This is a genomic window from Streptomyces sp. NPDC051907 (assembly GCF_040681075.1).
GTDB lineage: Bacteria > Actinomycetota > Actinomycetes > Streptomycetales > Streptomycetaceae > Streptomyces.
Genome location: NZ_JBFAYB010000025.1, coordinates 1 through 56,102, shown reverse-complemented (window position 1 = coordinate 56,102; position 56,102 = coordinate 1). Strand labels below are relative to the sequence as shown.

The 56,102-nt window shown below is 72.8% G+C and carries 53 protein-coding genes and 1 riboswitch (1 of these 54 running past the window's edge); of the genes, 29 read left to right on the top strand and 24 right to left on the bottom strand.

Translation table 11 applies throughout. The features are described 5' to 3' along the window. A protein-coding gene (gene tyrS, locus AB0M39_RS16270) for a tyrosine--tRNA ligase (RefSeq protein WP_365364635.1) crosses the window boundary here: on the top strand, positions 1–944 show its 3' portion. Its footprint begins 325 nt before the window's first position; the window shows 944 of its 1,269 coding nt (coding positions 326–1,269); its start codon lies off the left edge, out of view; it ends in the stop codon at positions 942–944. A gap of 109 nt (positions 945–1,053) precedes the next feature. On the opposite strand, the gene AB0M39_RS16265 is transcribed toward tyrS, so the two are convergent. Continuing rightward, entirely contained in the window at positions 1,054–1,329 is a 276-nt protein-coding gene (locus AB0M39_RS16265) for a GlsB/YeaQ/YmgE family stress response membrane protein (protein WP_365364633.1), read from the bottom strand. 215 nt (positions 1,330–1,544) lie between these two features. On the opposite strand from AB0M39_RS16265, the gene AB0M39_RS16260 reads away from it, so the two are divergent. Further along, the gene (locus AB0M39_RS16260; RefSeq protein ID WP_365364693.1) at positions 1,545–1,943 is read left to right on the top strand and encodes a DUF3099 domain-containing protein; all 399 of its coding nucleotides are present in this window, start codon (positions 1,545–1,547) and stop codon (positions 1,941–1,943) included. A gap of 208 nt (positions 1,944–2,151) precedes the next feature. Next, the gene (locus AB0M39_RS16255; protein ID WP_365364631.1) at positions 2,152–2,382 is read left to right on the top strand and encodes a hypothetical protein; all 231 of its coding nucleotides are present in this window, start codon (positions 2,152–2,154) and stop codon (positions 2,380–2,382) included. On the opposite strand, the gene moaA is transcribed toward AB0M39_RS16255, so the two are convergent. From moaA to AB0M39_RS16240, 3 genes are all read right to left on the bottom strand, one after another. Then, positions 2,365–3,354: a GTP 3',8-cyclase MoaA gene (gene moaA / locus AB0M39_RS16250; protein WP_365364629.1), complete on the bottom strand. Its 990-nt coding sequence runs from the start codon at positions 3,352–3,354 to the stop codon at positions 2,365–2,367. The two genes, AB0M39_RS16255 and moaA, sit on opposite strands and share 18 nt — an antisense overlap. 152 nt (positions 3,355–3,506) lie before the next feature. After that, on the bottom strand, positions 3,507–5,147 hold the full coding sequence (locus AB0M39_RS16245; protein ID WP_365364627.1) for a cation acetate symporter: 1,641 nt from the start codon (positions 5,145–5,147) through the stop codon (positions 3,507–3,509). Continuing rightward, the gene (locus AB0M39_RS16240) at positions 5,144–5,509 is read right to left on the bottom strand and encodes a DUF485 domain-containing protein (protein WP_365364625.1); all 366 of its coding nucleotides are present in this window, start codon (positions 5,507–5,509) and stop codon (positions 5,144–5,146) included. The genes AB0M39_RS16245 and AB0M39_RS16240 overlap by 4 nt, the downstream gene beginning before the upstream one ends. A gap of 251 nt (positions 5,510–5,760) precedes the next feature. On the opposite strand from AB0M39_RS16240, the gene AB0M39_RS16235 reads away from it, so the two are divergent. After that, positions 5,761–7,293: a S8 family serine peptidase gene (locus AB0M39_RS16235; RefSeq protein ID WP_365364623.1), complete on the top strand. Its 1,533-nt coding sequence runs from the start codon at positions 5,761–5,763 to the stop codon at positions 7,291–7,293. Positions 7,294–7,368: 75 nt separating this feature from the next. Continuing rightward, entirely contained in the window at positions 7,369–8,784 is a 1,416-nt protein-coding gene (locus tag AB0M39_RS16230; protein ID WP_365364621.1) for a CoA transferase, read from the top strand. Between the two features lie 110 nt (positions 8,785–8,894). Here the strand turns inward: AB0M39_RS16230 and AB0M39_RS16225 are convergent, their stop codons facing one another. The 6 genes from AB0M39_RS16225 to AB0M39_RS16200 form a co-directional block, all read right to left on the bottom strand. Beyond that, positions 8,895–9,833, bottom strand: a complete 939-nt coding sequence (locus tag AB0M39_RS16225; RefSeq protein WP_365364619.1) for a sterol desaturase family protein — start codon at positions 9,831–9,833, stop codon at positions 8,895–8,897. Between the two features lie 121 nt (positions 9,834–9,954). Further along, positions 9,955–10,713 carry a VIT family protein gene (locus AB0M39_RS16220; RefSeq protein WP_365364617.1) on the bottom strand — a complete coding sequence of 253 codons (759 nt, stop codon included), beginning with the start codon at positions 10,711–10,713 and terminating at the stop codon, positions 9,955–9,957. Positions 10,714–10,737: 24 nt separating this feature from the next. Then, positions 10,738–11,961, bottom strand: coding sequence for an amidohydrolase family protein (locus AB0M39_RS16215; RefSeq protein ID WP_365364615.1), 1,224 nt, complete (start codon positions 11,959–11,961; stop codon positions 10,738–10,740). After that, on the bottom strand, positions 11,961–13,253 hold the full coding sequence (locus AB0M39_RS16210) for an amidohydrolase family protein (protein WP_365364613.1): 1,293 nt from the start codon (positions 13,251–13,253) through the stop codon (positions 11,961–11,963). Before AB0M39_RS16210 ends, AB0M39_RS16215 begins: the two co-directional genes overlap by 1 nt. Positions 13,254–13,263: 10 nt before the next feature. Continuing rightward, positions 13,264–14,157: an SDR family NAD(P)-dependent oxidoreductase gene (locus AB0M39_RS16205; RefSeq protein ID WP_365364611.1), complete on the bottom strand. Its 894-nt coding sequence runs from the start codon at positions 14,155–14,157 to the stop codon at positions 13,264–13,266. Next, a complete protein-coding gene (locus AB0M39_RS16200) occupies positions 14,157–14,954 on the bottom strand; it encodes an acetoacetate decarboxylase family protein (RefSeq protein ID WP_365364609.1) in 798 nt (265 codons plus the stop codon). Before AB0M39_RS16200 ends, AB0M39_RS16205 begins: the two co-directional genes overlap by 1 nt. A 102-nt stretch (positions 14,955–15,056) precedes the next feature. Between AB0M39_RS16200 and AB0M39_RS16195 the strand changes: the two genes are divergently transcribed. The 7 genes from AB0M39_RS16195 to AB0M39_RS16165 all read left to right on the top strand — a co-directional run bounded on the left by AB0M39_RS16195 (position 15,057) and on the right by AB0M39_RS16165 (position 23,535). Continuing rightward, complete coding sequence (locus tag AB0M39_RS16195) at positions 15,057–15,701, top strand: TetR family transcriptional regulator (RefSeq protein ID WP_365364607.1); 645 nt, start codon at positions 15,057–15,059, stop codon at positions 15,699–15,701. Between the two features lie 160 nt (positions 15,702–15,861). After that, the gene (locus AB0M39_RS16190; RefSeq protein WP_365364605.1) at positions 15,862–18,525 is read left to right on the top strand and encodes an MXAN_6230/SCO0854 family RING domain-containing protein; all 2,664 of its coding nucleotides are present in this window, start codon (positions 15,862–15,864) and stop codon (positions 18,523–18,525) included. A 35-nt stretch (positions 18,526–18,560) separates the two neighbouring features. Continuing rightward, the gene (locus tag AB0M39_RS16185; RefSeq protein ID WP_365364603.1) at positions 18,561–19,715 is read left to right on the top strand and encodes a DEDDh family exonuclease; all 1,155 of its coding nucleotides are present in this window, start codon (positions 18,561–18,563) and stop codon (positions 19,713–19,715) included. Between the two features lie 64 nt (positions 19,716–19,779). Further along, a complete protein-coding gene (locus AB0M39_RS16180) occupies positions 19,780–20,013 on the top strand; it encodes a hypothetical protein (RefSeq protein WP_365364601.1) in 234 nt (77 codons plus the stop codon). A gap of 100 nt (positions 20,014–20,113) precedes the next feature. Beyond that, positions 20,114–20,902, top strand: coding sequence for an SURF1 family protein (locus AB0M39_RS16175; RefSeq protein WP_365364599.1), 789 nt, complete (start codon positions 20,114–20,116; stop codon positions 20,900–20,902). A gap of 85 nt (positions 20,903–20,987) precedes the next feature. Next, entirely contained in the window at positions 20,988–22,775 is a 1,788-nt protein-coding gene (locus AB0M39_RS16170) for a glycoside hydrolase family 15 protein (protein ID WP_365364597.1), read from the top strand. 4 nt (positions 22,776–22,779) lie between these two features. After that, complete coding sequence (locus AB0M39_RS16165) at positions 22,780–23,535, top strand: SDR family oxidoreductase (protein WP_365364595.1); 756 nt, start codon at positions 22,780–22,782, stop codon at positions 23,533–23,535. Positions 23,536–23,671: 136 nt separating this feature from the next. Here AB0M39_RS16165 and amaP read toward each other — a convergent pair whose 3' ends face one another. The 5 genes from amaP to AB0M39_RS16140 form a co-directional block, all read right to left on the bottom strand. Beyond that, positions 23,672–24,250, bottom strand: coding sequence for an alkaline shock response membrane anchor protein AmaP (amaP, locus tag AB0M39_RS16160; protein ID WP_365364593.1), 579 nt, complete (start codon positions 24,248–24,250; stop codon positions 23,672–23,674). 5 nt (positions 24,251–24,255) lie between these two features. Next, positions 24,256–24,882, bottom strand: coding sequence for a DUF6286 domain-containing protein (locus AB0M39_RS16155; RefSeq protein WP_365364591.1), 627 nt, complete (start codon positions 24,880–24,882; stop codon positions 24,256–24,258). Then, positions 24,879–25,250, bottom strand: coding sequence for a hypothetical protein (locus AB0M39_RS16150; protein ID WP_365364589.1), 372 nt, complete (start codon positions 25,248–25,250; stop codon positions 24,879–24,881). Before AB0M39_RS16150 ends, AB0M39_RS16155 begins: the two co-directional genes overlap by 4 nt. Positions 25,251–25,256: 6 nt before the next feature. Beyond that, positions 25,257–25,448, bottom strand: a complete 192-nt coding sequence (locus tag AB0M39_RS16145) for a hypothetical protein (RefSeq protein ID WP_365364587.1) — start codon at positions 25,446–25,448, stop codon at positions 25,257–25,259. 124 nt (positions 25,449–25,572) lie between these two features. Further along, entirely contained in the window at positions 25,573–26,064 is a 492-nt protein-coding gene (locus AB0M39_RS16140; RefSeq protein ID WP_365364585.1) for an Asp23/Gls24 family envelope stress response protein, read from the bottom strand. Between the two features lie 91 nt (positions 26,065–26,155). Here AB0M39_RS16140 and AB0M39_RS16135 point away from each other — a divergent pair, with 91 nt between their 5' ends. Further along, positions 26,156–26,830, top strand: a complete 675-nt coding sequence (locus AB0M39_RS16135; protein WP_365364583.1) for a hypothetical protein — start codon at positions 26,156–26,158, stop codon at positions 26,828–26,830. 145 nt (positions 26,831–26,975) lie between these two features. Here the strand turns inward: AB0M39_RS16135 and AB0M39_RS16130 are convergent, their stop codons facing one another. The 3 genes from AB0M39_RS16130 to AB0M39_RS16120 form a co-directional block, all read right to left on the bottom strand. Further along, positions 26,976–27,767: an enoyl-CoA hydratase/isomerase family protein gene (locus AB0M39_RS16130; RefSeq protein WP_365364581.1), complete on the bottom strand. Its 792-nt coding sequence runs from the start codon at positions 27,765–27,767 to the stop codon at positions 26,976–26,978. A 158-nt stretch (positions 27,768–27,925) separates the two neighbouring features. Further along, complete coding sequence (locus tag AB0M39_RS16125) at positions 27,926–28,147, bottom strand: helix-turn-helix domain-containing protein (RefSeq protein WP_006123601.1); 222 nt, start codon at positions 28,145–28,147, stop codon at positions 27,926–27,928. 356 nt (positions 28,148–28,503) lie between these two features. Then, complete coding sequence (locus AB0M39_RS16120) at positions 28,504–30,102, bottom strand: ABC-F family ATP-binding cassette domain-containing protein (RefSeq protein ID WP_365364579.1); 1,599 nt, start codon at positions 30,100–30,102, stop codon at positions 28,504–28,506. A 390-nt stretch (positions 30,103–30,492) separates the two neighbouring features. Between AB0M39_RS16120 and AB0M39_RS16115 the strand changes: the two genes are divergently transcribed. Together AB0M39_RS16115 and AB0M39_RS16110 are read left to right on the top strand one after the other, a co-directional pair. Then, on the top strand, positions 30,493–31,383 hold the full coding sequence (locus AB0M39_RS16115; protein WP_365364577.1) for a neutral zinc metallopeptidase: 891 nt from the start codon (positions 30,493–30,495) through the stop codon (positions 31,381–31,383). A 118-nt stretch (positions 31,384–31,501) separates the two neighbouring features. Further along, entirely contained in the window at positions 31,502–31,900 is a 399-nt protein-coding gene (locus AB0M39_RS16110; protein ID WP_365364575.1) for a VOC family protein, read from the top strand. A 238-nt stretch (positions 31,901–32,138) separates the two neighbouring features. Here the strand turns inward: AB0M39_RS16110 and AB0M39_RS16105 are convergent, their stop codons facing one another. The 3 genes from AB0M39_RS16105 to AB0M39_RS16095 all read right to left on the bottom strand — a co-directional run bounded on the left by AB0M39_RS16105 (position 32,139) and on the right by AB0M39_RS16095 (position 36,142). Beyond that, positions 32,139–33,503: a hypothetical protein gene (locus AB0M39_RS16105; protein ID WP_365364573.1), complete on the bottom strand. Its 1,365-nt coding sequence runs from the start codon at positions 33,501–33,503 to the stop codon at positions 32,139–32,141. A gap of 200 nt (positions 33,504–33,703) precedes the next feature. Then, positions 33,704–34,828 (bottom strand): alpha/beta fold hydrolase, encoded by a 1,125-nt coding sequence (locus AB0M39_RS16100; protein WP_365364571.1) that lies wholly within the window; start codon positions 34,826–34,828, stop codon positions 33,704–33,706. 651 nt (positions 34,829–35,479) lie between these two features. Beyond that, positions 35,480–36,142, bottom strand: a complete 663-nt coding sequence (locus AB0M39_RS16095) for a class II aldolase/adducin family protein (RefSeq protein WP_365364569.1) — start codon at positions 36,140–36,142, stop codon at positions 35,480–35,482. Between the two features lie 364 nt (positions 36,143–36,506). Between AB0M39_RS16095 and AB0M39_RS16090 the strand changes: the two genes are divergently transcribed. From AB0M39_RS16090 to AB0M39_RS16060, 7 genes are all read left to right on the top strand, one after another. After that, positions 36,507–37,763, top strand: coding sequence for an inorganic phosphate transporter (locus AB0M39_RS16090; protein WP_365364567.1), 1,257 nt, complete (start codon positions 36,507–36,509; stop codon positions 37,761–37,763). A gap of 13 nt (positions 37,764–37,776) precedes the next feature. Beyond that, positions 37,777–37,998, top strand: a complete 222-nt coding sequence (locus AB0M39_RS16085; RefSeq protein WP_365364565.1) for a hypothetical protein — start codon at positions 37,777–37,779, stop codon at positions 37,996–37,998. 246 nt (positions 37,999–38,244) lie between these two features. Then, a riboswitch (cobalamin riboswitch) is annotated at positions 38,245–38,377 on the top strand. A gap of 75 nt (positions 38,378–38,452) precedes the next feature. Continuing rightward, entirely contained in the window at positions 38,453–39,442 is a 990-nt protein-coding gene (locus tag AB0M39_RS16080) for a cobalamin biosynthesis protein (protein WP_365364563.1), read from the top strand. Beyond that, positions 39,439–40,980: a cobyric acid synthase gene (locus AB0M39_RS16075; RefSeq protein ID WP_365364561.1), complete on the top strand. Its 1,542-nt coding sequence runs from the start codon at positions 39,439–39,441 to the stop codon at positions 40,978–40,980. Before AB0M39_RS16080 ends, AB0M39_RS16075 begins: the two co-directional genes overlap by 4 nt. Positions 40,981–41,230: 250 nt before the next feature. After that, positions 41,231–43,279, top strand: a complete 2,049-nt coding sequence (locus tag AB0M39_RS16070) for a putative cobaltochelatase (protein ID WP_365364559.1) — start codon at positions 41,231–41,233, stop codon at positions 43,277–43,279. Then, a complete protein-coding gene (gene cobO, locus AB0M39_RS16065) occupies positions 43,279–43,887 on the top strand; it encodes a cob(I)yrinic acid a,c-diamide adenosyltransferase (RefSeq protein ID WP_365364557.1) in 609 nt (202 codons plus the stop codon). The genes AB0M39_RS16070 and cobO overlap by 1 nt, the downstream gene beginning before the upstream one ends. Further along, entirely contained in the window at positions 43,881–45,254 is a 1,374-nt protein-coding gene (locus tag AB0M39_RS16060) for a cobyrinate a,c-diamide synthase (protein ID WP_365364555.1), read from the top strand. Before cobO ends, AB0M39_RS16060 begins: the two co-directional genes overlap by 7 nt. A 13-nt stretch (positions 45,255–45,267) precedes the next feature. Here AB0M39_RS16060 and AB0M39_RS16055 read toward each other — a convergent pair whose 3' ends face one another. Further along, complete coding sequence (locus AB0M39_RS16055; protein ID WP_365364553.1) at positions 45,268–45,996, bottom strand: ZIP family metal transporter; 729 nt, start codon at positions 45,994–45,996, stop codon at positions 45,268–45,270. 83 nt (positions 45,997–46,079) lie between these two features. Here AB0M39_RS16055 and AB0M39_RS16050 point away from each other — a divergent pair, with 83 nt between their 5' ends. Beyond that, positions 46,080–47,615: a cobalamin biosynthesis protein gene (locus tag AB0M39_RS16050; RefSeq protein WP_365364551.1), complete on the top strand. Its 1,536-nt coding sequence runs from the start codon at positions 46,080–46,082 to the stop codon at positions 47,613–47,615. Further along, a complete protein-coding gene (cobC, locus tag AB0M39_RS16045; RefSeq protein ID WP_365364549.1) occupies positions 47,599–48,654 on the top strand; it encodes an Rv2231c family pyridoxal phosphate-dependent protein CobC in 1,056 nt (351 codons plus the stop codon). The genes AB0M39_RS16050 and cobC overlap by 17 nt, the downstream gene beginning before the upstream one ends. Positions 48,655–48,733: 79 nt before the next feature. Here cobC and AB0M39_RS16040 read toward each other — a convergent pair whose 3' ends face one another. Both AB0M39_RS16040 and AB0M39_RS16035 read right to left on the bottom strand, forming a co-directional pair. After that, the gene (locus AB0M39_RS16040; protein WP_365364691.1) at positions 48,734–49,663 is read right to left on the bottom strand and encodes an SCO1860 family LAETG-anchored protein; all 930 of its coding nucleotides are present in this window, start codon (positions 49,661–49,663) and stop codon (positions 48,734–48,736) included. Between the two features lie 410 nt (positions 49,664–50,073). After that, a complete protein-coding gene (locus AB0M39_RS16035) occupies positions 50,074–51,159 on the bottom strand; it encodes an amidohydrolase family protein (RefSeq protein WP_365364547.1) in 1,086 nt (361 codons plus the stop codon). Positions 51,160–51,233: 74 nt separating this feature from the next. Here AB0M39_RS16035 and AB0M39_RS16030 point away from each other — a divergent pair, with 74 nt between their 5' ends. The 5 genes from AB0M39_RS16030 (at position 51,234) to thpD (ending at position 55,988) form a co-directional block, all read left to right on the top strand. Next, positions 51,234–52,361, top strand: a complete 1,128-nt coding sequence (locus AB0M39_RS16030) for an aminotransferase class V-fold PLP-dependent enzyme (protein WP_365364545.1) — start codon at positions 51,234–51,236, stop codon at positions 52,359–52,361. A gap of 466 nt (positions 52,362–52,827) precedes the next feature. After that, on the top strand, positions 52,828–53,367 hold the full coding sequence (gene ectA / locus AB0M39_RS16025) for a diaminobutyrate acetyltransferase (protein ID WP_365364543.1): 540 nt from the start codon (positions 52,828–52,830) through the stop codon (positions 53,365–53,367). Positions 53,368–53,392: 25 nt separating this feature from the next. Next, positions 53,393–54,661 (top strand): diaminobutyrate--2-oxoglutarate transaminase, encoded by a 1,269-nt coding sequence (gene ectB / locus AB0M39_RS16020; RefSeq protein WP_365364541.1) that lies wholly within the window; start codon positions 53,393–53,395, stop codon positions 54,659–54,661. Between the two features lie 29 nt (positions 54,662–54,690). Continuing rightward, on the top strand, positions 54,691–55,089 hold the full coding sequence (locus AB0M39_RS16015; RefSeq protein ID WP_365364539.1) for an ectoine synthase: 399 nt from the start codon (positions 54,691–54,693) through the stop codon (positions 55,087–55,089). A gap of 2 nt (positions 55,090–55,091) precedes the next feature. Next, entirely contained in the window at positions 55,092–55,988 is an 897-nt protein-coding gene (thpD, locus tag AB0M39_RS16010) for an ectoine hydroxylase (protein WP_365364537.1), read from the top strand. Positions 55,989–56,102: the final 114 nt, after the last annotated feature.

Below are 56,102 nucleotides of genomic sequence, written 5' to 3'. Positions count from 1 at the left end.
TCTCCTTCGAGGGCGACAACGCCGCGGTCATGGTCAACAACCTGGACTGGACGGCGGGCATGTCCGCCATCGAGTTCCTCCGGGACATCGGCAAGCACTTCCGCGTCAACAAGATGCTGACCAAGGACTCGGTCGCCCGCCGGCTCGAGTCCGACCAGGGCATCAGCTACACCGAGTTCAGCTACCAGCTGCTCCAGGGCATGGACTTCCTGGAGCTGTACCGCCGCCACGGCTGCACCCTCCAGCAGGGCGGCAGCGACCAGTGGGGCAACCTCACGGCCGGTCTGGACCTGATCCACCGACTGGAGCCGCACGCCTCGGTGCACGCTCTGGCCACGCCGCTGATGGTCAAGTCGGACGGCACGAAGTTCGGCAAGACCGAGGGCGGCGCGGTCTGGCTGGACCCGGAGATGACGACGCCGTACGCGTTCTACCAGTTCTGGCTGAACGTGGACGACCGGGACATCTCCACGTACATGCGCATCCTCAGCTTCCTCAGCCGCGCGGAGCTGGAGGAGCTGGAGAAGCTCACCGAGGAGCGTCCGCAGGCCCGCGCGGCCCAGCGCGCGCTGGCCGAGGAGCTGACGACGCTGGTGCACGGCGCGGAGCAGTGCGCCGGGGTCATCGCCGCGTCCAAGGCGCTCTTCGGGCAGGGCGAGCTGGCGGAGCTGGACGAGGCGACGCTGGCCGCCGCGCTCGCCGAGGTGCCGCACGCCCGGGTCGGCGAGCTGGTCCCGGTCGTGGACATGCTCGTGGAGGTCGGTCTGTCGGCGAGCAAGTCCGCCGCCCGCCGCACGGTGAAGGAGGGCGGGGCCTACGTGAACAATGCGAAGGTCGCCGCCGAGGACGCCGTGCCCTCGTCCGAGGACCTGCTGCACGGCCGCTGGCTGGTGCTGCGCCGGGGCAAGAAGAACCTGGCGGCCGTCGAGGTGGCCGCCGGCTGACGGCGGCCCCTCGGGGCGGACACGGCGGCGGCCGGGTGGGCATCGTGCCCGCCCGGCCGCAGCCGTTCGTCGAGGGTTCGTGGGGCGGGACCGCGCCGGCCCCGCCCGCTCAGGCCTTCTGTCTGCTGCCCCGGATCGAGCTGTAGGCCATGTCGCCCAGGAACACGATCAGCACGGCGGCCCCGAGCTGCAGCGCGTGCCGGCCCCAGTCGATGCCCGCGGTCTCGCCGATGCCGAAGGCCACCGCGAGCCAGTTGCCGAGGACCGCGCCGGCGATGCCGAAGATGGTGATCAGCCACAGTGGACTGTGCTGCTTACCGGGAATGATCGCTTTCGCGATCAGACCGAGCACGAATCCCACGATGATCGCCCACAACCAGCCCATGGCCTGCCTCCTCGTACGGCTCCGCGTGAGCAGTTACTCCGTCAGTGTCGGCGCAGGGGCCATACAGCGCATGTCGGGCAGGGCCGTACGCGCTACGGCGCAGGGCGCGCACGCAGGCGGACGCCGACCCGCTCTCGTAGGCGTCGCAGCGCGGGCGTACCGTGGAAGCTGTCCGGACCTGGGAGCGTCCGGCAGGGAAACGGTGGTGGAACGTGATGCGGAAGCACGGCGGCACTGAGGTCTTCCGGATCACAGGCGCCCGCCAGGGACTCGCCGACGACGTGCGCGGCCGGCAGCGCCGCTATGTGATCTCCATGTCGGTGCGGACCGTCTCGGTGATCCTCGCCGCGGTCCTGTGGAACGTCGAACGCCATGTGGCGATCGTGGCCCTGGTGCTCGGCATCCTCCTCCCCTACATCTCCGTGGTGATCGCCAACGCGGGCCGCGAGAACGCCCCTTCGCTGCCGTCCACGTTCGTCCCCGCGCCCACCCGCCCGATGATCGAGCCGGTCGACGAGCGCCCCTTTGCGGAACCCGAGCCGGAAGCCGCACAGCCCGCCGATGTATTCGAACAGGACGCCTCCGAGCGGCCGCCCGAGCGCGAACAGACCTGATGCCACACGGCCTGGCCAGCTCAAGAAAAGCTCAGATCAATCGTGAAGTTCCAGTGCACGACACCCCGTTCCCCGTGACATACTTTCTGTGCGCTCCGCATCCCCCGTCGGAGCGACGGACCGACGCCGGGCAGCTCCCCCCGTGGCTGCTCGGCGTCGCCTTTGTGGCCGTGGCCGTCTTTCCCGTACGGACGTAAGAGACGCAAGAGTGAGTGACGAAACCCCGATCTGCTCCGCCAAGGGCTGCCGCGCCGCCGCCGTCTGGGTCCTCGCCTGGAACAACCCGAAGCTGCACACTCCCGAGCGCCGCAAGACCTGGCTCGCGTGCGAGGAGCACCGGGAGCACCTCTCGAACTTCCTGGGTCTGCGCGGCTTCCTCAAGGACGTCGTGACGCTCGAGGAGTGGGAGAAGGGCGCCGGCTCAGCCTCCGATGGCTGACATCGGCCGGTCGGGCTGAAGGAACGACGGGTCGTCCAGCCCCGAGCCCGCCTTCTTGCCCCACATCGCCAGCTTCCAGATGCGGGCTATCTCCGCGTCCGGCGCGTCCGAGCGCAGCGCGGCGCGCAGGTCCGTCTCCTCGCGGGCGAAGAGGCAGGTGCGGACCTGGCCGTCGGCGGTGAGCCGGGTGCGGTCGCAGGCGGAGCAGAAGGGGCGGGTGACCGAGGCGATCACGCCGACGCGGTGCGGTCCGCCGTCGACGGTCCAGCGCTCGGCGGGGGCGGAGCCGCGCGCCGCGTCGTCCTCCGGGGCGAGGGTGAAGCGGGTGCGCAGCGACTGCAGGATGTCGCCCGCGGTGATCATGCCGTCGCGCTTCCAGCCGTGCTGGGCGTCGAGGGGCATCTGCTCGATGAACCGCAGCTCGTAGCCTTGGTCGACGGCCCAGGCCAGCAGGTCGGGGGCCTCGTCGTCGTTCAGGCCCGGCATCAGGACGGTGTTGACCTTGACCGGGGTGAGGCCGGCGTCGCGGGCGGCTGCCAGGCCCGCCAGCACGTCCTTGTGGCGGTCGCGGCGGGTGAGCGTCTTGAAGACGTCGGGCCGCAGGGTGTCGAGGGAGACGTTGACCCGGTCGAGGCCGGCGGCCTTGAGGGCGACGGCGGTGCGCTGGAGGCCTATGCCGTTGGTGGTCAGCGACATCCTGGGGCGGGCCTCCAGGGCGGCGCAGCGCTCGACGATGCCGACCAGGCCGGGCCGCAGCAGCGGCTCGCCGCCGGTGAAGCGGACCTCGGTGACGCCGAGGTCGCTCACGGCGATGCGAATCAGCCGGACGATCTCGTCGTCGGTGAGCAGATCGGGCTTGGCGAGCCACTGCAGGCCCTCTTCCGGCATGCAGTACGAACAGCGCAGATTGCACCGGTCTGTGAGAGAAACGCGCAGGTCAGTGGCCACACGGCCATAGGTGTCGACGAGCACGGTGGGCCCCCTCCCCTATTCGCGGAACTGATTGGTTTCGAGCCTACGCCAGACGTATGACGACGAAGGGGCCCGATTGTCACGAGGAGAGGCGCGGCCGTGTCGTAGGACTCTACGACACGGCCGCCGCGCGGACTGGTGCGACAGCCCAGTCAGTGGGCGCCGATGCCGGTGAGGGACTTGACCTCCAGTTCGGCGTATTTGCTGGCGTCGGCCTTCTCCTTGGTCAGGATCGAGCCGAGCCAGCCGAGCAGGAAGCCCAGCGGGATCGAGACGATGCCCGGGTTCTCCAGCGGGAACCAGTAGAAGTCCATGCTCTTGAACATCGAGGTGGGCTTGCCGGAGACGACCGGCGAGAAGAGCACCAGCACCACCGAGGACGTCAGACCGCCATAGATGGACCAGAGCGCGCCCTGCGTGGTGAACCTCTTCCAGAACAGGCTGTAGAGGATCGTCGGCAGGTTCGCGGACGCGGCGACCGCGAAGGCGAGGGCGACCAGCCCGGCGACGTTCAGATCGCGGGCGAGGGCGCCGAGGCCGATGGAGACGACGCCGATGGCGACGGTCGCCCAGCGGGCGGCGCGGACCTCCTCCTTCTCGGTGGCCTTGCCCTTGCGGATCACGTTGGCGTAGATGTCGTGCGCGAAGGACGACGAGGACGCCAGGGTCAGTCCGGCGACCACCGCGAGGATGGTGGCGAAGGCGACCGCGGAGATCACCGCGAGGAGGATCGCGCCCCCGGTGGATCCGGAGCCGCCGCCGATCTCCAGGGCGGCCAGGGGCGCCGCCGTGTTGCCCGCCTTGTTCGAGGCGATGATGTCGCCGGGCTTGAGCAGCGCGGCCGCGCCGAACCCGAGCACGATCGTCATCAGGTAGAACGCGCCGATGATGCCGATGGCCCAGTTCACGGACTTACGGGCGGCCTTGGCCGTGGGCACGGTGTAGAAGCGGATCAGGATGTGCGGCAGGCCCGCGGTGCCCAGGACCAGGGCGATGCCGAGCGAGATGAAGTCCAGCTTCGAGGTGCCCGTCGCGCCGTACTTGAGGCCGGGCTCCAGGAAGGCCGACCCCTTGCCGCTGTTGGAGGCCGCGGTGCCCAGCAGGTCGGAGAGGTTGAAGTCGAACTTCAGCAGGATCAGGAAGGTGATGAGCAGGGTGCCCGCGATGAGCAGGACCGCCTTGACCATCTGCACCCAGGTGGTGCCCTTCATGCCGCCGATGGTGACGTACACGATCATCAGCACGCCGACGAGCGCGACGATGGCGACCTTGCCGGCGTCGCTGGTGATGCCGAGCAGGAGCGAGACCAGCACGCCCGCGCCGGCCATCTGCGCCAGCAGGTAGAAGATCGACACGACGATGGTCGAGGTGCCGGCGGCGGTGCGGACCGGGCGCTGGCGCATGCGGTAGGCCAGCACGTCGCCCATGGTGTAGCGGCCGGAGTTGCGCAGCGGCTCGGCGACCAGCAGCAGCGCGACCAGCCAGGCGACCAGGAAGCCGATGGAGTACAGGAAGCCGTCGTAGCCGAAGAGGGCGATGGCGCCCGCGATGCCGAGGAAGGACGCGGCGGACATGTAGTCGCCGGAGACCGCGAGTCCGTTCTGGAAGCCGGTGAACTGGCGGCCGCCCGCGTAGAAGTCGGAGGCGCTCTTGGTCTGCCGTCCCGCCCACACGGTGATGAACAGGGTCGCGACGACGAAGGCCGCGAAGAGCGTGATGATCAGCGGCCGGTGCTCGCTCGCCCCTTCGGCGGCGAGCTGGACGGCGGGGTGTGCGGCGTACGCGGCGCTCATACGTCGGCCTCCATGCGGGACTTGATCGCCTCGGACTTCGGGTCGAGCTTGGCCGCGGCGTGGCGCGAGTAGAGCCAGGCGATGAGGAAGGTGGTGGCGAACTGGGCGAGGCCGAAGACGAGGGCGACGTTGATGTTGCCGAAGACCTTGGTCCCCATGAAGCCGCCGGCGTAGTTCGAGAGCAGCACGTACAGCAGGTACCAGGCGATGAACGCCACGGTCAGGGGGAAGGCGAAGGAGCGGTAGGCGCGGCGCAGTTCGCCGAACTCGGCGCTCTCCTGCATCTCGACGAAGGCCTCCGTCGTGGGCTGAGCGGGGCTGGCGTCCGTTACGCCGGGGGGCGGCGGTGCATCGGTGGCCACGGAATCTCCTCGCGACACGGGTGCGGTGGGCAGGGTCATGGGGGGTCCTCACTGTCGGGGGTGTTGATGTTGCTCCACCCCCTGACAACGGCACGGAGAGCGCGCCGCACCGGTTCAACATCGGCCTTTTTGCTTCCGATTTCTTCCCCCAACTCATTGAAGGGGCCGCATGATCAGCGATAGCTTCGCTGGTCATGTACCCGCCCATTCACAGGGGTCTGGGCGGTTGACACGGATGATGTGGAGAACCCATGGCTCATCTGGGATCCAGACGGCGGCGCGCACTCGCTCTGCCTGCCGGTCTGGCGCTCACGGCCTCGCTCGGCTTCCTCCCGGCGGGCGCGGCCTCGGCCGCTCCGGCCGAGAGCGCGCCGGCCGCGGTCCGGACCGACGGTCCGAAGCTGTCCTATGTGGTGAACGTCGACGGCGGGCAGGGAACCGCCAAGGCGGTCAAGAAGGCGATAGCCAAGGCCGGCGGCACGGCGGTGATCGCCTACGACCAGATAGGCGTCATCGTCGTCCACTCGCAGAACCCCGACTTCGCCAAGACGATCCGCACGGTCAGGGGCGTTCAGTCGGCCGGCGCCACGCGTACGGCCCCGCTGGCCGCCGCGGGCGACACGGCCATCGAGTCGGAGCGTCCGCTCACCGCCGCCGAGGCCCAGTCGGCGGCGGCGAAGGCGGGCGACGACCAGGACCCGCTCGAGCCCCTCCAGTGGGACCTGGGGGCCATCAAGGCGGACAAGGCCCACCAGAAGTCGCTGGGCAGCAAGAAGGTCACGGTCGCGGTCATCGACACCGGCGTCGACGACACCCACCCGGACCTCGCTCCGAACTTCGACCGCGGCGCGTCGGTCAGCTGTGTGGGCGGCGTGCCCAACACGGCGGACGGCGCCTGGCGTCCGGGCCCGGACGAGAGCGACCACGGCACGCACGTCGCGGGCACCATAGCCGCGGCCAAGAACGGCGTCGGCGTCACCGGCGTCGCTCCCGGCGTGAAGGTCTCCGGCATCAAGGTGTCGCAGCCCGACGGCTTCTTCTACACCGAGGCCGTCGTCTGCGGCTTCGTGTGGGCCGCCGAGCACGGCGTCGACGTGACGAACAACAGCTACTACACCGACCCGTGGCTGTTCAACTGCAAGAACGACGCCGATCAGAAGGCCCTGATCGACGCCCACGCGCGGGCCATCCGCTACGCGGAGCGCAAGGGCGCGGTGAACGTCGCGGCAGCCGGCAACTCCCGCATGGACCTCGCCGCGGACCAGCTCACCGACACCAGCAGCCCCAACGACACCACTCCGGCCGAGCGGATCGTCAACCCGCGCGAGTGCCTGGACATCCCGACCCAGATACCCGGCGTCGTCACCGTCTCCGCTCTGGGCGCGAAGAACCTGAAGTCCTCGTACTCCAACTACGGCCACGGCGTGGTCGACATCTCCGCTCCCGGCGGCGACTCGACCGCGTTCCAGAAGCCGGACGCCCCGGCCACGGACGGCCGGATCCTGTCCACGCTTCCGGGCGGCAAGTACGGCTACAAGGCCGGCACCTCGATGGCGTCTCCGCATGTCGCGGGCGTCGTCGCGCTGATCAAGTCGACCCACCGGTCGGCCTCCCCGGCCGCGGTCAAGGCGCTGCTCTACAAGCAGGCCGACGACACCGCCTGCACCAACCCGTACGACATCAACGGCGACGGCGTCGTCGACGCGGTCTGCGAGGGCTCCAAGCGCGACAACGGCTTCTACGGAACGGGCGTCGCCGACGCCCTGGACGCGGTTCGCCGGTAATCGCACCTTCGGGGGCCGGGCGCGGAGTTCCGCGTCCGGCCCTCTGTGCGTGGCACGCAGTGCCATAGTGCGTGCATGGCCACTACATCGCATGCCTCACAGAGCGGAACGGCCCACGCCTGGGCGGCACTCGGCGGCGATCCCGCCCTTCTCGACCGGGTACGTCACCAGGGCACGGGCGGACTGCCCTCCCGGCTGCCCGTGCTGGAGCTGGCGCGCTCCGCCGTCGCGGTCTGCGCGCTGGCCGCGGCCGAGCTGGCCGCCCGGCGCACCGGCGGCGCCGTGCCGGCCGTGCGGGTCGACGCCGGAGCGGTGACCGCCGCGTTCCTCAGCGACCGGCTGGTGCGGGTCGACGGCCGGGCCCCGACGACGTTCGCTCCGCTGTCGCGCTTCTGGCGGGCGGCCGACGGGTTCGTCCGTACGCACGCCAACTATCCGCACCACCGGGCCCGGCTGCTCGCCGCCCTCGATCTGCCGCCGGACGCGGGCTCCGAGGCGCTCGGCGCGGCGATCGGCGCGCTCGGGGCCGCGGACGTCGAGGAGAGGGCGTACGCGGCGGGCGGTCTGGCCGTCGCCGCCCGCGGGCTGGAGGAGTGGGCGGCGCACCCGCAGGGACGTCTGGCGGCGGGCCGGCCGCTGCTGACGAGCGCGCCGGTGGAGGGGCTGGACGCGCCGCAGCCGCCGCGCAGGCTGCCCGAGCCGGCCGGGGACGCGCTGCTTCCGGCCGCCGGGCTGCGCGTCCTCGACCTCACCCGGGTGCTCGCCGGGCCGGTCGCCACCCGCACGCTGGCGCTGCTGGGCGCGGACGTGCTGCGGATCGACTCGCCGGGGCTGCCGGAGAGTCAGGAGGCGCACGACGACACGGGGATGGGAAAGCGGTCCGCCCTGCTCGACCTAGGGGCCGACGACGGCCTGCGGGTCTTCGAGGAGCTGCTGGAGAGCGCCGACGTGGTCGTGCTCGGGTACCGGCCCGGCGCCCTGGAACGCTTCCCCGGGCTGACGCCGGCGGCGCTCGCGGCGCGCCGCCCTGGGCTGGTGATCGCGCGGCTGTCGGCCTGGGGCGCGTACGGGCCCTGGCATGGGCGGCGCGGCTTCGACAGCCTGGTGCAGACGGCCACGGGCATCGCCGAGTTCGAGGGCGAGGCGGACGAGCCGGGCGCGCTGCCCGCCCAGGCCCTGGACCACGGCACCGGCTATCTGCTGGCGGCGGGCGTGCTGCGGGCGCTGGCCGAGCAGCACGACGACGGCAGGGCCAGGCTGGTGGAGCTCGCCCTGACCCAGACGGCGGCGTGGCTGGTCAACGGGCTCGACAAGGCCTCCGACGCCTCCGACGCGCAGCCCGGCTGGGATCCGGAGCCCTGGCTCACGGAGCGGGACAGCGCGCAAGGGCGGCTGCGGTACGCGCTGCCCGCGGTCTCCTTCGAGGGCGGCCCCGCCGACTGGGCGCGTCCGAGCGGGCGTTGGGGGACGGACGCGCCCAGCTGGCGCTGAACGGGCTCTGAGGCTTACGGGCTTGTGGTTGCCGTTGCTGCAGCTCCTACGGTCGTGACCAGGGCCGGAAGGACCGGCCTGGCGGCGTTCCAGCGCGACGCCGTCGACGCCTACGCCGCAGACCGCCTCGCCTGAGCCGTGGGCAGGGCAGCCCCGGCAAGCGGCGGCCCTGCCGGCGCCGAGTCGGGGGCCGGGGCCGTGCCCGCCGGGGTCGCCGCGCCCGCCGGCTGCCAGCCGGGCCCGTGGAAGATCCGTCCGGCCCGCTCGCGCCAAGTGGCCGCCGCGCGGACGTCCCTGGCGATGGCCGCGTACTCGTGGGTGGCGACCCGCAGCGGGTTGAAGGTGTCGATGTTCTTGGTGAGCCCGTAGACGGGCCGCTCGGTCTCGAGCGCGAAGGACCCGAAGAGCCGGTCCCAGACGATCAGGATCCCGCCGAAGTTGCGGTCCAGATAGCCGCCCTGGGAGGCGTGGTGCACCCGGTGGTGGGAGGGCGTGTTCAGTACGTACTCGACGGGCCGCGGCAGCTTGCCGATCCGCTCGGTGTGCACGCCGAACTGGTACACGAGGTTGGCGGACGAGCAGAAGGCGAGCGCGGCCGGGTGCACACCGCAGGCGATGAGCGGCAGATAGAAGGGCCAGCTGGTCAGGCTGGTCCAGGGCTGGCGCAGCGCGGTGGAGAGGTTGAACTTCCTGCTGGAGTGGTGCACCACATGGCAGGCCCACAGGATCCGCACGACGTGGTGGCCGCGGTGGGACCAGTAGTAGAAGAAGTCCTGCGCGAGCAGCATCAGCGGGACGGTCCACCACAGGACGGGGACGCGGGCGGGGGTGAGCTCGTAGACCGCGGTGTAGATCGCGACGACGGGGATCTTCCACAGCGCGTCGAAGAAGAGGCTGCCGAGTCCCATGCCGACGCTGGTCGCGGCGTCCTTGCCCTCGTATCCGGCGGCGTCCTCGTCGGGGTGGAGCCGGTAGCCGACCATCTCGAGGACGGTGAGCAGCACGAAGGCGGGGATGGACCACAGCACGACATCGGGCAGATTCGGCATGCGAGCACCGTAGACGCGGCGCGAGGGCGCGGCTAGACGGTGTTACCCACAAGTATGCGAGACAGGTTGTCAGCTGCTTTTGGCGACTTCCGCCAACCGCCCCGGCCCGCGGCCCCCGGCCTCACACTCCCGCGGCTCCCAGAAGCGACCCGGCCGCGTAGGTCACGGCCATCGCCAGCGCTCCCCCGCCCACGTTGCGGAGCACCGCCGGTCTCACCGCGGCCCGCCCCAGCCGGGCGCTCGCCCAGCCGGCGAGGGCGAGCGCCCCGAGGACCGAGAGCACGGTGACGTACAGCCGCCAGGACGCCGGCGGGAGCACGATCGCGAGGAGCGGGAGCAGCGCGCCGGCCGTGAAGGCGAGGAAGCTCGCTCCCGCCGCGTGCCAGGGGTTGGCCAGCGCGTCCGGGTCGATGCCGAGCTCCACGCGCGCGTGGGCGCGCAGGGCGTCGCGCTCGGTGAGCTGGACCGCGGCCTCGCGGGCCACCTCCTCGGACAGGCCGCGCTCCGCCAGCAGGGCGGTCAGCTCCGCCAGCTCCTCCTCGGGCTGCTCGCGCAGCTCGCGCCTCTCCATCGCGAGCGCCGCCTTCTCGGAGTCGCGCTGGGTGGAGACGGAGACGTACTCGCCCGCCGCCATCGACATCGAGCCCGCCAGCAGGCCCGCGAGGCCCGCGGTGAGCAGGGCGGCGCGCGAGTCGGTCGCCCCGGCGACGCCGACGACGAGGCCCGCGGTGGACACGACGCCGTCGTTGGCGCCCAGCACCGCGGCCCTGAGCCAGTTGAGACGGGCGCCCAACGCCTCGCCGTGGGCCTCGTCATGGGCCTGGCCGGGGCCCTGGTCGTGGGCCTCGCCCGGGGCCTCGCCGTGGGGCGCTTCACTCATCCGGCGAGGGTCTCACTCCCCCGTTCACCACACGCGGACCGACCCGCCCGGTGCGAACGCGGGGCTGGTCGCGTCCGCGGGTACCTCCTTCAGCGGCTCGGCGATCTCCGACACCGCCGGCCCCACCCGTGCGGCGACGGCGTCGAGGGCGGCGAGGTCGAAGCCGTACACGCGCGCCGCGTTGCCGCCGACCATGGCGGCCACCTCCTCGCGCGGCAGCCCCGCGTAGGCGATGCGCAGGCCTTCGCGGGAGTAGGGAGCGGTGCCCTCGTCGTGCGGGTAGTCGCTGCCCCACATGATCTTGTCGAGGCCGATCCGGTCGCGCAGCGGCACCTCGTGCGGGCGCATGAAGCTCGCGCCGACGAAGCAGTTCTCCCGCCAGACCTCGCTCGGCCCCTTGCCCATGGACGCGGCCAGGCCCGCGCCGAACTTGGACTCGGCCGTGGCCGCCCGGGAGGCGGAGGCGACCAGCCGCCCGTGGTAGTAGTCCAGCATGTCGAGCACGCCGGGGATCCAGCCGGAGCCCTGCTCGGTGAGAACGAGTTTGAGGTCCGGATGACGGCGGAAGGCGCCGCCGAAGATGAGGTGCCATAGCGCCCGGTGCGAGAACCAGGTGGCCTCCACCATGAAGACGGCCCGGGCGGCCGGCTCGTCGCCCAGCGGAGGGGAGCCGGAGCCGCCGTGGTGGTTGACCGGCAGCCCGAGCTCCGCGCAGGCCGCCCAGATCGGGTCGTACCGCTGCGCGTGCAGCTCGGGAAGGCCGGAGCCCGGCGGCGTGCCGGGCAGGGTGATCCCGCCGGTGAGCCCGGCCTCCTTGATCCAGTGGATCTCCTCGACCGCGTCGTCGACGTCGTTGAGCAGGATCTGCGCGACGCCGGCGCGGCGGCCCGGCGCTGCGGCGCAGAAGTCGGCGAGCCAGCGGTTGTGGGCGCGCAGCCCGGCCCAGCGCCGCTCGTAGTCCTCCCGGGTCGGCGCGGGGGCCATCAGCGACGCGCTGGGGAAGAACGGCGGGATGGTGTTGGGGAAGACGACCTCGGCGACGATGCCGTCGGCCTCCAGCTCGGCCAGGCGCCGGTCGGAGTTCCAGTTGCGGTCGGCGGTGTCGGCCAGCAGGTCCTCGAAGGGGTTGACGTAGGCGGCAGCCCAGGCGTCGAACTCGGCGTGGTGCTTCTTCTCCAGGTACGGCCGGTAGTCGAGGAGGTCGGCGCCGGCGTGGCAGTCGGCGGAGATGACGGTGTACCGGTCCATCAGCGTGCTCCCATCACCGGGAAGTCGTGGTCGGTGAGCCAGTGGCGGCCCACCTCGCGGGACCGCGCCCAGGAGTCCTCGACGGCCCGCTGGTCCTCGGGCTGGCCCAGCTCGGCGGGGGTGGGGCCGATGCGGCGGGCGATCGGGGCGAGCCTGGCCGTGTCGAAGCCGAAGACCTCCGCGGCCGCGAGGCCCAGCATGCGGCGGGTCTCGGCGACCGGGATGTCATGGAAGGTCCGCTTCAGCCATCCGCGCGTGTCGGGCCAGGTGCCCTCCGGGTGCGGGAAGTCGCTGCCCCACAGGATGTTGTCGACGCCGATCTCGTACCGCTGGGCGAGCTCGCGCCGCTTGGTGTTGGTGGCGCAGACGAAGATCTGGCGGTCCAGGTACTCGCTGGGCGGCCGCTTCAGCTCGGCGAACGGCGACAGCTTCTTCCCGCCGTGCGCTCCGAGGTAGAGCCGGTCCATGAACCAGAGCAGGTTCGGCAGCCACCAGCAGCCCGACTCGGCCACCCCGAACCGCAGCCCGGGGTGGCGCTCGAACACCCCGGACCAGAGCAGGAACCACAGCGGGCGGGCCGGCCACCAGGTGACCTCGGAGACGTAGATGCCCAGATGGTCGCCGTACTCGTGGCGCGGCGCGGCGCCCGAGTGGGTGACCATCGGCATCCCGGTCTCGGCCGCCGCCGCCCAGACGGGGTCGTAGCGGCGATCGTGGTAGGGGGCCTTGTCCACCCACATGGAGGGGATCATCAGGGCGCCCAGGCCGGACTCCTTCGCCCGGTGGATCTCGGCGACCACTCGGTCTACCTCGCCCGTGATGGGCAGCAGGGCCACTCCGCAGTGCCGTGCCGCGTTCTCGGCGTCCCCGCCCACGAACTCGGCCAGCCAGCGGTTGTGCGCCTGCGCGCCCGCCATGCCGAGCTCGGGGTCCTGGTCGCCGCAGAGTCCGAGGCCGACGCCGAAGGGCGCCGCGGTCCGGCTGTCGACGGCGTCCGCGTCGGGGAAGACGACCTCGGCGGCCACGCCGTCGCCGTCGAGCTCCTTGAGCCGCTGGGCGGCGTCCCAGCCGCCGCGCAGGCCCTCCTCGTTGTCGCTGAACCACTTGGCCGCGAACGCCTCGGTGCGCACGCCCAGCCGCGTCATCTCCTCGCGGCGGCGGTCGCGCCCGGCGAGGAAGTCGTCGAAGTCCCGGTGGAAGCGGGCGTCGAGATAGGGCCGGTACCGCTCGGTGGGCAGCCCGGCGTGGCAGTCGGAGGAGACGATCAGATACGGGTCGTTCGGAGCGCTCAACGTGCCCACCTCACCCTTGCTCGTCGAGAATGAAGCTTTCCAGGTACGACGGGTCGGCCCGGTCGAGCATCGACTGCGACCTGGCCCTGATCTGCTCGTCGCTGCGCTCGCTCGCCGGGAGCATCCAGAACCGGTCGGCGCGGATCCCGTCCACGACGTGCTCGGCGACCTCCTCGACCGGTGTGAAGACCACCTCGCGCCCGGCGTCGCGCATCGCCGTCTCCCACTGGCCGAGGCTGCGGTACGGGGTCTTGCGCGGCCGCTCCTTCGCATAGCGCGAGGGGCGGTTGCGGTGCGACTCCCACAGCCCGGTGCGCAGCATGTGCGGCCCGGGGAAGAGGACCGAGGCGCCCACGCGCGCGTGCTCCGCTTTGAGATGCGCGTACAGCGACTCGGTCATCGTCACGACGGCCGCCTTGGTGACCGCGTACACGGAGGCGGTCGGCAGCGGGGCGATGCCGCCGTCGCCGGACGAGGTGTTGACGACATGGCCCGGCTCGCCGCCCGCGATCATGCGCGGGACGAAGGCCTGGATCCCGTGGAAGACGCCCCACACGTTGACCGCGAAGGCCCACTTCCAGTCGTTGGGCTCGTGCTCCCACATCCGGCCCTCGGCGCCGGAGCCGACGCCCGCGTTGTTGCACAGCACGTGCACGGCGCCGAACCGCTCGTACGCGGCGTCCGCCAGGGCCTGCACGGAGTCCCGTTCGCCGACGTCGACGGTGCGCGCGAGGACGGCGGCGCCCTGTTCGCGCAGCCCGGCCGCCGCCTTCTCCAGGGCACCCTCCTCGACGTCGGCGAGGACGACCCTCAGCCCCTCCTGGGCGAAACGCCGCGCCATGGCGAGTCCGATGCCGCTCGCGGCGCCGGTGACGACGGCCGTCTGCCCCTGCCGCAGCTCCATCAGACGCTCCCCTCCGGCGGACCGTTGAGGATCTGCCGCGGATCGTCGTAGCGCTGGTGGATGTAGGGGAGGAGGGCCTGCGCGCTCACCCGCTCCACGACCCGGCCCTTCTGGTCCGTGGTCTTCTCGCCGACGGTGATCTCGACGAGGCGGCGTACGGGGAGGTCGGCGACCGGGTCGTACATCGACTCGCGCAGCACCACGTCGCCGGTGACCTTCTCCAGTCTGCGGACCTTCTCCTTGCGCACGCAGTGGACGAGGACGGGGTCGGCGTCGAAGCCCTGGCCGTCCACGGCGGGCAGGAACTTGAAGTAGAAGTCGGTCTTCTCGGCGGGCTCGGGCAGCGGCAGCGGTCCGGCGACCGCTCCGCGCACCTCCACGAAGGCGATGCCGTGCCGCGCGAGGAACGCCTTCACCACCAGGCCGTCCCGCTCGACGCTCACCTCGCCGAGCTTCTTGGGCTCGCCGAAGACCTCGCGGCCGCCGGTCAGGGCGCGTTCATGGGTCATCGGCATCACGAGCGGATACCAGCCGGCGACCCCGTCGTGGACCGCCGAGACCGCGACCGAGCCAGCGCCCAGGGGATAGCCGGCCAGGTCGACCCTGCTGATGCCGGCCCGCACCAGCGGCCGCTCGCCGGGCCCCAGCGGCGGCGGGAGCACGGCCGCCACCGCGTCCGGGTCGCTCTCCCACACGGCGACCACGCCCGTGGACCAGATGTCGGGGAGCTGGGAGCCGGAGGCGCCCGCCGCCGTGATCTCGGCCTCGGTGCGTGCGCCGTACCGTACGCGTGCCATGTCGTACCACCTTTCGCCGGTCGTACCCGTCTGGCCTGTAACACAGTTACACCGCCGCCGATGAAGGGTAAAGAGCCGTGCACGCAGAAGAAATGGGGCCCGATGCCACGCACCGCCCTGACCCGCGAAGAGGTCCTTCGCGCCGCCGCGGACCTCGTCAGGCAGCACGGCCCGGACGCCCTCACCATGCGCAAGCTCGCCGCCGAGCTCGGCACCGCGGTCACCTCGATCTACTGGCATGTGGGCAACCGCGAGTCGCTGCTGGACGCGCTGGTGGAGCGCACGGTCCAGGAGATGGGCGCCATCGCGCCCCGCGGCCGCACTCCCGTCGACCGCGTCGTCTCCGTCGCCCGCGCGCTCCGCCGCGAGCTGCGGGCCCGCCCCCATCTCATCGCGCTGGTCCACGAACGCGGCCTCACCGACCGGATGTTCCTCCCCGCCCAGCAGGCCCTGGTCCACGAGGTGCACGCGGCGGGCCTGCGCGGCGCGCGGGCGGCGCAGGCGGTGCGCGCCGTCCAGTTCCAGGTCGTCGGCTTCCTGCTGGTCGAGCGCAACCGCGAGCGCGCCCCCGTGCAGTCGCCGGGCGTGGGCGACCTGTGGTCCCCCACGACGGCCGAGCACGACCCGGCGCTGGCGCGGGCGCTGGCCCGGCCCCCCGACCCCGAGAAGCTGTTCACGGCATCGGTGCGAGCCCTGGCGAGCGCTCTGCTCGGCTCCGGTGAGCCACGCGAGGAGAACGGGAATTAATCGATGGCGGCGCCGCACCGCCCCTGCCTAGGATCAGCGGCAGCGGGGGCGGCTCCGCCGCGCGCTTCCTTCTCATCCTCCGACGGCCGTAGCGTGCCCCCTCTCCGCCCCCGCCTCGCTGTTCACTCGCGGAGAGGCCACATTGCCCACACTTCAGTCCGTGCTGCTCCGACGCACCCAGACTGTCCATCTCGACCACCTCCCGGCGCCCGTCAAGGACCCGCGCACCGCACCCCGCCTGGCGGTGCTGGAAGGCGAGTTCCTCGACCGCGGCTACGCGTTGACCGCGCCGCTGCACGCCGCCTTCGCCGCCCTGGACCACATCGACCTCGCCCGCGAGGGCAGGCAGGTGCTCGCCCAGATCGACGACCTCCTCGGCTCCAACAGGACCCACACCCCGCTCTTCCAGCGCTTCCCGCTCACCGTCCCGGCCGACGCCTGCCGGCTCTTCGTGGACCGGATGTTCGCGCTGCTCCTCCAGCTCCCGGAGCAGCCCTGCGTGCTGTGCGGCGAGGTCGGCAGCGTCCATCCGGTGTCCCCCTGCGCGCACCTGGTGTGCCGCGGCTGCTGGGACGGCTCGGACTACTCGGGCTGCCCGATCTGCCACCGCAGGATCGACCGCGACGACCCGTTCCTGCGGCCCGTCCCGCCCGCCCGGGCCCCTCGCGGGAACAGCGCCCCCGCCCGCACGCTGCGGCTGCTCTCCCTCGGCGCCGATCCGGCCGCCGAAGCGGCGGCCGCGGCAGCCCTGCTGATGGCGCGCCAGACGCCGCTCTCCCCACAGGACCAGGGCGACCTGTCCGTACTGCTCTCCGTCGCGCCGGCCGGCCTCGGCTGGCTGCCGGACGACATTCCCGTGCGGGAGACCAAGGCGCTCGTCCTCGGGAGCCTGCTCCGCGACCCGCGCACCGCGGCCGCCGTGCGCCCGCTGCTGCGCGAGCGGCTCACCACCGCCACCGATGTCCTGCGGCTGCTCGCCGTGCACTCCGGCGGCGCCCCGGCCCTCCTGAAGCCGCCGCGCTTTCGCAGCCTCTCGCGCTCGCTGCGCCGCGAACTCCTCGCCGTGCTCGACGGGCTGCACCTGGCCTCGCTCATCGAGGACCTCCGCCGGCACCCGAGCGTCTGGAAGCGCGCCGCCGAGAGCCTCCATCCGTACGAGCAGTACGCCCGGCATCCCAAGACCGCGATCGCCTTCGCCGTGCTCCGCGAGACCGACACCGCGGCCTTCCCCGAGCTGCTGGACCTCGCCGCCAGGCACCCGAGGTGGGTGCGGGCCGAGGGCGGCCGGCTGCGGGCCGTCACCTGGAACAGCGGGGTCGAGGTCGCCCTCGCCGGGCGCGATCTGCCCACTGCCCTGCGGCTGCTGGGGCAGCGCCCCGGCGAGCTGCTGCGCCGCCTCGACCATGTGCTGCGGCTGCGCACCGAGGAGCAGGGCGAGGAGAGCGTCCCCGAGCCGCTCGCCGAGGCCCTCGCGCACGCCCTGCCCAGGGCGGGGGTGGGCCCGCTGCTGTCCGCGCTCGGCTCGCTGCGCGTGCGCTGCCGTCCGGGCGGGCGGCGGGTGTTCTTCCCGCGCGGGGAGGTCACCCGCGCCTTCGCGACGGACGAGGTCCGGGCGCCGCTGCCGCGCGCGCTGACCGGGCGGGTGTGCGCGCTTCTGGAGGCGGAGGCGCTCAGGCGGCTCGGCGACCGCGAGCCGTACGACCACGCGGTGATCGACTCGGGGCTCGCGGACCTCGTCGTCCCGTTCGCCGAGCACGCCTCGGCGAAGACGCTGGTCGCCGTGCCGAGGGGCAGCACCCAGCCGCTGCCCGAGGGCGACGTCCTGCGGCTGTTCCTGCACTGGACGCAGCCGGCCGACCGCCGGGTCGACCTCGATCTGTCGGTCGCGCTGTTCGACGCGGAGTGGCGGTTCACCGGGCTCTGCGACTACACCAGCCTGGTTCACGCCGAGCGGGCCGCCGTCCACTCCGGCGACCTGACCTCGGCGCCGGCGCCCCACGGCGCGACCGAGTACGTCGATCTGGACCTGCCCGCCCTCGCGGCGAGCGGCTCGGTGTACGCGATGCCGATCGTGTTCAGCTTCAACAACGTGGCCTTCGACGAGCTCCTCGACGCCTTCGCGGGCTTCATGGAGCTGCACGCCGACGGCCCGCGCGACTCCTCGTACGATCCGCGCACGGTCCGCCAGCGCTTCGACCTCGCGGGCGAGTCACTCGTCTGTGTGCCGATGCTGGTCGACCTGCGCACCCGCGAGGCGCTCTGGACGGACCTCCATCTGCCGCCCGCCGGGGGCTTCCAGAGCATCCGCTCGCACACCGGCGACCTCGGCAGGATCGCCCGCGACCTGTCCGCGTACTTCCGCTCCGGCAGCCGTACGACCCTGTGGGACCTCGCCGTCTGGCACGCGTGCGCGCGCACGCGCGAGGTCACCGTGGTGCGGCGGGACGGCGAGCTGTGGACCTACCACCGGCGGCCCGACGAGGACCCGCTCTCCTTCGCGGCCCGGCTGACCGCTCCCAACGCCCCGGATCTGAAGGCCGCTTCGGCTGGGCTCGACGGGCTCACCGCGGGCAGGCGGGTGCTGCTCGCGCAGGTGCACGGCTCGGCTGCGGGCGCGGGGGCGACCGGGACGAGCTACCGGCTCTTCCCCGGACCGGTCGACGGGCAGCCCGGGTTCGAGCGGGTCACCGCGGGCGACCTCGTCGCGGAACTCGGCCCAGAACTCAGCCCGGAACTCAGCCCGGAGAAAGACCGGGAGAGGGACCGGGAGACGGACCCCGCGCCGGAGGCGGTCCCGGCGCCGAGCCCGGACCTGGGCGAGTAGGGGACTGTCAGTCCCGGCCCGTATTCTCTGTGACCATGCTCGACGATCATTCGACAGCAGCGACAGCGTGGCCGGCCGCGTACCCCGAGGGGTACGCGGTCGTCGACGTGGAGACCACCGGACTCGCCCGCGACGACCGGATAGTCTCCGCTGCCGTGTACCGCCTCGACGCCCGGGGCGAGGTCGAGGACCACTGGTACACCCTGGTCAATCCGGAGCGGGATCCGGGCCCTGTCTGGATCCACGGTCTGACGACCGATGTGCTGGAAGGCGCGCCGCTGTTCGGCGAGATCGCCGGCGAGCTGTCCGAGCGGCTCGACGGCCGGGTGCTCGTCGCGCACAACGCCATCTTCGACTGGTCGATGATCGCCAGGGAGTACGCACGCGCGGACCGGACCGCGCCCACCCGGCAGCGGCTGTGCACGATCGCGCTCTCCAAGGAGCTGCGGCTGCCGCTGCCCAACCACAAGCTGGAGTCGCTCGCCGCGCACTTCGGCGTCGTGCAGCAGCGCGCGCACCACGCGCTGGACGACGCGCGGGTGCTGGCGGAGGCGTTTCGGCCGAGTCTGCGGGCGGCGGCCCGCGGCGGGGTGCGGCTGCCGCTGCTGGAGTGCCGTCCTCTGACGGAGTGGTCGAACTCGCCGGCGACCCCGCGAATCGGCTACCAGCCTTCGTACGGCCAGAGTTCGCAGGGGTCGGGCCCGTACGGCCAGAGCAGCTGGCGTCCCTCGCGCAAGCGGCCGGCGTGCCCCTACCCCAATCCGGGCCGGTACGAGGTGGGCGGGCAGCTGGTGCAGGGGATGCGGGTGGCGTTCTCCGGGGACACCTCGGTCGACCGCGAGCTGCTGGAGGACCGGTCGATCGAGGCGGGGCTGCATGTGGCGAGCAGCGTCTCGCGGCTGACGAGCCTGCTGGTGACGAACGACCCGGAGTCGGCGACGTCGAAGATCGTCAAGGCGCAGTCGTACGGCACGCCGGTCGTGGACGAGGCGGCGTTCACCCAGCTGCTGCGGGACGTGGCTCCGGCGCCGTCGGGGCCGGGCTCGCGTTCGGGTGCGGCCTCGGCGTCAGGCGCGGCGTCGTCCCCGGGCAGAGGCTCGGCCCCCGGCTCGTCCTCGGGCAGGGGCTCGTCGGGCACAGGCACGGGCACGGGTTCGTCGTCGGCGGTCCCGGCACCCTCTTCGGAGTGAACCCGGCGCGACTCGCCCACCGCTCGCTCGCACCGGCGCCGCCCTCGGTCTCACCCTGTGGCGCATGGCACGTTGCGAGGTTTGCGGAAACGACTACGGCATGTCCTTCGAGGTGCACGCGCAGGGCGCGGTGCACGTCTTCGACTGCTTCTCCTGCGCCATCCACCGCATGGCGCCCATCTGTGAGCACTGCCGGGTCCAGATCATCGGCCAGGGCGTCGAGGTCGAGGGCCACTGGTTCTGCGGAGCGCACTGCGCCCGCGCGGAGGGGAGGACGGGCATCGTCGACAAGGTGTGACCGGGCCGCGGCCCCGCGCTCGGTCCGGCCGTCCGCAGCGGCCGGCCGGCTCCCGGACCCCACTCCCCGCACCCCATGACCCGAGTTGTACGGTCATGGGGTGTACCGCTTCCTGTTGTCCCGGCAGTGGGTGATCCTCACCCTCATCGCCCTCGTTCTCATCCCCACGATGATCGAGCTGGGCTTCTGGCAGTTCCACCGCCACGAGCACCGGGTCACACAGAACTCCCTGATCGCAAGGAATCTGGAGGCGAAGCCCCGCCCGGTGACCGAGCTCACCTCGCCCGGGCACACCGTCCCCCGCGCCGACTACTGGCGCAAGGTCACCGCCACCGGCACGTTCGACACGGCGCACGAGGTCGTCGTACGCCGCCGCACCTCCGCCGACGACCGGGTCGGCTTCCATGTGCTGACCCCGCTGGTCCTGGCCGACGGCCGGGCGGTGCTCGTCAACCGCGGCTGGATCCCGACGGACGCCGACCAGAAGGCGTTCCCCTCCGTTCCGCCCGCCCCCAAGGGCACGGTGACCGTCGTCGGCCGGCTCAAGGCCGACGAGACGACGAAGGCCAGCGGCATCAAGGACCTGGCCGGTCTGCCGCCCCGGCAGATCATGCTGATCAGCAGCGAGCAGCAGGCGAAGGCGCTGGGCCGGACGGTGCTCGGCGGCTATGTGGAGCAGACCGCTCCTGAGCCGGGGGGCGACAGCCCCGAGCAGATCCCGGACCCCGACCACGACTCGATCGGCGCGCACATGGCGTACGCCGTCCAGTGGTGGCTGTTCACCGCGGCCGTGCCGGTCGGCTGGGTGGTCCTCGTACGCCGTGAGAAGCGTGATCGCGAGGCCGCGGCAGCTCAGCAGGCCGCGGAGCCGGCGCCCGCGCCCGCGTGACAGCGGGCGGGAGGCCGCGGCGGCGGGTCCGCGGCGCTGAACCGTTACTGCTTAACAGCGGCCCATGGCGGGAACACGCCACTGCGTGACACAACGTATCGAGGACTACGCCCTCATCGGCGATCTCCAGACCGCCGCGCTGGTCGGCAGGAACGGCTCAGTGGACTGGCTGTGCCTGCCCCGCTTCGACTCCGCGGCCTGCTTCGCGGCACTGATCGGCGACGAGGACAACGGCCACTGGCGGATCGCCCCCAAGGGCGCGGGCGCCTGCACCAGCCGCAGGTACATCGGCGAGTCGCTGGTCCTCGAGTCGGTCTGGGAGACCCGGACGGGCACGGTGAAGATCATCGACTTCATGCCGCAGCGCGACACGGCCCCCGACCTCGTACGGATCGTCGAAGGGGTCAGCGGCGCCGTCGAGATGGCCTCCGTGCTGCGGATCCGCTTCGACTACGGCTCCGTCGTGCCGTGGGTGCGGCGCGCGGACGGCCACCGGGTGGCGGTCGCGGGACCCGACTCGGTGTGGCTGCGCAGCGAGCCCGAGGTCAAGACCTGGGGCCAGCAGCTGAGCACCGTGTCGTCGTTCACGGTCTCCGAGGGCGAGAAGGCGGCGTTCGTGCTGACCTGGCATCCCTCGCACGAGCCGCGGCCGGAGCAGCTCGATCCGTTCGAGGCGCTGGAGCACTCGCTGGAGGACTGGTCCGAGTGGTCCGCGCGCTGTGTGAGCGCGGGCCCCTACCGCGAGGCCGTGGTCCGCTCCCTGATCACGCTCAAGGCGCTGACCTACGGCCCGACCGGAGGGATCGTCGCAGCCCCGACGACGTCGCTGCCGGAGGACCTCGGAGGCGTACGGAACTGGGACTACCGCTTCTGCTGGCTGCGGGACTCGACGCTCACCCTGGACGCGCTGCTGAGCGCCGGCTATCTCGACGAGGCGCGGGCGTGGCGGGACTGGCTGCTGCGCGCGGTCGCCGGCGACCCGGCCGACCTCCAGATCATGTACGGGCTGGCGGGCGAGCGCCGGCTCCCGGAGACGGAGCTGCCGTGGCTGGCCGGATACGGCCGCTCGGCGCCGGTCCGCATCGGCAACGCCGCGGTGCGCCAGCTGCAGCTCGATGTGTACGGAGAGGTCATCGACTCGCTCTGCCTGGCCCGGGAGACCGGCCTGCAGCTGGAGACGCACGCCTGGAACCTCCAGCTCAGCCTGCTCGGCTTCCTGGAGTCCAAGTGGCGCGAGCCGGACGAGGGGCTGTGGGAAGTGCGGGGTCCGCGCCGCCACTTCGTGCACTCCAAGGTGATGGCGTGGGTCGCGGCGGACCGTGCGGTGCGCACGCTGGAGCAGGATCCCTCGCTGCGCGGCGACGCGGACCGGTGGCGCAGGATGCGGGACGAGGTCCACGAGGAGGTCTGCGAGAAGGGGTACGACCCCGCGCGCAACACCTTCACCCAGTCGTACGGCTCGGTGGAGCTGGACGCGGCGGTGCTGATGATCCCGCGGGTCGGGTTCCTGCCGCCCGAGGACCCGCGGGTGGTCGGGACGGTGGACGCGGTGCGCGCGGAGCTGAGCACGGACGGGGGTCTCGTACGCCGCTACAGCACCGAGGGCACGGTGGTCGACGGGCTGCCCGGGAGCGAGGGGGCGTTCCTGGCCTGCTCGTTCTGGATGGTGGACGCGCTGCGGCTGACGGGACGGGTGAAGGAGGCGACCGAGCTGTTCGAGCGGCTGCTCGCGCTCCGCAACGACGTGGGGCTGCTGGCCGAGGAGTACGACTCGGCGGCCAAGCGTCAGCTGGGCAACTTCCCACAGGCGTTCAGCCATATCGGACTGGTCACCACGGCCCTCGCGCTCTCCCGGGCGCAGACGGCAGGATAGGGCCATGGATCTTGGACTGAAGGACCGCGTCTACGTCGTCACCGGTGGATCGCGGGGGCTGGGCAACGCGTCCGCCCGCGCGCTGGTCGAGGACGGCGCGAGAGTTGTGATCACCGGCCGCGACGAGAAGACGGTCACGGACGCGGCGGCGGAGCTGGGGCCGAACGCGGTGGGCCTGCCCGCGGACAACGCGGACCCGTCCGCCCCGGAGCGGGTCCTCGCGGCGGCGAGGGCGCACTTCGGGAGCGTGGACGGAGTGCTGATCAGCGTGGGCGGGCCGGCCCCCGGCTTCGCGGCGGACAACACGGACGAGCAGTGGACGGCGGCGTTCGAGTCGGTCTTCCTGGGCGCGGTGCGGATGGCGCGCGCGGCGGCGGCGGAGCTGGGCGAGGGCGGTGTGATCGGCTTCGTGCTCTCGGGCTCGGTCCACGAGCCGATCCCGGGCCTGACGATCTCCAACGGCCTCCGCCCCGGCCTCGCGGGCTTCGCGAAGTCGCTGTCGGACGAGCTGGGGCCGCGGGGCATCCGGGTGGTGGGCCTGCTCCCCGCCCGCATCGACACCGACCGGGTCCGCGAGCTCGACGCGCTCTCCGGCGACGCGGAGGCGGCACGCACGGCGAACGAGTCCCGTATCCCGCTGCGCCGCTACGGCGCCCCGGAGGAGTTCGGCCGCACCGCCGCGTTCCTCCTGTCGCCGGCGGCGTCCTATCTGACGGGCGTCATGCTCCCGGTGGACGGCGGCGCGCGGCACGGCTTCTGAGGACTCGGAGGTTCTGAGAGGGGGCGGAGGCTGCCTGGGGCGAGGCCCGCTGCCCAAGTCCGGGGCCGCGCGGGGCCGAGCAGGGGGGGCGACACACCCACTGCGACGGAGGCGAGCAGAGCGGACAACTCCCGCCTCACGTCACCCGTCGCGCCCCGTGCTTCCCGGACGCCAGCCGCACCTCCGCCGGCAGGACCTCCAGGCCCGCCGAGTCCCTCGCATGGGCCAGCGCCTCGTCCGTCAGCGAGGTCAGGGCCTGGCCCGGGGACGCGTACGGCTCCAGCTGAAGCGACACCCGCGCCTGAGGCGTGCTGCGGCGGCCGGTCAGGGTGATGTGCGCATGGGAGACGCCCTCCAGGGACTCGGTCTCCTTCGCCAGCACCCCCTCCAGCGACCGCGCCCGCAGCAGCGCCCCTTCGCCGTCGCCGCTGTCGACGAGCACCTCGGTCAGACGCGATCGGCGCAGTTGGGCCAGCAGCCACCACAGCGCCAGCACCACCGTCACCGCCAGGACCGCGATGACCGTCGGCCACCACCAGCCCTCGCCCCGCCACCGGGTCCGGTCCGCAGCGCTCAGCAGCACATCGCTCGGACCGTCGTACGGCCACCAGGACGGCACCGACAGGCCCGCCCCCGGCGCGAGCACCAGCGCGCCCGCGCAGACGAGCACCAGCCCGACGACGCCGATCACGACGCGGTTGACGCCCCGAAGCATCGCCCTCACCTCTTCTTCGCCGAGGGCCGCGCCACACGCACGGTCAGCGCCAGCTGCCTGGCCAGGCCCAGCTCGCCGATGCCGTGCTCCATCGCCGCGTCCAGATCGGCACGTACGTCGTCCAGTTCGCGGAAGTGGGACTGCGCGCTCACGGAGACCTTCGAGCGGCTCATCCGCACGCGTACGGACTGCACGCCGGACACCTCCATCGCCCGGTCGCGCAGCACCAGGGCCGCCGTGTTCCGGTCGAGCCCCGCCCGTACGGCCGCGGAGTCCCGGCGCATCGGCAGCAGCTTGCGCAGCCCGGGCGTGGCCGCCACCACGATCAGGACGAGGCCGAGCAGGATCGCCGCGGACGCCGCCGCCAGCACGCCCGGCTCGTCCAGCCGCCAGTGAGCGAGGTCGTCCGCCAGGACGCGGCGCCAGTGCATGGGCGGCCGGTCGGCCCGTACCGCCGCCACGTCGTACAGCAGCACTCCCGCACCGCCGACCAGCACCACCGCGACCATCACGGCCGGGGCCCTGCGCACCGACCAGAAGCGTCCCGCCTTGACGGCGTCGCCTTCTTGTTCCGTCTGAGCCGGCGCCGGATCGTACGCCGCCGCCGACGCGGACTGGTCGAGATCGCTCATCGGATCCTCCCGTGTGCCGCCCCGCGCGAGTGGACGGAGTGCAGCCGCTCGACGAGAACAGCCACCTCGGGCACCTCCATCCCCGCCAACGCCTTTACCCGCTCGGCGACCCGGCGACGCACGGCTCCGCACTGGCCGCCGATGTCGGAGGGGTAGTCGAGTTCGAGGACGATCCGTACATGGGCGGCGTCATGGTGCACGGTGACCGTCGCTCGGGGCGGGGCGCCGCCTTCCAGCGCGTCGGGGATCGCCTCCCTCGCCGCCTGCGCGGCGATCTTCGCGACGACCCGGTCGGCGATGGCCGTCGCACCGCGCTCGCCCGCGGGGATGCTTCTTCTGCCTCCGGGCGGGGGACTCCCATCGGCCACCGCGCGTCACCGCCGCCGGTCGCCGCGGTCGCGACTGCGGAAGAACTCGCTGGGCTCAAGATCGCCCTCGAGCAGGCGACCGGCCACAAAACCGACCGCGCCCAACGCGGCCACCAGCAAGAACGCGCCGAAGCCGCCGAAGTACCCGGCGAAGCCGAGCGCCATGCCGGCCACCATGCCCACCACCGCCATGCCCATGCCGAGCTCCTCCTTCGCACGTCACACGCCCTACGCCGTACGCAGGCACGCCGTACGCCGTCACGCAGTCGCGTCCATATCCGCACCATCCGCCCGCACAGCACGCGTCGCACCGCTCGGGGACCTACTGGAGCCGCGACTCCGGCTCCTCGTCCTCCTCGTCGGGCAGCTTGACGTCGCTGACCGCGATGTTGACCTCGACGACTTCGAGCCCCGTCATGCGCTCCACGGCGGACACGACGTTCTCGCGCACCGCGCGGGCCACATCGGCGATGGAGACGCCGTAGTCGACGACGATCTCGAGGTCGAGGGCCGTCTGCACCTCGCCGACCTCGGCTTTGACGCCCCTGGTGGTGCTGGACCTGCTCCCGCCCGGCACCCGGTCGCGTACCGCGCCGAGGGTGCGGGAGAAGCCGCTGCCCATCGCATGGACCCCGATGACCTCGCGGGCGGCGAGCCCCGCGATCTTCTCGACGACGCCGTCGGCGATGGTGGTACGGCCCCGGAGTCCGGGGTCGCCGCCACCGCGCCTGCTCGTCGACTTCCTGAACCCTTCGCCGGAGCCTGACGGCTCACTGCCGGGTTCGGGGCGGTTCCTTTGAGCGGTGTCGGTCATCGCCATCGTCCTTCCGGGCAGTGGTGGACTCCGTTCCCCACACTAAGTGCGCTTGCCCGATCTCGCGCCGGGGATGGGGCAGGCTGGAGCAATGACCACTGCGGATGCGGTACGGAGACGGCTCGGCCTCGGCAGACTGCTCCCGCTCGGCGGGGCCGAGGACGGGGCGTGGATGTCGGAGCGCGCGGCCGCCGCGGTGCTGTGGCGGGCGGCGACCGCCGAGGCGCCCGCCGTCGTGCCCGGACGGCTGAGGGTGGGGCTGGCGGACCCGGAGGCGGCGACCGCGCCCGCCTTCCCGCCGCCGCCGGGAGCGCTGCCCCCGGGGCCGCTGCGGATCGAGGCGGAGTTCGCGGCCCGGGCCCATGAGCCGCTGCGGCCGACGGCGTCGGCGCTGCGCGAGGCGCTGCTGAGGGCGGCGGACGAGCTGCTGGGGCTGGTGGTGGCCACGGTGGACCTGCGGGTGACGGACGTCGTGGACCACGCACCGCAGAGCCCGACGCTCGCTCCCCCACCCGAGGTAACCGCCGCTCCGGCGAAGGCTCTGGGGACCCCGACGGCGACGAGCGCGTCCCAGACGCCGGGGGTCGCCCATCTGACGGCGACCCTGGGCGCACCGGTCCATCTGGCGGACGACCACGTCCGGGTGGAGCTGGCCACGGCGGCGGGCCACCGCGCGCTGGACGTGGCCCGGGCGGTACGCGCGGCGGTGACCCCGACGCTGACGGCGCCCCGCCCGGTGACGATCCTGATCAGCGCATCACTGTGAGCCCGCGGGCCGTGCGGGGCTCAGTCCTCGCGGGCTCGAACTCCATGCGGGCTCAGTCCTGCGGGCTCGCACCTCCTCGCGGCGCGGCGCCAGCGGGCCTCGCGGGCGCCACCCGCCCATGCCGACGAGCGGGTGGCCGGGAGCATCACTCCCCCAGACCCGCCAGGTCGCGCAGGCGGCGCGCCTGTGCCGCACGCTCCGCCGTGCGCTGCTCTTCGTAGGAACGACCGGTCGCACCCCGCAGCAGCGTCTTCGTCTCGATGACCGCGTCACGCGGCGCGGCCAGCAGGGCGGCGGCCAGATCCCGCACGGCGCCGTCCAGCTCGGCGACGGGCACGGCGATATTCGCCAGGCCCGTGCGCTCTGCCTCCTCCGCGTGGACGAAGCGGCCGGTCGCACAGATCTCCAGCGCCCGTGCGTAGCCGACCAGCGAAACCAGCGGCTGTGTGCCGGTGAGGTCGGGCACGAGACCGAGGCTGGTCTCGCGCATGGCGAACTGCACATCGTCGGCCACGACCCGCAGATCGCATGCCAGCGCGAGCTGGAAGCCCGCACCGATCGCATGCCCCTGCACCGCCGCGATCGAGACGATGTCGTTGCGGCGCCACCAGGTGAACGCTTCCTGGTACTCGGCGATCACCGCGTCCAGCTCCGCGTCGGATCCGCGCGCGAGATCGAGGAATGACGGCTCGCCGTCGAAGCCCTCGGGCGTGAACGCCTGCCGGTCGAGCCCCGCGGAGAAGGACTTGCCCTCGCCGCGCAGCACCACGACCCGCACGTTGCCCGGCAACGACCGACCCGCCTGCGCCAACGCCCGCCACAGAGCGGGAGACTGGGCGTTGCGCTTGTCCGGATTGGTCAAGGTCACCGTGGCAACCGCGTCCTCGACGGTGAGCCGTACGCCGTCCTTGTCGAGCACAGAGTCGAGCGAAGTCATGGGGCGCCTCCGGTTCGGTGCAGTCGGTTCCATCTCTGCGGAGGAACGGTTCATCCCCTGCAGAGGGAGTTAAGTGACTGCACAGTAACCACCCGGTCGACCGCGCGACCGACCGGGTGGCCACCGTAGGAACCGGTTGGCCGAAGGAGCCTCGGTCGTCAGGCCGAGGCGGCCTTCTTGCCTCGTGTCGCTCCGCCGCGTCCCCGCAGCGTGACTCCGGACTCGCTGAGCATCCGGTGGACGAATCCATAGGAGCGGCCGGTCTCTTCGGCCAACGCCCGGATGCTCGCACCGGAGTCGTACTTCTTCTTCAGGTCTGCCGCGAGCTTGTCGCGCGCGGCGCCGGTAACCCGGCTGCCCTTCTTCAGAGTCTCGGCCACCCGTGCCTCCTCATGGGAAGTGCGCTCTGGACTTCTCATGATCACCCCTCAAGGCCGTCCTGGCCACCCATTCGGCAAGGTCCGTACGAAAGGCTTTGTCCGGCGGGATCCGGCCGCCACGACCGGAACCCGAAATTCCGCACACACGTATTCGCACGTCCGAGCGGGTGCGGGCGAGAAGTGCCAGGTCAGCGAGGCCCCACTGGACAGAGCCGCGACGAATGCCCAGGCGGACGGGATTCGCCGGTCGGCGCGCCGCGGTACGAGACGCACTCACGCAGATGATGGATCACGCGTAAGCCGAATGATCCATACGGAGTGGATCAGTCCCCGGACCTCGCCGAACCGGGCCGCGCTCAGGCGAGCGCCACCAGGTCGGCGTAGTCCGCGCCCCACAGGTCCTCGACGCCGTCGGGCAGCAGAATGATCCGCTCCGGCTCCAGCGCCTCGACCGCGCCCTCGTCGTGCGTCACGAGGATGACCGCGCCCTTGTAGGTGCGCAGCGCGCCCAGGATCTCCTCGCGGCTGGCCGGGTCGAGGTTGTTCGTCGGCTCGTCGAGCAGCAGGACGTTGGCGGAGGAGACGACCAGCGTGGCCAGCGCGAGACGGGTCTTCTCGCCGCCGGACAGGACGCCCGCGGGCTTGTCGACGTCGTCGCCGGAGAACAGGAACGAGCCGAGCGTCTTGCGCACCTCGACGAGGTCGAGGTCGGGCGCGGACGAGCGCATGTTCTCCAGGACCGTGCGGTCCGGGTCGAGGGTCTCGTGCTCCTGGGCGTAGTACCCCAGCTTGAGGCCGTGGCCCGGCGTGACCTGGCCGGTGTCCGGCGTCTCCACGCCGGCGAGCAGCCGCAGCAGCGTCGTCTTGCCGGCGCCGTTGAGCCCGAGGATGACGACCCGGGAGCCCTTGTCGATCGCGAGGTCCACATCGGTGAAGATCTCGAGCGAGCCGTACGACTTGGACAGACTCTCCGCGGTCAGCGGAGTCTTTCCGCAGGGCGCCGGGTCCGGGAAGCGGAGCTTGGCGACCTTGTCGGAGACGCGGACGGCCTCCAGGCCCGCGAGCAGCCGGTCGGCGCGCTTGGCCATGTTCTGCGCGGCGACCGTCTTGGTGGCCTTGGCGCGCATCTTGTCGGCCTGCGAGTTGAGGGCCGCGGCCTTCTTCTCGGCGTTCTGCCGCTCGCGCTTGCGGCGCTTCTCGTCGGCCTCGCGCTGCTGCTGGTAGAGCTTCCAGCCCATGTTGTAGACGTCGATCTGGGAGCGGTTCGCGTCCAGGTAGAAGACCTTGTTGACGACGGTCTCTACGAGGTCGACGTCATGGGAGATGACGATGAAGCCGCCGCGGTAGGTCTTCAGGTAGTCGCGCAGCCAGACGATGGAGTCGGCGTCGAGGTGGTTGGTCGGCTCGTCGAGGAGCAGGGTGTCGGCGTCGGAGAAGAGGATCCGGGCCAGCTCGACGCGGCGGCGCTGACCGCCGGAGAGGGTGTGCAGCGGCTGGCCGAGCACCCGGTCGGGCAGTCCGAGCGCGGCGGCGATGGTGGCGGCCTCGGCCTCGGCGGCGTATCCGCCCTTGGTGAGGAACTCCGTCTCCAGGCGCTCGTACTTCTTCATCGCCTTCTCGCGGGTGGCGCCCTGGCCGTTCGCCATCCGGTCCTCGTTCTCGCGCATCTTCCGCAGCACGGAGTCGAGCTCGCGGGCGGAGAGGATGCGGTCGCGGGCGAGGGTGTCGAGGTCGCCGGTGCGCGGGTCCTGCGGGAGGTAGCCGACCTCGCCGGAGCGGGCGATGGCGCCGGCGGCGGGGATGCCCTCGCCGGCGAGGCACTTGGTGAGGGTGGTCTTGCCCGCTCCGTTACGGCCGACCAAGCCGATGCGATCGCCCTTGGCGATGCGGAAGGAAGCGGACTCGATGAGGACTCGGGCGCCGGCGCGCAGCTCGATGCCGGAGGCGGTGATCACGGAAAGACTCCAGGGCGGTATGGACGGCGGAAGGACGACTCGGCGTAGACGCTTCGACGCCGTCTAATGCACAAGGAGAATTGCCATACGGCCCAGTCTAACGGGGCCGTGCAAGTGCTTTTCCGCCTGCGGCGCGTCGGCGGTGCGGCCTCGGCACGCCTGCGGCGAGCCCTCGACGAGGCCTTGACGCGGCCTTGACGGAGCGCTGACGGGGCGTTGATCCGGCCTTCTGTACGGCCTCGACGTGCCCAGGACCGCCCAGGGACCGCCCGGGATCTGGGCGGCGGACCCGGTCCTCACTCTGCCCGCACCCCAGCAGCGGCGAAAAGGAGCATAGCCGTACGAACTGATCGATACTCGGCTCATTGCCGCAGCGGAGGGTGGTGCCCGATGCAGTTCGACGACGACGCCGATCTGGACACCTCCGAGGTGCAGGATGTGCGCGGCAGCCGCGTCCCCGGCGGCAGGGCCACCATCGGCGGCGGCATCGCCGGGCTCATCGCGCTGATCCTGGGGCTGCTCTTCGGGGTGGGGCCCGAGCAGCTCGGGCTCTCCTCCGGCGACACCGCGCCGGCCGCGACCGCCTCCTCCCAGGCAGAGGTCGACCAGGCGTGCCGCAAGGGCTCGGACGCGAACACCCGGGAGGACTGCCGGATCGTCGCGGTCGTCAACAGCGTGCAGGACTTCTGGCGCGCGGAGTTCGCGCGCCGCCAGGGAGCGTACTCGGCCGCTCCCACCGTGATCTTCACGGACCGGGTGGCCACCGCGTGCGGGACGGCGACCTCGGCGGTAGGGCCGTTCTACTGCCCCGCCGACCGGAAGGTCTATCTGGACCTCGGCTTCTTCGAGGACCTGCGGACGACGTTCGGCGCGAGCGGCGGACCGTTCGCTCAGGCGTATGTGGTGGCCCATGAGTACGGCCACCATGTGCAGAACCTGATGGGCGACCTCCGACGGGCGCAGGACGGGCGGCCAGGGGCGAACAGCAACGCCGTACGAGTGGAGCTCCAGGCGGACTGCTACGCGGGGGTGTGGGCACGCCACGCGACGACCACTCTGGACGAGAAGACCGGCCGGCGGCTGCTGACCACGCTGACGGCCGAGGACATCAGGGACGGCCTCGACGCGGCGGCGGCCGTCGGCGACGACCGGATCCAGGCGAGGCTCCAGGGGCGGGTGACGCCGGAGAACTGGACGCACGGCTCGGCGGCGCAGCGCCAGCAGTGGTTCTACACCGGCTACCGCACGGGCGACATGGCCCGGTGCGACACCTTCCGCTGAAGGTCGGCGGTGGTCGCCGCCGATTGTCAGTGGTGACTGCGAGACTGAGGCGCAGATCACATTTTCACCCGTCGTGGGTGACGTCGAGCCATACATCGAGCATGAAGGAGTGATCGAGATGTCACAGTCGCCGACCATCTGTCCCACGCTGGTGTACCGGGACGCGCAGGCCGCGGTCAGACAGCTGACCGAGGCCTTCGGCTTCACCCAGCACGCGGTGTACGAGGACGAGGGCCTGATCGCCCATGCCGAGCTGACGTTCGGCAACGGCATGGTGATGTTGGGCAGCAAGGGCACGGGCAGCGAGTACGACAAGCTGACGAAGGACGCGGGCCCGACGGGCGTGTTCGTCCACGTCGACGACGTCGACGCGCACCACGACAGGGCGGTGGAGCACGGCGTGGAGATCCTGATGCCGCCGACGGACAAGGACCACGGCTCGCGGGACTACATGGCGCGCGATCTCGAGGGCAACATCTGGAGCTTCGGGACCTACCGACCAGGGGCGGACGCCTGACGTCTGGCTCCTCGCTGCTGACGCGTGGCTCCTGACGCCTGGTCCTTGACGCCTGGCTTGTGGCGCCTGACCGCTGGATGCAGGCGCTTGGCCGTTGGCGCCTGTCCCGGCCGAGGCCCCCGCCCCCGGTTCCGGCCCGGTTCTGCCTCGGTTCTGGCCGGTTCTGGCCCGGCTCCGCCTCGGTTCCGCCTTGTCCGTCGCCACTGCGCCGGCGTCGCGTCCCGCCGTGGCGCCGGTGCTACACCCCGCCGGTGTGCACCTGGAACGCCGCCCGGCGCACGGCCTTGGCCAGGGCCGGGTCCGGGTGCGCGGCGGCCAGGGCGACCAAGACCTGCACGGTGCGCGGGTGGCCTCCGGACCGGACCTCCTCGATGAGCGCCGGGACCGTGCCCTGCACCGCGGAGTCCAGGTGGCGCAGCAGGAGCTGGGGCTCGCCGTGGTCGGCCACGGCCGCCGCGGTGTCCACCCAGAGCCAGGTCGCCTCTTCGCGCGTGAGGACCTCCGCCGCCTCGTCGGGGTCCGCGCCGTCGTACTCCGCGAGCCAGAGCAGCGCATAGGGGCGCAGGGACGGCTCGTCGGCCGCGGCGCGGACCTCCGCCTCGGCCGGGGCGCCGACGACCCGCAGCGCCTCGAAGGCGAGGCCGCGCAGCAGGGCGTCCTCGCCGCGGGCGACGGCCAGGAGTTCGGCGACGGCGCTGGAGACGGTGCGGGCGGCGAGCCAGGCGCGGTACTCGGCGCGGGCGGGCCCGGGGGTGAGGCGGGCGCAGCCGCGGAGCATGTCCTCGGCGGGCTGCTCGATATTGCCGGCCGGGCTCTGGGCGGCGACGCAGATCTGCTCGAGCTTGACCCAGACCGCCCAGTTGCCGAGCGGGGTGAGCGTGGCCTGGCCCGGGCCGAGGGTCAGCGCGCCGACGGCGGTCAGGCCCTCCAGGGCCCAGTCGAGCAGGGGGGCGACGGACGCCTCGACGCTCTCCTGCCGCGGGGTCTCCTGCGCGGTCTGCGGGTCGTTCGCGGGCGGCTGCGGCGCCTCTTGGGGGCCGTACGGGACCTCGCAGCGCTCCTCGCGCAGTTCGGCGACGCGCTGCTGGAGCAGGTCGAGCAGGGCCGGTACCAGCACGGGGCCGGCCGACAGCTGAAGGAGGGAGAGCATCTGGGGCACGGCCTCGACGACCTCGGCGACCGCCGTCGGGGCGACGTCCGCGGGCGTGGGGTGGACCAGCGACCAGGCGTCGAACAGCGCGACCCAGCCGCGCAGCACGGCCATGTCGTCGCGGTCCCAGGCGCGCAGCCGCCAGCCGGGGCGGGCGGTGTCGCCGTGCAGCTCGACCAGGCCGGCGAGGCGGGCGCGGTCCCATCCCGTGCGCACCTGAAGCGGCGTCAACTCAAGGGCCGCCGCCGCACGCTCCTGCGCCTGCTCGGCGAGCGGGGCGGCGCCGGGGTCCTTGCCCCATAGCCCCGCGGCGACGGGAGGCGTCCCCAAGGCGGCCCAGCGGGCGATCCGTACAGCGTCGGCGAGGACCGTCCGAGCCTGGCGCGCCAGCTCCGCGGGGGGCGGAGTGCCCTCCGGCGGACGGGGGGCAGGCCGGGTTCGGGGTGTGGTCACGGCCCGCCTGGCGGTCGCCAGCGATCGGGGGCGGACAAGACGGAGTCTGGAGTTGCGCGCCAATTGCTCATCAGGCTTTCGGGACGTCACAGGGAGCAGTCTTCCCGCTGACAGCCCGAAAGCCCAAACGGAACCTGACAGAACCTGACGGAACCGGGCGATCCGGTTAGCGGATCGGTGCGCTCCGGGTGCGTCCGGGATCACATCAAGGGGGTGAGGAAGCGGCGCAGGGCCTCTTCGTAGCGCGCGGGATCGGCGTTCCACATGGCCGCGTGCGGGGCCTGCGGGACGGTGTGCAGGCTGATCAGTTCGGGGCGGCGGGCAGCGAGTTCGCGGGAGGGCTGCCAGGGGGCGAGGGTGTCGTCGGGGCCGTGGAAGATGAGCGTCGGGACGCGGAGGGCGTCCGGGGACGCGGCTTGCGTCAGACGGTCGCCGTGGAGGCCGGTCCTGCCCTGGGCCGCCCGGACGGCGAGCGGCAGCAGGGGGCCCGGGGTGCGGCGGGCGGCCAGGGAGCGCAGGGTGGCCTCCCAGTCCAGGACCGGGGAGTCGAGGACGAGTCCGCTGATCCGGTCGCGCAGGGCTGAGTTGGCGGCGGCGTGCAGGGCCATGGACGCGCCGGTGGACCAGCCGTGGACGACGACGCGCTGTGCGCCGTAGCGCATGGCGTAGCGAATGGCCGCGTCGAGGTCGCGCCACTCGGAGTCGCCGAGGTGGCCGAGGCCGTCGGGCGACCTGGGCGCGCCGAGGTCGCCTCGGTAGCCGATGTCGAGCACGGGGAAGCGGTGGGCGTGCAGGAACGACATGACGTTCATCGGGTGTTCGCGGGTCGCGCCCAGGCCGTGCACGGCGATCACCCAGGTCTTGCGGTCGCCGGGGACGAACCAGGCGGGGAGCCCGCCCAGTTCGCCGGGGATCTCGACGTCGCTGTGCTTCAGGCGCAGCGCGGTGTACGGGTCGCCGCTGTGCACCTGCGGGGTGAGCCGTACCCGGCCGCCGGACACGAGGCTGCCGTGGCTGATGCGCTCCAGGCGGCGCACGACGGTGTCGGCGGCGTGCGGCACATGGTCGAGGACCCGGCCGACGACGGCGTGGACGTCGCCCCCGTCGAGTCCGTAGGTGCCGGGCCGCAGCGAGGCGAGGCTGCGGGTCAGGGTCACCCGCCCGGACTCGGCGGCGTGCACGGTCAGCCGGGGCTCCCCGGGCAGGGGCCGGCCGGGGACCGCTTTGAGGGCGGCGTCGCTCGCGTAGCGGCCGGCGGCGATCGCGGCCGCGCCGACCCCGATGAGAGTGGTGACGGCTGCTGCCGTCGCGGTTACCGGGCGCACCGTTCCAGTGTCGGCACGCACGCGCCCCGCGGCCAGTGGGCGATGGCCGGGGGTGTCCGCGGAACGGCCGGATAGCAGCGGGAGGGAAGGGCCGCGCGGGCCGACCCAGGCAGCCGGGGTGCGCCGCCGGCGGCGGGCATCGCGCGGGCCGGGCGGATCAGACGTTCAGCCTCGCGAGTCGCCGGCGGCGGGCAGTCGCACGGACCGTGCGGTCAGGGGGCTGACCGTCGACGAAGGACGGTCGCACAGACCGGGCGGTTCAGCCGGGGCGGGCCATCGGCAACCGACGGCCGGGCTGGCCGGGGCAGCCATCGGCAGTGGACGGTCACGCGGACGGCCGCGCATGTCTGGCGGGCCACAGGCTCTCAGCCTGGCCGAGCCACCATCGGCGGCCCGCCCGCGGCGCGGACGCGGCAGCCGGGCGTTCGCACAGACCCAGCGGTCAGCCAAGACCGGCCATCGGCGGCCGACAGCTGCGGAGCAGCCATCAACTGTGGACGGTCACGCGGGCCAGCCGGGGCAAGGCAGTCCGGCGTACGCACAGACCGGCGGGTCATCGGCGGCCGCAGGCCAGCCGTCGCCGTCCACCGCCGCGCCCCCGCCCATCCCCCCGCGTCGGCTCGCCACCCGTTCGCGGCCGAGCAGCGGAGGCTACTTCGTCGGGCCGTAGCCCCGGAGCTTCGCTCCCGCCTCGGCGAGCTGGGGCTCGGTGAGCAGCGACGGTGTGTGGCCGGGCACCGACGACGCCGTCAGCCAGAGTTCGCAGATCGCCTCCAGCTGGGCCGTGCGGTCGTACGCCTGCTGGAGGCTGTCGCCGTACGTGATCGTGCCGTGGTTCTGCAGGAGGCAGCCGGTGCGGTCGCGCAGTGCGTCGCGCATGTTCGCGGCCAGTTCCTCCGTGCCGTACAGGGCGTACGGCGCGACCCGGACCGGGCCGCCCAGGATCGCGATCATGTAGTGGATCGGCGGGAGCTCGGCGACGAGGGTGGAGACGGCGGTGGCGTGCGCCGCGTGGGTGTGGACCACGGCGCGGGCGTCCGTGCCGCGGTAGACCTCCAGGTGCAGCGGCAGCTCGCTCGTGGGGCGGAACTCGCCGAGCACCTGGTCGCCGTCGAGATCGACGGCCACGACGTCCTCGGGGGCGAGCCGGTCGTAGGGGACTCCGCTGGGGGTGACGAGGACGAGGTCGCCGACCCGCACCGAGACATTGCCCGAGGTCCCCACCACGAGACCCTCGGCCGCGGTCCTGCGCGCCGTCGCCACGAGGTCCTGCCATGCCTGCTCGATCGCGTCCTGCCGCACCTGATCGGTCATATGAACGATCCTGCCAGGCGGCCGATGGCGGAGCGCGGCCACCGTCGAGGCCAAAAGGTGATCAAGGTCTCCTCGAACTGTCATGAAAGCCGCTTCTCGCCCTCGCTCAACTCCCCCGGAGCGGAGCCGTCGACGGGCCGGCGCCTCGTCCGCGCCGCGCCGTGACCCGTGCGACTGCTGAGCCGTCGCCGCCCGGACGCGCCCCGCGCCCTCACCCGGGCACACTCCCGCCCCTTCGGCCACTGGCAAGCGGAGCCATGAATCCTCACTCCAGGACACCACCAGGTCCGCCCTAGTTCACCTTCCGTTCACTCAGGTTACGTACGTTCACCGGGCCACTGACGTCAAACGATTGCCTGGGTAAATGGAACACATCTCCTTGCTGCTCGCGATTGTGATCGTGACAGCGCTCGTGTTCGATTTCACGAACGGTTTCCACGACACCGCCAACGCGATGGCGACGACCATCTCGACCGGCGCCCTGAAGCCCAAGACCGCGGTGGCCATGTCCGCCGTGCTCAACCTCGTCGGCGCGTTCCTGTCCGTTGAGGTCGCCAAGACGATCTCCAGCGGCATCGTCACAGAAGCAGGCATCACCCCAGAAGTGATCTTCGCGGCGCTCGTCGGCGCCATCCTCTGGAATCTCCTGACCTGGCTGATCGGTCTGCCGTCCAGCTCCTCGCACGCCCTCATGGGCGGTCTGATCGGCGCCACCATCGCGTCGGTCGGCGTCAGCGGGGTCAACGGCGGCACCGTCGTCACCAAGGTCCTCATCCCCGCGATCGCGGCTCCGCTGGTCGCCGGCCTCGCCGCGTACCTCGCCTCCCGGCTGACGTACAAGATCGGCAAGAACGCCGACCCGAAGGCCACCAAGAAGGGCTACCGCGCCGGACAGATCACCTCGGCCGGCCTGGTCTCCCTCGCGCACGGCACCAACGACGCTCAGAAGACGATGGGCATCATCACGCTGGCGCTCGTCGCCGGCGGCGTGCTCTCCCCCGGCTCCAACCCGCCCATGTGGGTCATCCTCGCGGCCGGCATCGCCATCGCGCTCGGCACCTACCTCGGCGGCTGGCGCATCATCCGCACCATGGGCAAGGGCCTCACCGACCTCCAGCCGCAGCAGGGCTTCGCCGCCCAGACCAGCGCGGCCAGCGTCATCCTCGCCTCCTCCAACCTCGGCTTCTCGCTGTCGACCACGCACTCGTGCTCCGGCGCGGTCATGGGCGCCGGCCTCGGCCGCAAGGGCGGCGTGGTCCGCTGGTCCACCGCCACCCGGATGTTCGTGGCCTGGGGTCTGACCCTGCCGGCCGCCGGTCTGGTCGCCGCGGGCTCGGAGTTCGTCACCAAGCAGGGCGACTGGGGCGTCGCGGCCGTCGCGGTCTTCCTCGTCGCCTCGTGCGCCGCGATCTGGCTGGTCTCCCGCCGCCAGGTCGTCGACCACAACAACGTCAACGACGTCGAGTCCGGCGACGCCGAGCCCGCGGGCGTCGTGACCACCGCCATCGCGGCCGTCACCCCGCCCCCGGCGGGCACGCCCGCCCAGGAATCGCCCGCCCCGGAATTCAAGACCACCATCCCCGCTCCGGCCACCGAGCCGGCCCCCGCGGCCTCGGTGTAAGGACAGATCACCAATGAAAATCGACTGGGCAGCTCTCGGCTCCGTCTTCGGCGTGAGCCTCTTCGCCACCGTCGCCCTCGTGGGTCTGTTCACCCTGGGCATCGTGGGCCTGACCAAGCAGGAGGCGGCCGCCGCACAGGGCGGCTCCGCGGTCCTGGCGCGCACCGGCGCGTACGCCTGCTTCGCGCTGTGCGCGGCGGCAGTGACGTTCGGCATCTATCTGATCGTCGTCTGACGCCTTCTGATCGTGGTCTGACGCCCCGCGATCGCCTTTCCGATCGTGGGGCTGACGCCCCGCGATCGCCCCTCGCACCACCGGCCGGGCCGGGCGCCCTTCGGGTGTCCGGCCCGGCTTTTCTGGCCGCCGGCGCCTGCCGGGACATACGGGCGCCGGTTTTCCGCGCCCGGCGCTCAACCGCCCGCGTGTGTGCCCCAACACACTCCCTCATCGCAGGTCAAAGGCAGGTTGACGGGTGTTCGCGCACCGTGGTGGACTGCCGAGGCCAGCTACGGCGGCAGAAGAGGAAGCCGGTGCGAATCCGGCGCGGTCCCGCCACTGTGACCGGGGAGTCCATCCCCGGGAGCCAGGAACTCTCGCCGCCCGACACGTCGAACCAGGGCGCGGACACCCTGAGTGAGGACAAATTTCTCCATGAAGGTCGTTCGCGGCGAGACGCCGGCCTGAACCCATGCGTGCCGACCGTGAATTCGTGTACGGCGCCGCCGCCGGGCTCGTCGGCGACCTGCTGCTCGGCGATCCCCGCCGGGGGCATCCGGTCGCCGCTTTCGGGCGGGCCGCCGGCGCCGTCGAGCGTGTCCTGTGGCGTGACCACCGCGGCTGGGGCGTGCTGCACACCGCCCTGTGCGCCGGGGGCGCCGCGGGCGGCGCCCTCCTCGTCTCCCGAGCTCTGCGCGGCCGCGGCGCCGCCTCCGTCGCGCTGACCGCCGCCGCCACCTGGGCCGTCGTCGGGGGCACGTCCCTCGGCCGCGAGGCGCGGGCCGTCGGCGGCGCGCTCGCCGCCGGGGACCTCCAGGCCGCGCGGGAGCGGCTCCCCCATCTGTGCGGGCGCGACCCGCAGGCCCTGGACGAGCAGCAGATCGCGCGCGCCGTCGTGGAGTCCGTCGCCGAGAACACCTCCGACGCCGTGGTCGGCGCGCTGGTGTGGGGCGCGCTCGCGGGCGTGCCCGGCCTGGTGGGGTTCCGGGCGGTCAACACCCTGGACGCGATGGTCGGGCACAAGTCGCCGCGCTACCGGCGGTTCGGCTGGGCCTCGGCGCGCCTCGACGACGTGGCCGGCTGGCCCGGCGCCCGGCTCACCGCGGGGCTCGCGGTCCTCGCGGGCGGGGACGCGCGCGGGGCCGTACGGGCGTGGCGGGCCGACGCCGACAAGCACCCGAGCCCCAACGCGGGCCCCGTGGAGGCCGCGTTCGCGGGGGCGCTGGGCGTGCGGCTGGGCGGCGCCCTCTCGTACGGCGGACGCGTCGAGAACCGGCCCGTCCTCAACGGCCGGGGCCGCCCGGTCGAGTTCGGCGACATCGAACGCGCGGTGCGCCTCTCGCGCCGCGTCGGCTGGCTGACGCTGGCGGCCTGCGCGGCGGGCCGCGTGGCGGCGCACGCGCTCGGGAAGACCCGAGGCGGCGCGGAAAGTCCATCGGCACGGGCGAAGGGGCGGGCATGAGCAGGCGCAGGGGCGGCGGCCTGCTGGTCGCCGGAACGACGTCCGACGCGGGCAAGAGCGTCGTCACGGCGGGCATCTGCCGTTGGCTGTCACGCCAGGGAGTGAAGGTCGCGCCCTTCAAGGGCCAGAACATGTCGCTCAACTCCTTCGTCACCCGCGAGGGCGCGGAGATCGGGCGGGCGCAGGCCATGCAGGCGCAGGCCGCGCGCGTGGAGCCGAGCGCGCTGATGAACCCCGTGCTGCTCAAGCCCGGCAGCGACCGCTCCAGCCAGGTCGTGCTGATGGGCAAGCCGGTCGGCGAGCTCAGCGCACGCGGCTACCACGGCGGCAGGCAGCAGGCGCTGCTGGGCACCGTCGTGGAGTGCCTGGAGGAGCTGCGGGGCACATATGAAGCCGTGATCTGCGAGGGGGCGGGCAGTCCGGCCGAGATCAATCTGCGGCGTACGGACATCGTGAACATGGGCATCGCACGGGCCGCGCGCTTCCCGGTCGTCGTGGTCGGGGACATCGACCGCGGCGGGGTCTTCGCGCAGTTCTTCGGCACGACGGCGCTGCTCGGCCCCGAGGACCAGGACCTGGTCGCCGGCTATCTGGTCAACAAGTTCCGGGGCGATGTGACGCTGCTGGAGCCGGGTCTCGACATGCTCCAGCAGCTCACCGGGCGGCCGACGCTCGGCGTGCTGCCCTATGCGCACGGACTCGGCATCGACGAGGAGGACGGGCTGCGCGTGTCCCTGCGGGGCGCGGTCCGCGAGTCGGTCGTCGCGCCGCCCGTCGGCGAGGACGTGCTGCGGGTCGCCGTGTGCGCGGTGCCCCTGATGTCCAACTTCACCGACGTGGACGCGCTGGCCGCGGAGCCGGGCGTGGTGGTGCGGTTCGTCGACCGCCCCGAGGAGCTGGCCGACGCGGACCTCGTCGTCCTGCCCGGCACGCGCGGGACCGTGAAGGCGCTGGCGTGGCTGCGCGAGCGCGGGCTCGCGGACGCGATCGTGCGGCGCGCCGCCGAGGGCCGGCCGGTGCTGGGCGTCTGCGGCGGCTACCAGGCGCTGGGCCGACACATCGTCGACGACGTCGAGTCGAAGGCAGGGGCCGTGGACGGTCTCGGCGTGCTGCCCGTACGCGTCCGGTTCGCGGCCGAGAAGACCCTGGCGCGGCCGGTCGGCAAGGCGCTCGGCGAGCGGGTGGAGGGGTACGAGATCCACCATGGCGTCGCCGAGGTCCTGGGCGGCGAGGCGTTCCTCTCCGACGACGACGGACGGAGTCTGGACGGCTGCAGGGTCGGCGCCGTCTGGGGCACCCACTGGCACGGCTCGCTGGAGAGCGACGGCTTCCGCCGGGCGTTCCTGCGGGAGGTCGCGGCGGCGGCCGGCCGGCGCTTCGTGCCCGCCCCCGACACCTCGTTCGGCGCCCTGCGCGAGGAGCAGCTGGACCGCCTCGGCGACCTGATCGAGGAGCACGCCGACACGGACGCGCTGCTGCGGCTGATCGAGAACGGCCCGCCGCAGGGTCTGCCGTTCGTGCCGCCGGGGGCGCCGTGAGCGCCGCCGGCCGCGGTACCCCCGCGTGGGCGGGGAGCACACAGTCCGTACGGCCGGGCGCCTCGCTGTGCCCGGACCGTCCCCGCCAGAGCGGGGCCGCCGCCGTCGACATCGCTCCACACGACCTCGCACCGCACGACTCCACACCGCACGACATCGCACCGCACGACATCGCTCCACACGACCTCGCACTGCACGACCTCGCCGACGTGCTCGTTCACAGCACTTCCCTCGAAAGGGGTACCCGTTAATGGCCTCGGCTCCCTACCCGTTCACCGCCGTCGTCGGCATGGACGACATGCGGCTGAGCCTGCTGCTCAACGCCGTCTCGCCTGCCATCGGCGGGGTGCTCGTCCGCGGCGAGAAGGGCACGGCGAAGTCCACGATCGTGCGCGGCCTCACCGCCCTGCTGCCCGTCATGGACGTGGTCGCGGGCTGCCGCTTCTCCTGCGCGCCCGAGGCCCCGGACTCGCAGTGCCCCGACGGGCCGCACGAGCCCGGGGCGAACGCCTCGCGGCCGACGCGGATGGTCGAGCTGCCCGTCGGCGCGTCCGAGGACCGGCTCGTCGGCGCGCTGGACATCGAGCGGGCGCTCGCCGAGGGCGTGAAGGCCTTCGAGCCCGGGCTGCTGGCGGACGCGCACCGCGGGATCCTCTACGTCGACGAGGTCAACCTCCTCCACGACCACTTGATCGACCTGCTGCTCGACGCCGCCGCCATGGGCTCCTCGTACGTCGAGCGCGAGGGCGTCTCCGTACGGCACGCGGCCCGCTTCCTGCTCGTCGGGACGATGAACCCCGAAGAGGGCGAGCTGCGGCCCCAGCTGCTGGACCGGTTCGGCCTGACCGTCGAGGTCGCCGCGTCCCGCGAGCCCGAGCAGCGGGTGGAGGTGGTGCGCCGCCGGCTCGCCTACGACGACGACGCGGCCGACTTCGCCGCCCGCTGGGCCGAGGAGGAGACCTCGCTGCGGGAGAGGATCGTCGCCGCGCGCGAGCTGCTGCCGCAGGTGGCGCTCGGGGACGCGGCGCTGCTCCAGATCGCCGCGACCTGCGCCGCGTTCGAGGTCGACGGGATGCGGGCGGACATCGTGATGGCCCGGACGGCGACCGCGCTCGCCGCGTGGGCCGGACGCACCGACGTCACCTCGGAGGACGTACGGCAGGCCGCGCTGCTCGCGCTGCCGCACCGCAGGCGCCGCGCGCCCTTCGACGCGCCGGGCCTCGACGAGGACAAGCTCGACGAGACCCTGGACCAGTTCAAGGGCGAGGACGCGCCGGACGACGATCCGGACCCGGACCCGGGTCCGGGCGACGGCGGGCCCGGCGGCGGCGGAGTGCCTCCGCAGGGCGAGGGGCCGGACGCGGCACCCGACGGCGCCCAGCCGGACGATGTGCCCGAGGCCCCCGAGGCCCCCGCTCCCGCGCCGCAGCAGGAGCCGAGCGGCAGCGGCGCCGGCGAGCGCGCCGCCGTCAAGGCCGCCGAGCCGTTCCGTACGAAGGTCCTCAGCGTGCCCGGACTCGGCGAGGGCGCGGCCGGCCGCCGCTCCCGGGCCCGTACCGAGCACGGGCGCACGACCGGATCCCAGCGGCCCCGGGGCACGCTCACCAAGCTGCACCTGACGGCGACCGTGCAGGCCGCCGCGCCGCATCAGAGGGCACGCGGGCGCTCCGGGCGCGGCCTGGTCGTACGGCGCGACGATCTGCGGCAGGCGACCCGCGAGGGCCGCGAGGGCAATCTGGTCCTCTTCGCCGTCGACGCGTCCGGGTCCATGGCGGCCAGGCAGCGGATGAGCGCCGTCAAGGGCGCGGTGCTCTCGCTGCTGCTGGACGCCTACCAGCGGCGCGACAAGGTCGGCCTGGTCACCTTCCGGGGCAAGGACGCCGAACTGGCGCTGCCGCCGACGTCGTCGGTGGACGCGGCGGCGGCGCGCCTGGAGCAGCTGCCGACGGGCGGGCGCACGCCGCTGGCGGCCGGGCTGCTGAAGGCGCACGACGTGCTGCGCGTCGAGCGCCTGCGCGACCCGTCGCGCCGGCCGCTGCTGGTGGTCGTCACGGACGGGCGCGCCACCGGGGGCGGCCAGGACCCGGTGGCGCTCGCAGCGCGCGCGGCGCGGCTGCACGCGGCCGACTCCGTCGCCTGCGTCGTCGTGGACTGCGAGACGGGTCCGGTCCGGCTGGGGCTCGCCGGGTCGCTCGCCCGCGAACTGGGCGGCACGGCCGTCACGCTGGACGAGCTGCGGGCCGACTCGATCGCCGGGCTGGTCAGAGAAGTACAGGGAACGTCGAGGAGGGCCGCTTAATGCCGCAGGGACAGCCGAGCATCGTGCCGGACGACGGTCTCACCACCCGTCAGCGCCGCAACCGGGCGCTGGTGATGGTGCACACCGGCGTCGGCAAGGGGAAGTCGACGGCCGCGTTCGGGATGGCGCTGCGCGCCTGGAACCAGGGCTGGCCCGTCGGGGTGTTCCAGTTCGTCAAGTCGGCGAAGTGGAAGGTCGGCGAGGAGAACGCGCTCAAGGCCCTCGGGGAGACCGGCAAGGGCGGCACGGTCGCCTGGAACAAGATGGGCGAGGGCTGGTCGTGGATCCAGCGCGCCCCTGCCGAGGGCGAGCAGTCCCACGAGGACAAGGCGCGCGAGGGCTGGGAGCAGGTCAAGCGTGATCTGGCAGCGGAGACGTACGGGTTCTACGTCCTGGACGAGTTCGCGTATCTGCTGCACTGGGGCTGGATCGACACCGCCGAGGTGATCGAGGTGCTGCGCGACCGGCCCGGCAAGCAGCATGTGGTGATCACCGGCCGCAACGCCCCGCAGGAGCTGATGGACTTCGCGGACCTGGTGACGGACATGTCGAAGGTGAAGCATCCGATGGACGCCGGTCAGAAGGGGCAGCGGGGCATCGAGTGGTAGCACGTCTCGTCGTCGCCGCGCCGTCCTCGGGCGCGGGCAAGACCACGGTCGCGACCGGCCTGATGGCCGCGTTCGCCGAGCGTGGCCTGGCGGTGTCCCCGCACAAGGTCGGCCCCGACTACATCGATCCGGGCTACCACGCGCTGGCGACCGGCCGGCCGGGCCGCAACCTCGACGCGTACATGTGCGGCACGGATCTGATCGCGCCGCTCTTCGCGCACGGGTCGCGCGGCTGCGAGCTGGCCGTCGTCGAGGGCGTGATGGGCCTGTACGACGGGGCCGCCGACCAGGGCGAGCTGGCGTCCACGGCCCAGGTCGCCAAACTGCTCAAGGCCCCCGTGGTGCTGGTCGTGGACGCGTCGTCGCAGTCCCGGTCGGTGGCCGCGCTGGTGCACGGCTTCGCCTCGTGGGATCCCGAGGTGCGGATCGGCGGGGTCATCCTCAACAAGGTCGCCACCGACCGGCACGAGCATCTGCTGCGGGAGGCGCTCGGGGGCTCGGGGGTCCCGGTCCTCGGGGTGCTGCGCCGGGCGCCGGCGGTGGCCACGCCGTCGCGGCATCTGGGGCTGGTGCCGGTCGCGGAGCGGCAGGCCGAGGCGGTGGCGGCGGTGCGGGCGCAGGCGGAGCAGGTGCGGGCCGGGTGCGACCTGGAGGCGCTGCTGGCCCTGGCGCGCAGCGCACCGGAGATCGCCGGGGAGGCCTGGGACCCCTCGGGCGCCGCCCCGGACCCGGCCGCTCAGGCGCCTCAGAGCGTGGACCGGCCCGTCGTGGCCGTCGCCGGCGGGGCCGCGTTCACCTTCTCGTACGCCGAGCACACCGAGCTGCTGGCGGCCGCCGGGGCGCAGGTCGTCGCCTTCGACCCGCTGCGCGACGAGAGCCTGCCCGACGGGACGAGCGGGCTGGTCATCGGCGGCGGCTTCCCCGAGGTGTACGGCGCCGAGCTGTCCGCCAACGCGGCCCTGCGCAAGGCCGTCGCCGAGCTGGCGCACTCGGGCGCCCCGATCGCCGCGGAGTGCGCGGGGCTGCTGTATCTCGCGCGCTCGCTGGACGGGGCGCCGATGTGCGGGGTGCTGGACGCCGAGGCGCGGATGTCGCAGCGGCTGACGCTGGGCTACCGGGACGCGGTCGCGGTGAGCGACAGTCCGCTGGCCGCGGCCGGGACGCGGATGCGCGGGCACGAGTTCCACCGCACGGTGATCGAGCCGGGCGCGGGCGACGTGGCCGCGTGGGGGCTGCGGCAGCCGGAGCGGCGTCTGGAGGGCTTCGTGCAGCAGGGCGTGCACGCGAGCTATGTGCACACGCACTGGGCCGCGGCGCCCGCCACGGCGCGGCGGTTCGTCGAGCGGTGCCGGGACAGCCGGGGGTGAGAGCGGCGTGACCTCATTCGGCGAGCCCGACGACCAGCCAGATGAAGGCGACTCCCCCGACCGTGCACAGCAGGGTGGAGCGGGCCGGGTGGTCGTGGTGGGCCTCGGGGAGGATCTCCGCCGCCGCGAGATAGAGCAGGGCGCCGCCGAAGAAGCCGAGGTAGCTGCCGAGGAATTCCTGCGGCATCGTGAAGAAGAGCGTCGACGCGGCGCCGACGACCGGTGCGAACGCGGCGGCGACGAGCATCGCGACCGCCTTCTTGCGGGTGTTCCCGTACAGGCTGGCGATCGTGTACGTGTTGAACCCGTCGGCGAAGTCGTGGGTGATCACCGCGAGCGCCACGGTCGCGCCCATTCCGCCGCCCACCTGGAAGGCCGCGCCGAGCGCGACGCCGTCCATCAGGCTGTGGCCGACCATCGCCGCGGCCGCCGTCAGCCCTACCTGGGGCGCGCGCTCGCCCGGCCCGTGCGCTCCGTGGGCCGCCTGGCGAACGGCCAGCAGCCGCTCCACCAGGTGCGCCACGAGGAAGCCGCCGACGAAGAGCAGCAGGGCCTGCGGCACCCCGAACACCTCCTGGCCCGCCGCCTCCAGGGCCTCGGGCAGCAGCTCGAGGCCGACCACGCCGAGCATCAGGCCGCCCGCGAGGCCCAGCACGAGATGCCGGCGGTCGGTGACGCGCTGCGCCATCCACCCGCCGAACAGCGTCATTGCGAACGCGCCGAGCGCGACGAGCACCGCCATGGGCCCTTGCTAGCGGATTGACCCGCCTCTTCGCACACTCACATCCTGTCCGTCACCCGATTGCCCCGAGAGGAGCCGCCGTCATGAGCGCTGTGCCCTGCGACCAGCCGTACGACAAGCCAGACCCCGTGCCGTACGACCAGCCGTACGACACGCCCGACCCCGTGCCCGGCCGCGCGCTGCTCGTCGTGGGCGTCGGCGCCTCGACGGGCGTCGGCCTCGACGAGGTGCTCGGGCTCGTCGAGTCCGTTCTGCGGGAGGCGGGGCCGGACGCCGGCCGGGTCGTGGAGCTGGCCACCGTCGAGGGGAAGGCGCACGAGCCCGGGATCGCCGGGGCGGCCGAGCGGCTCGGCGTCCCCTTGGCGACGTACCCGGCCGAGCGGCTGGCCCGCGTCCGGGTGCCGAATCCGTCCGGCGCCCCGCTCGCCGCGCACGGCACGCCGTCCGTCGCGGAGGCCGCCGCGCTCGCGGGCGGCGGCGAACTCCTCGTCCCCAAGCGGAAGTCGGCCCCCGAGGGCCGGCCCGCGATGGCGACCTGCGCACTCGTGCGCAGAGGCCGGCCGGCAGCGCCGCCGGCTCGCCCGAGGGAATCGGCCCGGCCGAGCGGCCGCGGCGGAGTGGATCCGGCGACGGTGGACATGATGACGGTCGTGGCGGTCGGCAGCGCGGCCGCCGCATCCCCGCCGGACGTCTCGCTGCGCCACCCCCCACATCTAGGAGTACGCGTGACTTCTCCTCCCGCACTGCTGATCGCCGAGCACGGCGGCCGCGACGGCGCCGGGGCCGACGGCTTCTGGGACTTCGTACGGGAGGTGGGGCGCCGCCACCCCGGACTCCCGGTCGTGGGCGGCTATGTCGACCCACCACCGCGTTCGCCGTCCCCACCATCGCCATCGCAGTCGCTCTCGCCTTCGGCGTCGGCGCCGTCGTCGGCGTCGCTCGGGGACGCCGTCGCGGAGCTCGTGGAGCGGGGCGTGGAGCGCTTCGCCGCGGTGCCGCTGACGCTGGCGCCCTCGCAGCGGGCCGAGAGCGCCGTCCCGGCGGCGCTGACCCGCGAGGTGGAGCGGCGCCCGGAGCTCTCGTACGCCTGCGGCCGTCCGCTCGGGCCGCACCCGGCGCTGCTGAGCGTGCTGGCACGGCGGCTCGACGAGGCCCTCGGCGCCGCGTCCCGCAGACCCGGGGACCGCGCCGAGGTGACCGTGCTGCTGGTGGGCCGCGGCGGCGACGCGGACGCCAACGCCGAGGCGGCCAGGGCGGCGCGGCTGCTGTGGGAGGGGCGGGGGTACGCGGGGGTCGAGACGGCGTTCGCGTCGCTCGCGGCGCCCGATGTGCCGAGCGGGCTCGACCGGTGCGTACGGCTGGGGGCCCGCCGGATCGTCGTGCTGCCCTACCTGCTGTTCGCGGACGCGCTGGTGGAGCGCGTACGCCAGCAGGCACAGGGCTGGGCGGCGGCGCACCCCGAGGCCGAGGTGGTGCAGGCCGAGGTGATCGGACCCGCGGAGGAGCTGCTGGACCTGGTCATGGAGCGCTACCACGAGGCCCTCGCGGGCGAGCGCCCCGACGGCGAAGACATCCGTACCCACCGACCCCTCGACGGCAGCCATGTACACGCACACTGACGCACACGACCTGCGGCACCACGGTGACGCGGAGGTACGGGACGCGGCGCTCACCGACCTCGCGGTCAACGTCCGCGCCGACACTCCCCCGGACTGGCTGCGCGAGCGCATCGCCGGCTCGCTGACGGCGCTGGCCGCCTATCCGGACGGCCGGGCGGCGCGCGAGGCGGTCGCCCAGCGGCATGGGCTGCCGGTGGAGCGGGTGCTGCTGACGTCCGGGGCGGCGGAGGCGTTCGTCCTGCTGGCGCGGGGTCTGACGGTACGTCACCCCCTGGTCGTGCACCCGCAGTTCACCGAGCCCGAGGCGGCGCTGCGGGACGCGGGGCACGAGGTGGCGCGGCTGCTGCTGCGGGAGTCGGACGGGTTCCGGCTGGATCCCTCGGCGGTCCCGGACGCGGCGGATCTGGTGGTGGTCGGCAATCCGACCAACCCGACGTCCGTGCTGCACCCGGCCGAGGACATCGCCCGGCTCGCCCGGCCGGGGCGGACGCTGGTGGTCGACGAGGCGTTCATGGACGCGGTGCCCGGGGAGACGGAGGCGCTGGCGGGGCGCACGGACGTGCCGGGGCTCGTGGTGCTGCGCAGCCTGACGAAGACCTGGGGCCTCGCGGGGCTGCGGATCGGCTATGCGCTCGCGGCCCCGGAGACGATCGCGGCGCTCGAGCGGGCCCAGCCGCTGTGGCCGGTCTCGACGCCGGCGCTGGCCGCGGCGCAGGCGTGCATGGAGCCGGCGGCGCTGAAGGAGGCGGAGCAGGCGGCGCTCGCCGTCGCCGCGGAGCGGGCTCATCTGCTGGCGGGCCTGGCGGAGTTCGACGAGGTCACGGCCGTGCCGTCGGCACAGGGCCCGTTCGTGCTCATCCGCGTCCGCCGCGGCGCCGAGGTCCGCGAGCGCCTGCGCGGCCTGGGCTTCGCGGCCCGCCGGGGCGACACCTTCCCGGGCCTGGGCCCGGACTGGCTGCGCCTCGCGGTCCGCGACAGGGCGACGACCAACCGCTTCCTTCAGGCGCTGGACCAGTCGCTGACGATGGTTGGGGCGTAGCGGGCACGGGCTGGGGGGAGCGAGGCGGACCCGCCTCGCTCCCCCTTCTCCCCTTCGTCCCCCTCCCCCGGGCCTGGCTTCAGCGGCGGGCCCTGACGCGGGCCAGCAGGAGGGCGGTGCCTCCGGCGGCCAGCAGCAGCACCGCGCCGCCCGCGAGGTAGGGCGACGTCGAGTCGCCGCCCGTCTCCGCGAGGCGGGAGTCGCCCGGCTCCGCGGCCGACTGGGCCTGGACGCCCGGGCTCGGCTCCGCGGACGGATCGGCGGACGGATCGGCCGCGTCGGGGGCCTCGGGCGACTCGCAGGAGGCCGCGACGAGGGTGACCGTGCCCGTGACCTCGGCGACGTTCAGCTTGAGGGGGTTCAGCGAGACCTTCAGCTCCAGCGCGGTCGCCGCGGCCGTACGGGAGGTGGTGTGCGTCTTGGACAGGTCGAGCGTGACCTCGCCGACGCCGGGCGCCTCCACGCGCGTGACCCCGCCGGTCGAGAGCGTCACCTTCTTGCCGAGCGCCGTGACCTGACCGAGCAGATTCGACTCGGCCACCGGCTGCCGCCCCGCCTCGCAGACCGCCTTCGAGGTCGCCTTCTCGACCTCGACCAGCGAGAGCAGCGGCAGCCCGGGCACATGGACCTCGGCGCGCGCGAGGCTGGAGTGCGCCTCGGCCCCCTTCCGGTCGGCGGTCGCCTTCGCGCTCGCCGCGTCCGCGCGCAGCACCTGCACGGGCTTGCCCTTATCGACTCCGTCCACCCGCACGGTCAACGCGGTCTTCTCGGCGCTCGCGGGGGCGCGCACCTCGTTGAGCGAAACCTTGAGCGGGACGTTGACGGTCTTGTTGAGCAGGGAGACGTCGAGCCCGGTGCGGAGCACGACCGCGTCCGCCGTGCCCTTGCCGCCGCCCCCCGCGGCGTGCGCCGGGGCGGCGAACGCCGCGGGTCCTGCGGCCAGCGCTGCCGCGGCCAGGGCCGCCGTGCAGCGGCGGGTGCGGGCGCGGACGTGGGCGTGTGCGGGCATGCGGAAGGCGTTGCTGTTCACGGTGGTGGAACCCCCACTGAGACATGGCGTCGCCCCTCCGCCCCACGGGGACTCGTGGGCGGCGGCGACTGGGACACCGGAATCTTTACGCACTGAGAGTGAACCGACAGATACCTGGCGTGAGTTCACCCCAAAGTGAGGTTTCCGCGCTCGCATTCGATTGTCGACGCACGGGTGTTCCTGGAAGCGGCCCCCTCAGCGGCGTACAGGTCGTGCGCCGGTCCTACCGGCGTCCTACCGGCGGGATCGTGCGTGAAGTGCTTCAACGATCTGCGCGGGGCGCGCGTCACGCTCGGTCAACACGGCGACGGCCCGGCCGACTTCCCAGCCGGCCGCGCGTCCCGCTCCCGGCGAGGCGCCGCGACCCGGCGCCGCGCGCCCGGCGCCCCTCAGCCGATCACGCGCCCGTTCAGGATCACCCGTCGCGGCGCGGCCAGCACCCTGACGTCCGCCCGCGGGTCCTCGTCGTACACCACCAGATCCGCCGGAGCGCCCTCCTCCAGCGCCGGGCGGCCCAGCCACTTCCGCGCCCCCCAGGTCGTCGCCGACAGCGCCTGGAGCGGCGGGATGCCCGCCTTCACCAGCTCGGCCACCTCGGCCGCCACCAGACCGTGGGCGAGCGAGCCGCCCGCGTCCGTGCCGACGTAGACCGGGATCCCGGCGTCGTACGCCGAGCGGATCGTGTCGTACCGGCGCTCGTACAGCCGGCGCATATGGGCCGACCAGTCGGGGAACTTGGCCTCGCCGCCCGCCGCGAGGTCCGGGAACGTGGCGATGTTGACCAGCGTCGGCACGATCGCCACGCCGCGCTCCGCGAAGAGCGGGATCGTGTCGTCGGTCAGGCCGGTCGCGTGCTCGATGCAGTCGATGCCCGCCTCGACCAGGTCCCGCAGCGCGGCCTCGGCGAAGCAGTGCGCGGTCACGCGCGCGCCGAGCCGGTGCGCCTCGGCGATCGCCGCCTCGACCTCGCCGCGCGGCCAGCAGGCGGTCAGGTCCCCGGCCTCCCGGTCGATCCAGTCGCCGACGAGCTTGACCCAGCCGTCGCCGCGCCGCGCCTCTTGCGCCACATAGGCGACGAGGTCGCCGGGCTCGATCTCATGGGCGAAGTTGCGGATGTAGCGGCGGGTGCGCGCGATATGACGGCCGGCCCTGATGATCTTCGGGAGGTCCGTGCGGTCGTCGACCCAGCGGGTGTCCGCGGGAGATCCGGCGTCCCGGATCAGCAGCGTGCCCGCGTCCCGGTCGGTCAGCGCCTGCTTCTCGCTGGTCGCCTCGTCGACGGCGCCATGGTGGTCGAGCCCGACATGGCAGTGCGCGTCGACCAGCCCCGGCAGCACCCAGCCGCTCACCGCGACCGCCTCCGAGCGCGGCCGCTCGAACGTGATCCGGCCGTCCACCGCCCACAGCTCGTCCCTGACCTCGTCGGGACCGACGAGCACCCGCCCCTTCACATGCAGCACCACGTGATCGCTCATGCCCAGCACTGTACGAGCCCCTGGGTACGCTCGGCTCGGACCCCCGAAAGCACCGTTGTGAAGAGAGCCTCGCCGTGACGCACCCCCTCCTCGACCTGCCCCCGCTGACCGCCGCGCACTTCGCGGCCGTCGAGGGGCGGGTCGCCGCCCTGCTGGACACCGAGCAGGACGTGGTGATCATGCAGGGCGAGGCGCTGCTGCCCCTGGAGGGCTGTATCCGGGGCGGCGCGAGGCCCGGTTCGACCGCGCTGAACGTGGTCACCGGGCCGTACGGGCAGACCTTCGGGAACTGGCTGCGCGACTGCGGGGCCGCGGTCGTGGACCTCGACGTCCCGTTCCACGCCGCGGTGAGCGCGGAGCAGGTCGAACGGGCGCTGGCCGCGCACCCGGAGATCGACTTCGTCTCCCTCGTGCACGCGGAGGCGGCGACCGGCAACACCAACCCGGTCGCCGAGATCGGCGAGGTCGTACGGGCGCACGGCGCGCTGTTCATGCTGGACGCGGTGGCCTCGGTGGGCGCCGAGCCGCTGCTCCCGGACGCGTGGGGCGTCGACCTGTGCGTGATCGGCGCGCAGAAGGCGATGGGCGGGCCGGCCGGGGTGTCGGCGGTGTCGGTGAGCGGGCGCGCCTGGGAGCGGATCGCGGCCAACCCGGCCGCGCCCAGGCGTTCGTACCTCTCCCTGCTCGACTGGAAGGAGCGCTGGATCGACGGCGGGCGCAAGGCGCTGCCGCACGCTCCGGCGCAGCTGGAGATGCTGGCCCTGGAGGCGTGCCTGGCGCGCATCGAGGCCGAGGGGCTGGAGGCGGTGACGGCCCGGCACGCCTCGGCGGCCGCGGCCACGCGGGCGGGCGCGGCGGCGCTGGGCTGCGGTCTGGAGCCGTACGTCCACGACGCGCGGGACGCGGCGCCGGTGGCGACGACGCTGCGCACGCCGGCCGGGGTCGACGCCTGCGAGGTGGTCGCGCACGCGCTCGCGGCGGATCCGTCGGCGCCGCTGATCGCGGGCGGCGGGGCGCTGGCGAAGGAGATGATCCGGGTCAACCACTACGGCGCCGACGCGACGCGCGAGGCGGTCGAGTCGTCGCTGGCGGCTCTGGGGGCGGCGGTGGGGACGGTGTCGGGGCGAGTCTCGGGGGCGGGCAGCGCGGGGGCGGCGGACATGGAGGCGGCTCGGCGGGCGGTGGCGAAGGCGTGGGGCTGAGGGGCCTGAGGGGTCTCTCCCAGGCCGCTGCCCCGGAGCCCGCGCCTCAAACGCCGGCGAGGCCGGGTTCCGGGGCTCCGCCCCGGGCCGCGCTCCTCAAGCGGAGGGGCCTGAGCGGCCCGCTGAACCAGGATTTCCGCGCGGGTAAAGTCCGCGTGAATTCAAAAACCAATACGCATTTCTAATAGAGGCAGCTTCCCCTATTCGTCTGCCCCGTCTCCGCGGACCTAAACGCCAAGATTTCAACAAGGATCGAACCGCATAATTCGGGCGTATCTCGGATCGGTTACGGACGTGTGACCTACTCCACAGGCAGACCGTTTCGTCCCTTATTTCCGGTACAAATCACCACACTTCACCCCCGAGACTGCCTAGCGCACATGCCCGCGCGATAACACAAAGCCTCTCTCCACCCAACCCCTTCCCTCGATGCATTTTCTGAATTTGCTGGGTAAATTTCCTCGACATGACCGCCGCACAAGAAGACCTTGTACGTGCCCCTAGCGAATTCACGCAGATCGACAGCCCACGAGTGGAGGACGGAGCCGCGATCTGGCGCATTGCCCGCGACTCCGAGGTGTTGGACCTCAACTCCTCGTACAGCTATCTGCTGTGGTGTCGCGACTTCGCCGCCACCTCGGTGGTGGCGCGCGGCGCCGACGGCGCCCCCATCGCCTTCGTGACGGGCTATGTCCGCCCCGACCGCCCCGAGGCCCTCGTCGTCTGGCAGGTCGCCGTCGACCGGGAGCACCGCGGCCGGGGGCTGGCCGGCGTGCTGCTGGACGCCTTGACCGCGAGGACGGTCGGCGCGCGCGGCATCCGCGAGATCGAGACCACGATCACGCCGGACAACACCGCCTCCGACCGCCTCTTCACCTCGTACGCCGAGCGCCACAGCGCACCCCTGGAGCGCGAAGTCCTCTTCGACGCCGCCCTGTTCCCCCAGCAGGACGCGGCGACGCACCAGCCAGAGGTGCTGTACCGCATCGGCCCCCTCTCCGCCTGACCCCCACACCCCTGGAGACAGAGCTATGACCATCACCCCGCCCGCCCTGAGCGTCTTCGAGACCCTTGAGTCGGAGGTTCGCAGCTACTGCCGCAGCTGGCCCGCCGTGTTCGACCGTGCGCAGGGCAGCTATCTCCACGACGAGGACGGCCACTCCTACCTCGACCTCTTCGTCGGCGCCGCCTCGCTCAACTACGGGCACAACAACCCGGTCCTCAAACGCGCCCTGATCGACTACATCGAGCGCGACGGCATCGTCCAGGGCATGGACATGGCCACCACGGCCAAGCGCGCCTTCCTGGAGACGTTCGAGAACGTGATCCTGCGCCCGCGCGATCTGCCGTACAAGGTCATGTTCCCCGGCCCGACGGGCACCAACGCGGTCGAGTCCGCGCTCAAGCTGGCCCGCAAGATCAAGGGCCGCGAGACGATCGTCTCGTTCACCAACGGCTTCCACGGGATGTCGCTCGGCGCGCTCGCCGTCACCGGCAACTCCTTCAAGCGGGGCGGCGCCGGAGTCCCGCTGTCGCACACCGCCGCGATGCCGTTCGACAACTACTTCGACGGCCAGGTCCCCGACTTCCTGATGTTCGAGCGGATGCTCGAGGACAGCGGCTCGGGCCTGGACAAGCCCGCCGCGGTCATCATCGAGACCGTCCAGGGCGAGGGCGGCGTCAACGTCGCCCGCGCCGAGTGGCTGCGCGAGCTCGAGCAGCTCTGCCGCCGCCACGACATGCTGCTGATCGTCGACGACATCCAGATGGGCTGCGGCCGCACCGGCGCCTTCTTCTCCTTCGAGGAGGCCGGGATCACGCCGGACATCGTCCTGCTGTCGAAGTCCATCAGCGGCTACGGACTGCCCATGTCGCTCTGCCTGTTCAAGCCGGAGCTGGACGTGTGGCAGCCGGGCGAGCACAACGGCACCTTCCGCGGCAACAACCCCGCGTTCGTCACCGCGACCGCCGCGCTCAACACGTACTGGACCGACGGCCAGATGGAGAAGCAGACCGTCGCCCGCGGCGAGCAGATCGAGCGCGCGATGCTCGCGATCGTCGACGAGCTGGACGGCGTCGGCGTGAGCTTCCGCGGCCGCGGCCTGGTGTGGGGCATGGAGTTCGAGGACAAGGCCCGCGCAACGGCCGTCTGCCGCCGCGCCTTCGAGCTGGGGCTGCTCCTGGAGACCTCCGGCCCGGACAGCGAGGTGGTCAAGCTCCTGCCCGCGCTCACCATCACGCCCGAGGAGCTGGACGAGGGCCTGCGCATCCTGGCCCGGTCCGTGCGCGAGACCGCCTGACACCCGAAGCAGAAAGGCAGCACCCCACCGTGATCGTCCGATCGTTCAAGGACATCGAGAACACCGAGCGCCATGTGAAGGCCGCGTCCGGCACCTGGGAGAGCAAGCGCATCGTGCTCGCCAAGGAGAAGGTCGGCTTCTCCCTCCACGAGACCGTGCTCTACGCGGGCACGGAGACGTCGATGTGGTACGCCAACCACATCGAGGCCGTCCTGTGCGTGGAGGGCGAGGCCGAGCTCACCGACGACGAGACCGGCGAGACCCACTGGATCGAGCCCGGCACGATGTACCTGCTGGACGGCCACGAGCGCCACACCATGCGCCCCAAGACCGACTTCCGCTGCATCTGCGTCTTCAATCCGCCCGTCACCGGACGGGAGGACCACGACGAGAACGGCGTCTATCCACTGCTGACCGAGGAGGGCTGATCATGACCACCGCCGTCGTACGCACCGACCACTATCCGACCCGTGGCGCGACCGAGGTGACGACCCCGCGCCGGGACCCGGTCGTCTGGTCCTCGCCGGGCGCTCCCGGTCCGGCAGAGCCGTCCGACCTGATGAGCTTCGAGCGCGACGGCTTCCTCGCCGTCGAGGAGCTGATCACCGAGGACGAGGTCGCGCTCTACCGGGGCGAGCTGGAGCGGCTGATCGCCGACCCCGCCGTGCGGGCCGACGAGCGCTCGATCATCGAGCCGACGTCGAGGGACGTGCGCTCGGTCTTCGAGGTGCACAAGCTGAGCGAGATCTTCGCGCAGCTGGTGCGCGACGAGCGGGTGGTGGGCCGGGCGCGGCAGATCCTCGGCTCGGACGTGTACGTCCACCAGTCCCGTGTCAATGTGAAGCCGGGCTTCGGCGCGTCGGGCTTCTACTGGCACTCGGACTTCGAGACCTGGCACGCCGAGGACGGGCTGCCGAACATGCGCACCGTCTCGGTCTCGATCGCGCTGACCGAGAACCTCGACGTCAACGGCGGGCTGATGATCATGCCCGGCTCGCACAAGACGTTCCTCGGGTGCGCGGGCGAGACGCCGAAGGACAACTACAAGAAGTCGCTGCAGATGCAGGACGCCGGCACGCCCTCGGACGCCGCCCTGACGCAGTACGCCGACCGGCACGGCATCAAGCTGTTCACCGGCAAGGCCGGTTCGGCGACCTGGTTCGACTGCAACTGCATGCACGGCTCCGGGGACAACATCACCCCGTATCCGCGCAGCAATGTCTTCATCGTCTTCAACAGCGTGGAGAACACCGCGGTGCAGCCCTTCGCGGCGCCCGTGCCGCGTCCTGAGTTCATCGGGGCGCGGGACTTCACTCCCGTGCGGTGACAGGCGCGGGCGGGGGGGGGGGGGGGGGCGGGGCGGCCGCGCCGCCCCCCCCAAGTAGGATTTCCTGGCCCGTGGAGACTGGGGCGCGCGGGCGGGGAGGCCGGGGGCCCGGCC

Bases quoted from the DNA above. Each gene is read 5' to 3' on its own strand.
- AB0M39_RS16035 (WP_365364547.1), bottom strand. From the start codon at position 51,159: ATGAGCGATCACGTGGTGCTGCATGTGAAGGGGCGGGTGCTCGTCGGT.
- AB0M39_RS16260 (WP_365364693.1), top strand. From the start codon at position 1,545: ATGCGGAAGCACGGCGGCACTGAGGTCTTCCGGATCACAGGCGCCCGC.
- AB0M39_RS16165 (WP_365364595.1), top strand. From the start codon at position 22,780: ATGGATCTTGGACTGAAGGACCGCGTCTACGTCGTCACCGGTGGATCG.
- AB0M39_RS16245 (WP_365364627.1), bottom strand. From the start codon at position 5,147: ATGAGCGCCGCGTACGCCGCACACCCCGCCGTCCAGCTCGCCGCCGAA.
- AB0M39_RS16140 (WP_365364585.1), bottom strand. From the start codon at position 26,064: ATGACCGACACCGCTCAAAGGAACCGCCCCGAACCCGGCAGTGAGCCG.
- AB0M39_RS16040 (WP_365364691.1), bottom strand. From the start codon at position 49,663: ATGCCCGCACACGCCCACGTCCGCGCCCGCACCCGCCGCTGCACGGCG.
- AB0M39_RS16200 (WP_365364609.1), bottom strand. From the start codon at position 14,954: ATGGCACGCGTACGGTACGGCGCACGCACCGAGGCCGAGATCACGGCG.
- AB0M39_RS16090 (WP_365364567.1), top strand. From the start codon at position 36,507: ATGGAACACATCTCCTTGCTGCTCGCGATTGTGATCGTGACAGCGCTC.
- cobO (WP_365364557.1), top strand. From the start codon at position 43,279: ATGCCGCAGGGACAGCCGAGCATCGTGCCGGACGACGGTCTCACCACC.
- AB0M39_RS16265 (WP_365364633.1), bottom strand. From the start codon at position 1,329: ATGGGCTGGTTGTGGGCGATCATCGTGGGATTCGTGCTCGGTCTGATC.
- amaP (WP_365364593.1), bottom strand. From the start codon at position 24,250: ATGCTTCGGGGCGTCAACCGCGTCGTGATCGGCGTCGTCGGGCTGGTG.
- AB0M39_RS16095 (WP_365364569.1), bottom strand. From the start codon at position 36,142: ATGACCGATCAGGTGCGGCAGGACGCGATCGAGCAGGCATGGCAGGAC.
- ectB (WP_365364541.1), top strand. From the start codon at position 53,393: ATGACCATCACCCCGCCCGCCCTGAGCGTCTTCGAGACCCTTGAGTCG.
- cobC (WP_365364549.1), top strand. From the start codon at position 47,599: ATGTACACGCACACTGACGCACACGACCTGCGGCACCACGGTGACGCG.
- ectA (WP_365364543.1), top strand. From the start codon at position 52,828: ATGACCGCCGCACAAGAAGACCTTGTACGTGCCCCTAGCGAATTCACG.
- AB0M39_RS16135 (WP_365364583.1), top strand. From the start codon at position 26,156: ATGACCACTGCGGATGCGGTACGGAGACGGCTCGGCCTCGGCAGACTG.
- AB0M39_RS16215 (WP_365364615.1), bottom strand. From the start codon at position 11,961: ATGGACCGGTACACCGTCATCTCCGCCGACTGCCACGCCGGCGCCGAC.
- AB0M39_RS16070 (WP_365364559.1), top strand. From the start codon at position 41,231: ATGGCCTCGGCTCCCTACCCGTTCACCGCCGTCGTCGGCATGGACGAC.
- AB0M39_RS16205 (WP_365364611.1), bottom strand. From the start codon at position 14,157: ATGGAGCTGCGGCAGGGGCAGACGGCCGTCGTCACCGGCGCCGCGAGC.
- AB0M39_RS16055 (WP_365364553.1), bottom strand. From the start codon at position 45,996: ATGGCGGTGCTCGTCGCGCTCGGCGCGTTCGCAATGACGCTGTTCGGC.
- AB0M39_RS16235 (WP_365364623.1), top strand. From the start codon at position 5,761: ATGGCTCATCTGGGATCCAGACGGCGGCGCGCACTCGCTCTGCCTGCC.
- AB0M39_RS16220 (WP_365364617.1), bottom strand. From the start codon at position 10,713: ATGAGTGAAGCGCCCCACGGCGAGGCCCCGGGCGAGGCCCACGACCAG.
- thpD (WP_365364537.1), top strand. From the start codon at position 55,092: ATGACCACCGCCGTCGTACGCACCGACCACTATCCGACCCGTGGCGCG.
- AB0M39_RS16130 (WP_365364581.1), bottom strand. From the start codon at position 27,767: ATGACTTCGCTCGACTCTGTGCTCGACAAGGACGGCGTACGGCTCACC.
- AB0M39_RS16075 (WP_365364561.1), top strand. From the start codon at position 39,439: ATGAGCAGGCGCAGGGGCGGCGGCCTGCTGGTCGCCGGAACGACGTCC.
- AB0M39_RS16225 (WP_365364619.1), bottom strand. From the start codon at position 9,833: ATGCCGAATCTGCCCGATGTCGTGCTGTGGTCCATCCCCGCCTTCGTG.
- AB0M39_RS16195 (WP_365364607.1), top strand. From the start codon at position 15,057: ATGCCACGCACCGCCCTGACCCGCGAAGAGGTCCTTCGCGCCGCCGCG.
- AB0M39_RS16230 (WP_365364621.1), top strand. From the start codon at position 7,369: ATGGCCACTACATCGCATGCCTCACAGAGCGGAACGGCCCACGCCTGG.
- AB0M39_RS16085 (WP_365364565.1), top strand. From the start codon at position 37,777: ATGAAAATCGACTGGGCAGCTCTCGGCTCCGTCTTCGGCGTGAGCCTC.
- AB0M39_RS16115 (WP_365364577.1), top strand. From the start codon at position 30,493: ATGCAGTTCGACGACGACGCCGATCTGGACACCTCCGAGGTGCAGGAT.
- AB0M39_RS16110 (WP_365364575.1), top strand. From the start codon at position 31,502: ATGTCACAGTCGCCGACCATCTGTCCCACGCTGGTGTACCGGGACGCG.
- AB0M39_RS16080 (WP_365364563.1), top strand. From the start codon at position 38,453: ATGCGTGCCGACCGTGAATTCGTGTACGGCGCCGCCGCCGGGCTCGTC.
- AB0M39_RS16145 (WP_365364587.1), bottom strand. From the start codon at position 25,448: ATGGGCATGGCGGTGGTGGGCATGGTGGCCGGCATGGCGCTCGGCTTC.
- AB0M39_RS16050 (WP_365364551.1), top strand. From the start codon at position 46,080: ATGAGCGCTGTGCCCTGCGACCAGCCGTACGACAAGCCAGACCCCGTG.
- AB0M39_RS16185 (WP_365364603.1), top strand. From the start codon at position 18,561: ATGCTCGACGATCATTCGACAGCAGCGACAGCGTGGCCGGCCGCGTAC.
- AB0M39_RS16155 (WP_365364591.1), bottom strand. From the start codon at position 24,882: ATGAGCGATCTCGACCAGTCCGCGTCGGCGGCGGCGTACGATCCGGCG.
- AB0M39_RS16180 (WP_365364601.1), top strand. From the start codon at position 19,780: ATGGCACGTTGCGAGGTTTGCGGAAACGACTACGGCATGTCCTTCGAG.